Source organism: Arenimonas fontis (genome assembly GCF_008386465.1).
In the GTDB taxonomy this organism is placed as follows: Bacteria; Pseudomonadota; Gammaproteobacteria; order Xanthomonadales; family Xanthomonadaceae; genus Arenimonas; species Arenimonas fontis.
The window spans coordinates 55,299-112,969 of record NZ_VUOD01000005.1; the positions used below are offsets into that span (position 1 = coordinate 55,299).

A 57,671-nucleotide genomic window follows, 5' to 3' on the forward strand; every position below is an offset into this window, starting at 1 on the left:
TCGAGCGGGTGATCGCCTGGCGGATCCACCAGGTGGCATAGGTCGAGAACTTGTAGCCGCGGCGGTACTCGAACTTGTCCACCGCCTTCATCAGGCCGATGTTGCCCTCCTGGATCAGGTCGAGGAACTGCAGGCCGCGGTTGGTGTACTTCTTGGCGATGGAAATCACCAGGCGCAGGTTGGCCTCGACCATTTCCTTCTTGGCCTTGCGCGCCTTGGCCTCGCCGTAGGCCATGGCGCGGTTGATTTCCTTGATGTCCGGCAGGGTCAGGTACAGCGACTGCTCGATGCCGATCAGCTTCTGCTGCTCGGCGACGATCTCGTCGCGGTGCTCGCGCATGCCCGAGGACCACTTCTGCTTGCGACGGATGACCTCGTCGGCCCAGCCCAGGTTGGTTTCGTTGCCGGGCCAGGCGCGCAGGAAGTCCTTGCGCGGCATCCTGGCCTGGCGGGTGCAGATGTCCAGCACCTTGCGCTCGTGCTCCTTCACCGCGTTGACCACGTCGCGTAGCTTGCGCACGAAGGCATCCATCAGCGCCAGCGGCAGCTTCAGGCGCAGGAACTCGGCCGCCATCTCCTCGCGCGCCTTCAGGGTCTTCTTGTCGGTCGGGCCGTATTTGCCGTAGGTCTTCTGGAACTTGGTGTACAGGGCCTTCAGCGCGTCCATGCGGCGGCCGACCTCGGCCGGGTCCGGGCCGGTGTCGACGGCGGCATCGGCCTCATCGTCGCCACCCTCCTCGTCCTCGTCGTCGTCGGCCTCGATGTCGGCGTCCTCGTCCATGGCCGCCACGGGGATCTCTTCCTCCGGCTCTTCCATGTCCAGGAAGCCCACCACCACCTCGTTCAGGCGCTTCTTGCCCTCGAGATGCTGGTCGTAGTCCTCCAGCAGCATCTGCACCGACCAGGGGAAGCTGGCCAGGGAGGCGTGCACCTGGTTCAGGCCTTCCTCGATGCGCTTGGCGATGGCGATCTCGCCTTCCCGGGTCAGCAGTTCCACCGAACCCATCTCGCGCATGTACATGCGCACCGGGTCGGTGGTGCGGCCGCCCTCGGTATCCAGGGCGGACAGGGCGGCGGCGGCTTCCTCGGCGGCGGTGTCGTCGGCATCGCGGCTGCCCGAGGAGTCGGACAGCAGCAGCGTTTCGGCATCGGGCGCCACCTCGTGCACCTCGATGCCCATGCCGTTGATCATGCCGATGATGTCCTCGATCTGCTCGGGATCGACGATGTCATCGGGGAGGTGGTCGTTCACCTCGGCATAGGTCAGGTAGCCCTGCTCCAGGCCCTTGCTGATCAGCTGCTTGATTTCGGACTGCTGAGCCGGACGATCGTTGGCCATGTAAGGAAATCCCGCTGCTGGGAAAATGGAACCGCGCAGTATACAGGCCCCCGGAAGGTCCTGCCATGCCATTGAATGACAAAGAGTTTCCGCGCGTTCAGGTCTGCAACCAGAAGGTCACCGGGCCGTCATTGACCAGGCTGACCTGCATGTGGGCGCCGAAGCGCCCGGTTTCAACCGCCGGATGGCGGGCCCGGCACTCCCGGACCAAACCTTCGAAGCCGCGGCGGCCGGCCTCCGGCCCGGCCGCCGTCGCGAAGCTGGGCCGCAAGCCCTTGCGGGTATCGGCGGCCAGGGTGAACTGGCTGACCAGCAGCAGGCCGCCGCCGGTCTGGGAAAGGGACAGGTTCATGCGGCCGTCGGCGTCGGCGAACACCCGGTAGGCCAGCAGGCGCTCGGCCATGCGGCCGATGACCGCCTCGTCGTCGCCGGGCTGCACCGCCACCAGGGCCAGCAGACCGGGACCGATGGCCCCCACCACCTCCCCGTCCACCCGGACGGCGGCCTCGGTAACGCGCTGGATCAGGGCGATCATGCCGGCATCCTCGCCGGCCGTCGCAACGACGGTCAACGGCGGCTTGACGCCATCCCGTAAACTCGGGCCATGTCCGCGCCCGAGTACGCCGCCCGTCTGCTGTACGTCCTGGCCTGGCTGATCGGCCGGCTGCCGCTGCGGACGCAGCAGGGCCTGGGCACGCTGCTGGCGCGCCTGGCCTACCGCAGAAACACCCGCGAGGCCAAGGTGGCGCGCCGCAACCTGGAGCTGGTGCCGGCCGCCGCCGGCGGGCGCGAGCCGGAACAGGCGGTGCGCGCCATTCTGGCCCAGACCGGGCGCAACGCCCTGGAAACCCTGCGCATCTGGACCCGCCCGCGCCGCGACAACCTGGCCCTGGTGCGGACCGTGCACGGCGAGGCGCATCTGCAGGCAGCCCTGGCCGCCGGCCGCGGCGTGATCGTCGCCGCGCCGCACTACGGCAACTGGGAACTGCTGATCGAATTCATGGCCGCGCACGGGCCCTTCTCGCTGGTCTACCGGGTACCGGAGAGCCGCGTCGGCGACGCCTTCCTGCGCCTGGCCCGGGGCGGCGAGAACGTGCGTCTGGTGCCGGCCGAGGCCAGCGCCATGCGGCCGCTGTACAAGGCCCTGCAGGCCGGCGAGGCAGTCGGCATCACGCCCGACCAGCAGCCGAAACTCGGCAACGGCGAGTTCGCGCCGTTTTTCGGCCTGCCGGCGCTGACCCTCAGCCTGATCCCGAAGCTGGCGGCGCGCAGCGGCGCGGCGGTGCTGTTCGGCTACGCCGAGCGCCGGACCGACGGCCTGTTCGACCTGCATTTCGAACCGGCCGATCCGGCCGTGGCCGCCCCCGACCTGGCCCGCGCCACCGCCGCCTTGAACGCCGGCGTCGAGGCCATCGTCCGCCGCGATCCCAGCCAGTACCAATGGACTTACAAGCGTTACACCCTGCGTCCGCCGGGCTCCGGCGAGGCCAATCCCTATCCGCGCAGCTGCAGGTGAATCCATGAGCGAAGGCGCCACGCCCCCGACCGACTACTCACCGCCGACCCTGGAGGAGGACGCCTGGCATGCCTTGCCCGATCCGGCCGGCACGGTGGCCGCGCTCGCCGGCGCCCTGGCCGGCCTGGGCCCGGCCGTCGGCCTGGCGATACTGGCCAGCGCCTTCCTGCCCGAAGCCACGAGCGTGCGCCTGATGGTCGCGGCCCTGCTGCTGGTGTCGGTGACCGTGCTCGGCGCGCTGATCGGCCGTGCCCGCGCCCGACGGGTGCGCTGGCGCCTGGACGCGCGCGGGCTGAGCGTGCGGCGCGGGCTGTTCTGGCACAGCGAGATCCTCGTGCCGCGCAGCCGCGTGCAGCATCTGGACATCGAGCGCGGGCCACTGGAGCGGCAGTTCGGCCTGGCCACCCTTGTCGTGCACACTGCCGGCACGCGCATGCATGCCCTGCGCCAGGCCGGGTTCGCGGACGGTTACGCGATGGCCCTGCGCGACGCACTGGTACCGGAAGCACGACGGCATGATGACGCCCTCTGAGCCGGGATTGCCGCCGTCGGAACCACCCCGGGCCGCGCCGGCCGTATCGGGCGGCGACCGCCGCCTGCATCCGCTGTCCTGGCTGTTCGTCCTGATCCAGCAACTCAAGCAGTTCGCCTTGCCCCTGCTGGTGCTGCTGTTCACCGGCCGCGGCAATGCCTGGGAGCTCTGGGGCCTGGTCGGTGCCGGCATGCTGGTGTCGTATTCGCTGCTGACCTACTTCACCTACCGTTTCCGCATCGAGGACGATGCCATCGTCATCCGCAGCGGCGTGATGCAGCGGACCGTGCGCAACATCCCCTTCGAGCGCATCCACAATGTCGCCCTGCACCAGACCCTGCTGCACCGCCTGGCCGGTGTGGCCGAGGTGCGGCTGGAATCGGCCGGCGGGGTGAAACCCGAGGGCGAGATGCGGGTGCTGTCGCTGGCCGACGCCCAGATCCTGGAGGAACTGGTACGCGGCCACGTCGCCGGCACCGGCGACGACTCCGCGGGAGATCACGGGGCGACCGCGCCGCCGCGCATCCTGCTGCAACTGCCGATGGCGGAAGTGGTGCGGCTGGGCCTGATCTCCAATCGCGGCATGATCGTGGTCGCGGCCGCCTTCGGCCTTCTCGCCCAGACCGGAGAAACCTTCGGCGACCTGATGGAAGCGAGCGCGCGCCTGCTGGTCGGCTGGGCGAAGGAGCAGCACCTGGACGGCGCCGCCACGGTCATCGGCGCAATCGGCCTGTTCGTAGCCGCCGTGCTGGCGATGCGGATACTGTCGGTGGCCCTGGCCCTGCTGCAGTTCCACGGCTTCACGCTCAGCGAGTCCGGCCGCCGGTTGAGCGCCGAACGCGGCCTGCTCACGCGCCTGCGCGCCAGCCTGCCCCGTCATCGCATCCAGGCCTGGAGCCTGCGCGAAACGCTGCTGCACCGCTGGTTCGGCCGGCAGAGCCTGCGGGTGGACTCGGCCAATCCGCAGACCGGCGGCGACGACCGCGCCCTGCGCGATCTGGCCCCGGTGGCGCCGCCCGACACTGTGAACGCGCTGATCCACCACTTGCTGCCCGGCGCCAGCTGGCCGCTTCGGCAATGGCATCGCCTGCATCCGCGCGCCTGGCGCCGGCAGTTCACCCTGCCGGCCTTGCTGACCCTGGCCGGCAGCGCCGGGCTGGCCTGGAAGGAAGGCTTGCCTGGCCTGTGGCTGCTGCTCCTGCTGCCGGTATGGCTGCTGCGCGCGCGGGTCTGGGCGCGGCATGCAGGCTACACGCTCGAGTCCGGCCTGGTGGCGGTGCGCGAGGGCTGGCTGGACCGGCGTTGGCGCTTCGCCGAGGTGCGCAAGCTGCAGGCGGTGAAGCTGAGCCGCTCGCCCCTGGACCGCTGGCAAGGCATGGCTACCCTGTGGCTGGACACCGCCGGCGCCAGCCCTTTCGACATGCCGCTGCGCATCCGCTACCTGCCGGTGAACGAGGCCCTCGCCCTGCGCGACCGGCTGGCGCCCGCCATGGAGGCTCCGGCTACTCCCGCCAGAACGCCGGCGTGAGCAGCACCAGCAGCGAGAACACCTCCAGGCGGCCCAGGATCATGCCCAGGGTGCCCAGCCAGACCGCCATATCGTTGGTGTCGCCGAAGGTGTAGGCCACATCCCCCAAACCGGGCCCGAGGTTGGCCAGCGTCGCCACCGCCGCGCCGTAGGAAGACTCCAGATCCAGGCCGCTGAGGTTCATGCCGACCACCAGCAGGGCGAAACACAGCATCCAGATGGCGATGAAGCCACTGACCGACAGCACCACGCTTTCGGACACCCGCCGGCCGCCCATCTTCACCAGGAACTGCGCCTTGGGGTGCACCAACTGCTTGATCTCGCGGTATCCCTGGCGCACCACCATCACCACGCGCGCCACCTTGAGACCGCCGACGGTGGAGCCGGAGCAGCCGCCGATCACCGCGATGGTCACCACCAGAAACGGCGCCGGCCCGGTCCAATGGTCGAAACCCGATACCGTGAAACCGGTGGTGGTGATGCTGGAGACGACCTGGAAAACCGCCAGCCGGAACGATTCGCCCAGGTGCGCGTAGTCGCCGCCGAACCACAGCACCAGGGTCACCACCAGGCTGGCGCCGGCGACGATGCGCAGGAAGGCGCGCAGCTCGGAATCGGTGCCGTAGACGGCCATGGACGCCCGTCGCCAGGCGACATAATGCAGGCCGAAGTTGATGCCGCCCAGCAGCATGAACAGGATGGCGATCCACTCCAGGATCGGGCTGTCCCAATAGTCGAAGGCGGCATCGTGCGTGGAGAAGCCGCCGGTGGACACGGTGCTCATGGCATGGCCGATCGCGTCGAACAGGTCCATGCCGGCCACCCAGTAGGCAGCGGCGCACAACACGGTCAGGCCGAAATACACCGCCCACAGCGCCTTGGCGGTTTCGGCCACGCGCGGGGTCAGCTTGGTGTCCTTGGTCGGGCCGGTGGATTCGGCCCGGAACAGTTGGGTGCCGCCGATGCGCAGCATGGGCAGGATCGCCACCGCCAGGATGACGATGCCCATGCCACCGAGGAACTGCAGCGACTGCCGGTAGAACAGCACGCTGCGCGGCAGTTGGTCGAGGCCGGAGATCACCGTGGCGCCGGTGGTGGTCAGGCCGGAGGTGGCCTCGAAGATGGCGTCGGTGTAGCTCAGGTAGGGCGGGGCGTGCACGAACGGCAGCGCCGAAACCAGGCTGGCGAATACCCAGGTCAGGGTGACGATCAGGAAGCCGTCGCGCAGGCGCAGCTCGTAATGGACCCGGCGCACCGGCAACCACAGCACCAGGCCCACCGCCGTGCTGCTCAGGAAACTGGCGAAGTACACCGGCGCCGTGCCCTGCTCGTCCCACAGCAGCGCCAGCAGCGCCGGCGGCAGCTTGCTCAGCGAGGACAGGACGATGATGACGCCCAGGATCTTCTGGATGGCCCGCAGGCGTTGGCTCACAGCCAGGTGGCTCCGGTCTGGAACAGGGCGCTGACCGTGGCCAGCTCGCGCTTGTCCATCACGAACAGGATGACGTGATCGCCGGGCTCGATCACCACGTCGTGATGGGCGATCAGCAGCTTGTCGCCGCGCACCAGGCCGCCGATGGTGGTGGCCGGCGGCAGCTCCAGCTCGTCCAGGCTGCGACCGACCACCTGCGACGTGCGCCGGTCGCCGCGCACCACCGCCTCGATCGCCTCGGCGGCGCCGCGCCGCAGCGAATACACCCGCGCCGGCGCACCCTCGCGGATATGCGCCAGCAGCGCGCCCAGGGTGACCAGCTGCGGACTGACCGCGATGTCTATCGGGCCGCCCTCGACCAGCTCGGCATAAGCCGGCCGGTTGATCAGCGAGACCACCCGCTGGCAGCCCATGCGCTTGGCCAGCATGGCCGAGAGGATGTTGGCTTCGTCCTCGTTGGTCATCGCGCAGTAGACGTCGGTCTGGTCAATGTTCTCTTCCCGCAGCAGATCCTCGTCGGCGCAATCGCCGACCAGCACGATCGAGTTGAGCAGGTCCTCGGCGACGTTGCGGGCACGTTCGCGCGAGCGCTCCACCACCTTCACCGAATAGCGGTTCTCCAGACTGCGGGCCAGGGCGCGGCCGATGTTGCCGCCGCCGGCGATCATCACCCGGCGGGCCGGGCGCTGGTCCACCCGGCGCAGCTCGCTCATCACCGTCAGGATGTTGCGGCGGTCGGCGAGGAAGAACACCTCGTCCTCGACCTCGATCACCGTGCTGGCCTCGGGCTTGACCGGCCTGCCCTGACGGAAGATCGCCGCCACCCGTGCGTCCACGCCGGGCGCTAGGTGCTGGCGCAGTTCACGGATTTCGTGCCCGACCAGGGCGCCGCCGGGCACCGCCCGCACCGCCACCAGCTGGGCGCGGCCGTCGGCGAAATCCAGCACCTGCAGGGCGCCGGGGTATTCGATCAATCGTTCGACGTGCCGGCAGACCAACTGTTCGGGACTGATCGCGGCGCTGACCGCGCTGTCCGGCCCGGCCAGGGCCGGCACGTCCAGGAACTGTGATTCGCGCAGGCGCGCCACCCGAGCCGGGGTACGGAACTGGTGCTGGGCCACCTGGCAGGCCACCAGGTTGACTTCGTCGCTGGAGGTCACCGCCACCAGCAGCTCGGCGTCCTCGGCACCGGCCTGGGCCAGCACCGAAGGCAGCGAGGCGTGACCGACCACGGTGCGGATGTCGAGCTTTTCGGCCAGATCGCGCAGGCGGTGGGTGTCGGTGTCCACCACCGTGATGTCGTTGTTTTCCGAGGCCAGCGAGGCGGCCACCGAAGACCCCACCTGGCCGGCTCCGAGGATCAGGATCTTCATGACGGACGGATCTTCCCTGTCGGCACGGTGGACCTCCCCCCGGGGCCTCGCGAACGGGCGCTAGTCTACCCGTACCGGCGCGGACCGGTCGGCCGGCGGGCAGGCGGCCAGCGCCTCCGGGCCGAGCAGCCACCAGCTGCGGCGGTTGGCCCGCCCGACTTCCCGCGCGTCGGGCGCCGTTTCGTAGGCGATGCAGGCGAGGGCCTCGCTGCGTTGAACCAGCAGGCGACGACGCGCCGGATCCTGCGCCAGCCAGGCCTGCGCCCGCTGCAGCTGCAGGGCCGGCGGCGCCCGGAAACCGAACTCGGCCACCGGCCCGATCGCCTGCAGCAGGTTCTGCTCCTTCCAGTCCACCAGACCCAGTACCGTCGCCGGCCCGGCCAGGGCACGAGCCTGCCGCATCACGTCGCGGGAGGAGTTCTCGCCGTCCAGCACCGGGTGGACGACGAAGCCGTAACCCAGCCACAGCGACCACAACAGCGCGGCCATCGCCCAGTGCGCGCGGCGGACCCGCAACCAGGCCGCCGCCAGCAGACCGATGCCGCCGGCTCCCGCCAGCATCCACCACAGCCAGCGGGCCTCGCCGGCCAGGCCGCGGGCGAGCTCGAAGCGGCGCTCGAATCCGGGTTCGCCAAGCAGCGCCAGCAGGCCGATCGCCGCCAGCGATGCCGCCAGCAGCGTCGTCAGCACCAGCAGGGCGCGGCGAAAACCCGCCCGCTCCAGCACGTCCTGCAGATAAGGCGCGGCGGCCAGCGCCAAGGCCGGCAGCGCCGGCAGGATGTACATGTCGCGCTTGCCCGGCGACGCGCTGAAGAACAGCAGCACCAGCAGCACCCAGGCCAGCGGCAGCCAGACCCGGGCGTCGCGCTCGCGCCAGGCCTGTCGCCAAGGCCGCGCCAGCCAGGGTAGGGCCAACGAAAACGGCAGCCAGAACAGGGCGATCACCTGGCCGAAGTACCACCAGGGCTCGTGGTGATGCCAGGCATCGGTGTAGCGGGTCGCGGTCTGGGTGAACAGCAGGTTGTGCAGGTACTCGGCATGATCCGGCCGCCCGCCGGCCAGGGCGATCGCCAGCACGGGACCCAGCCACAGCGCGATCGGCAGCAGGAAAGCAGCGGCGCCGGCCACCCAATGCCAGCCGTATCCGGGGCCGGAACGGGCCAGCCCCTGCCAGCCGCTCCTGGCCATCCAGCCGAACGGCAGCAACAGCAGCAGCGGCAGGAAACCGACCCCCTTGGTGATCACACCCAGGCCGGCGGCCGCGCAGCCCGCCCAGTACCAGCGCCAGTGCGGACCCAGCAGCAGGTGCCGGCACAGGCCGTACAGGGCCAGCGTGGTCAGGAACACCAGACTCGGATCGATCTGCGCACGTTTGGCCTGGTAGGTGAACTGCAGAGCGGTCAGCACCGCCAGCGCCGCCCACAGGCCGGCACGAGGCGTCCACAGGCGCGCCGCCAGGTCGCGTACCAGGACCAGGGTGCCCAGGGCCGACAGCAGCGAGGGGAGCAGGAAACTCCAGCGCCAGCTGCCGATCAGGCCGTAGGACAGGGCCAGCAGCCAGAAGTAGAACGGCGGCTTGTCCGGATACAACTCGCCGCCCCGGTGCGGGAACAGGAAATCGCCGCTTTCCACCATCTGTCTGGCGACCAGGACGAAGCGCGGTTCGTCCGCGGGCCATGGCTCGCGCAGGCCGTAGCCGGCGGCGAGCAACACCAGGGCGGCGAGAAAGAACAGCAGGGTGTCGCGACGGGGGGTATCCATGGCCGGCGATGCTGCCAGAACACATGCACGGGCTGCGACCGGCAGCGGCTCGACGGCCGGCCGACCGGCGGCCCGTCGGGGCACAACCGGACCGGCGCCACCCCCTTCCAGCCATCTTCCACCCTTCCAGCCATCTTCCAGTCATGTCCGACGGGGAAGAATCCCGTGGCGCCCGCACCGCCCGGTCTGCCGATGAAGACCAGCCTGATCGTCACCACCTACAACTGGCCCCGCGCCCTCGGCCGGGTACTGGACAGCATCGCCGGCCAAACGCGGCTTCCGGACGAGGTGATCGTCGCCGACGACGGCTCCGGCCCCGACACCGCCGCGCTGCTGAAGGCGAGGGCCGCCCGCTTCCCCACCGCCTTGCGCCATGTCTGGCAGGAAGACCAGGGATTTCGGGCCGGGCGGGCCCGCAACCTGGCGATCGCCGCCAGCCGTGGCGATTATCTCCTGCTCATCGACGGCGACATGGTGCTGCATCCGGACTTCGTCGCCGACCACCTGGCCTTCGCCACGCCGGGCTGTTTCGTCCAGGGTTCGCGCGTGCTGACCGGTCCGACGACCGGCGCGCGCCTGCTGGCCGACCCGGAGCTGCGGCCGAGCCCGTGGCTGCCCGGCCTCGACCGGCGCCGCAATGCCTTGCGCCTGCCCTGGCTGGCGCGAAGGCTGTTCGCCCGCCGGCCACGGCCGCCACGGGCGATCAAGACCTGCAACCAGGGCTGGTGGCGCGAGGACCTGCTGCGCCTGAACGGCTTCGACGAACGCATGCAGGGCTGGGGCCGCGAAGACATGGAGCTGGCCTGGCGTGCCCACCACGCCGGTATCCATTGCCGGCACCTTCGTTTCGCCGCCCTGGCCTGGCACCTGCATCACCCGGAACGGCACGTGGACGGCGCCAGCGCCAACGACCGCTTCCTGGCGGACACCCGCCGCACCGGCGCCACCCGCTGCACGCTCGGCGTGGATACCCACCTGGCGGCGATGGCCACCAATCCGCCGCCCGACCTACGCGACCCGCCGGCTCAGCCGACCTTGCGCAGGAGCGCGTAGAAGAACCCGTCCATGCCCCGCTCCCCCGGCAGGCGCTGGCGGCCAGCACCGTCGGCGTGGCCGAAGGCCTCGCCCGGATCCTCGACCTGCGCGCCCGGCGTGCGCGCGAGAAAGGCTTCCACCTGCGCAGCGTTCTCCGCCCGCAGCACCGAGCAGGTGGCATAGAGCAGCCGCCCCCCCGGCGCCAGCAGCGGCCAGAGCGCATCCAGCAAGCGGGCCTGCTGCGCCGCCAGCAGCGGGATGTCCCCGGCGCGGCGGTGCCATTTCACGTCGGGCTGGCGGCGGATGATGCCGGTGGCCGAACAGGGTGCGTCCAGCAGGATGGCGTCGAAAGGCCGGCCGTCCCACCACGCGCCAGGCTCGCCGGCGTCGGCGGCGCGGATCCGCACGGCATCGGAAACCAGGCCCAGCCGGGTCAGGGTCTCGTCCAGCCGGGCCAGCCTACGCGCGTCCCGGTCCAGGGCCAGCAACGCGCCCCGGCCCTGCAGGCATTCGGCGATCTGCGCGGCCTTGCCGCCGGGCGCGGCGCAGGCGTCCAGCACCCGCTCGCCCGGACGCGGCGCCAGGGCCAGCACCGCCAGCTGGGCCGAGCCGTCCTGAACGCTGGCGCTGCCCCCGGCCCAACCGGGAATGCGCTGCACCGGCACCGGAGTGTCCAGGCGCAGGGCGTCGGGCAGCGACGGCTCGGTTTCGCAGGCAATGCCGGCCTCGCGCAAGCGCATGGCCAGACTGGCGGCGTCGGTGCGGCCGGTATTGGCGCGCAGCCACATCGGCGCGCTGTCGTTGTTGGCGGCCAGGATGGCCTGCCAGTGCCGCGGCCAGTCCTGTCGCAAGGCGGCCGCCAGCCAGTCGGGGTGGCTGTGCGTGATCGCCGGGTCGACGCTTTCCGGCCAGGACTCGCGGGCGGCACGGCGCAGCAGGGCGTTGACCAGCCCGACCATCGACGCCCGGCCCAGGCTGCGGGCAGCGCCGGCAGTGGCGGCCACGGTGGCGTGGCCGGGCAGCTCGAGCGCGTCGAGCTGGGCCATGCCAGCCAACAGCAAACCGTGCACGGCACTTTCGCGCGCCGGCAGCGGGCGCTGCATCCAGCGCTCGAGCACGAACTCGTAGCGGCGGCGATGGCGCAACGCCTGGAAGCAGATCGCTTCGAGCAGGGCACGGTCGCGCGGGTCGGGCCAGCGTGGCAGCGTCGCGGCGAGCTCCGCCTTCAGCGAACGGCCCCGCCCCAGCACCGCCGCCAGCACCTGCGCGGCGGCGGCGCGCAGCGGCGAGCCGGCGCCCTCGCTCATGCCGTCCTCAGGGCGGGCCTGGCGTTGAGGTAGTCGGCGGCGGCGATCGGCCGGCCGCCCTCGCGCTGGACCGTGAGCAGACGCAGGCGGCCTTCGCCGCAGGCCACGTCGATGCCGTCGCGGCCGGCGGCGACGACGGTGCCAGGTGCCGCGCCGGCGGCCTGGTCCAGGGCTTGCGCGGCGTGGATGCGCAGGCGCTCGCCGGCCAGCTCGGCCTCGGCCACCGGCCAGGGCGAGAAGGCGCGCACCCGTCGGGCCAGCACGGCGGCCGGCAATCCCCAGTCCAGGCGGGCTTCGCCCTTCTCCAGCTTGTGCGCGTAGCTGATGCCCACGTCCGGCTGCGGCTGCGGCACCGGCCGCATGCCGGCACGCAACAGCTTCAGGCCGTCGGCCAGCACCTCGGCGCCGAGCGCGGCCAGGCGATCATGCAGGCTGCCGCCGGTGTCGGTGTCGTGGATCGGCGTGCGCAGGGAAAGCAGCACCGGGCCGGTATCCAGGCCCTTTTGCATCTGCATGAGGCAGACGCCGGTTTCGGCATCACCGGCCTCGATGGCGCGCTGGATCGGCGCCGCCCCGCGCCAGCGCGGCAGCAGCGAGGCATGCACGTTCCAGCAGCCATGACGGGGAATGTCGAGCACGGCCTGCGGCAGGATCAGGCCGTAGGCCACCACCACCATCAGGTCGGGTTGCAGGGCGCGCAGCTGCTCGCGCGCCTGGTCGGAGCGGAAGTTCTCCGGCTGGTAGACCGGCAGGCCACGTGCCAGCGCCTCCCGCTTCACCGGCGGCGCGGCCGGCTGCCGGCCGCGTCCGGCCGGGCGGTCCGGCTGGGTGTACACCGCGACCACCTCGCCGCGGGCGGCGGCCGCGCGCAGGCTGGGCACCGCGAACTCCGGGGTGCCGGCGAAAACGATCCTCAGGGACATCAGGCCGCGCCGCGCTGCTGCTTGGCCAGCTTCTTGCGCACCTGCTCGCGCTTGATCGGCGAGAGGTAGTCCACGAACACCTTGCCGGCCAGGTGATCCATCTCGTGCTGGATACACACCGCCAGCAGCCCGTCGGCCTCGATCTCGAACGGCTGGCCGTCGCGGTCCAGGGCCTTCACCCGGATCCTGGCCGCACGCCTGACGTCGGCATAGATGCCGGGCACCGACAGACAGCCCTCCTGGCAGACCTGTTCGCCCTCGGCGGCGAGGATCTCCGGGTTGATGAACACCATTGGCCGGCTTTGGTCCTCGCTTACGTCCAAAACCAGCAGGCGCTGGTGCACGTCCACCTGGGTGGCGGCCAGGCCGATGCCCGGAGCGGCATACATGGTGTCGAACATGTCGTCGATCAGCCGACGCAAGCCCTCGTCGACCGTCTCGACGGGCCGTGCGACGGTTCGCAGCCGCGGGTCGGGGAATTCCAGGATGGGGAGCTTGGCCATGGACGCTAATGTGGGGAGCGGGGGGCCCGGACGCAAGGCCGGGGTTGGTCATTATACCCTTGGCAGGCTTGCCTTTCGGCCCCTTTTCTGGGCTATAGTCGGCCAACCTGTCCGGGGAAATCAGGTGGATAGCCGCCATGTTTAAACGGCTTCTTGCAGTCAGCGCTGCCATGCTGCTCACCCTCGCCGGCGCCGTCATCGCGGCCGAGCTGCGCGAGGACCATCCGACCACCTACGTGGTCAAGAAGGGCGACACGCTCTGGGACATCGCCGGCCGCTTCCTCAAGAAGCCCTGGCTCTGGCCGGAAATCTGGCAGGCCAATCCGCAGATCCGGAACCCGCACCTGATCTATCCGGGTGACGTGCTGAGCCTGGTCTACATCGACGGCGAGCCGCGCGTCCAGGCCGAGGGCCCGCGCATCGGCGAGGCCGTGCCCACCATTCCGCTGGCCGACGTCGAGGCCTTCCTCAAGCAGTTCACCGTCGTGCCGGATGCACGCGCGCTGCCGCATGTGGTGGGCATGGAAGACGATCGCCTGCTGAGCAGCGCCGGCCAGCTGGTTTACGTGCGCAACCTCCAGGGTGCCCAGCCCGGCATGGTGGTGGACATCGCCCGGCCGGTGAACAAGCTGGGCGGCGGCAAGGGCAAGCACCCGCCGGGCATCAGCCCGCTGGACCAGGACGGCCGCCGCTTCCACACCCATTGGGCGGTGCCACGCGGCTTCGGCGAGGCCACCGGCGAACACCTGGGGGACGAACTGGCCATCCACGCCACCGGCGAGGTGACCCGCGTCCAGGGCGAGGTGGCGGTGGTGCTGCTGCGCGACGAGGGCCGCGAGATTCGCGTCGGCGACCGCGTCCTGCCGTCCGAGGCCCAGCCCTACGACCTGCATTTCTATCCGCGTGCCCCGGACAGCATTCCCGACAAGGCCCAGGTGATGGCGGTTGCCGACGGCATGCAGGCCGGTCCACGCCTGGTGGTGGCGCTCAACGTCGGCGCCCGCGATGGCATCCGCAACGGCCACGTGTTCTCGATCTGGCACGGCGGCGCCAAGCGCCCCGACCATATCGCCAACACCAACCGCATGGCCGGCAACGCCGACAGGGTGCAGACGCCCGACGATTACGTCGGCCGCCTGATGGTCTTCCGCACCTTCGACAAGGTCAGCTATGCGCTGGTGATGGAAGGCATCCGGCCGGTGCACACGGGCGACAAGCTCAAGCATCCGGACGCCACCGAATGAGCCGACCCCGGCCCACCGGCAATTCCTACATCACGGCGCCCGCGGGCGCCGTGATGCTTTCCGGGCCATGGAAGCCGAGCGTGCCCTGCTGATCCTCCGCCATGCCCGTTTGCCGGACGCGGCCCTGCGCCGCCTGCTCGAAGCCCATCCCGACCCCGCCACCGCCCTCGAAGCGGCCCGCCGCGGCGGGCTGGCCGGCCTGTCCGGCGAAGCCCTGGCCGCCCTGCGCCGGCCGGATCCCGCCCGGCTGGCTGCCGACCTGGCCTGGCTGTCCCGGCCGGGTCATCGCCTGCTGGGCTGGCAGGATCCCGACTACCCACCGTTGCTGCGGCGCAGCCCCGCTCCGCCGGCGATGCTGTTCCTGGCCGGAGACGCCTGCCTGCCCTGGCATGCGCAGATCGCCCTGGTCGGCAGCCGTCGCCCCAGCGCCGGCGGCAGGGCGCGGGCTCGCCGCTTCGCGGAAGCCCTGGCGGCGGCCGGCTGGGTGGTCACCAGCGGCATGGCCGAGGGCGTGGACGCAGCCGCGCATGAGGGCGCGCTGGCCTGCGGCCGCACCCTCGCGGTGGTCGGCACCGGACCGGATCTGGCCTATCCGGCCAAACATGCCGGCCTGATGGCGCGGATCGCGGAATTCGGGGCGGTCGTTTCCGAACACCCGCCGGGTACGCCTGCCCTGGCCAGCCATTTCCCCAGCCGCAACCGCATCATCGCCGGCCTGTCCCTGGGCACCGTGGTGGTGGAGGCCGCACTGCGTTCCGGCGCGCTGATCACCGCCCGTTTGGCCGGCGAGGCCGGGCGGGAGGTGTTCGCCTTGCCGGGCTCGCCCGACAACCCGCTGGCGCGCGGCTGCCACAGGCTGATCCGGGAGGGCGCCACCCTGGTCGAGTCGCCGGAGGAGGTCGTGGCGGGCCTGGCCCCGCTCGCGCAGGCCCTGGCGCAGCAATTGCGTGGCCGGCTCGAAGCCTCGGCCGCGGTGCCCGCGACGCCGCCGGCGGTTCAGCCGCCGGCCGACCCCGACCACAAGAAGCTGTGGTCGGCCCTGGGCCACGACCCTACCGGTCTGGATGAACTGGCAGAGCGGACAGGATTGACGGTCGCCGCCCTGTCCTCCATGCTGCTGCTCATGGAGCTGGACGGCCGCGTGGTGAACGAGCACGGACGCTACGCCCGCCGCCCCTGACCTTCCCACCGCGCCCCGGGCGCAGGCTGAGGGTGATGAAAGAGACCATACTGGACGTCCTGCTTTACCTGTTCGAGCACTACTTCTACGACGACCCCGACGCCGTCCGGGACCGCGACTCCCTCCAGAACGGCCTGATCCAGGCCGGCTTCAGTCCCGCCGAAATCAACAAGGCCTTCGACTGGCTGGACGAACTGGCCAGCCGCCGTCCGCCGCTTGCCGGGCCGCGCCCGCAGGCGCAGGTGCGCGTCTACTCCGGCCCCGAGCTGGACAAGCTGGACACCGAGTGCCGGGGATTCCTGATGTTCCTGGAGCACGGCGGGGTGATCGACGCCGACCAGCGCGAACTGGTGCTGGACCGGGTCATGGCCCTGGACCAGGACGAGATCGACGTGGACGATCTCAAATGGGTGGTGCTGATGGTGCTCTTCAACCAGCCCGGCGCCGAAGCGGCCTACGCCTGGATGGAAAGCCAGATGTTCGATGACGAACCAGAAGCCGTGCACTGAAGGCGCGATGGACAGCACTCCCTGGTACTACGTCGACCGACAACGCAACCGGCATGGACCGGTCACCGCCGAAGCGGTCCGCCAGGCCTACACGGCCGGCATTCTGGACGGCGCCAGCCTGGTCTGGCGCGAGGGCATGGCCGAATGGACGCCGCTGGGCCAGATCGTGGCCGACCTGGGCCTGGAACGGATACCTCCCAGCGCGGCGCCGCCGCCGGCGGACATCGGCGCGCCCCGGCGCAGCGGCTGTGCCACCGCCGCCATCGTGGTCGGCGGGGGCGGCGTATTTCTGGTGATCGTGCTGGCTATCCTGGCCGCCATCGCCCTGCCCGCCTATCAGGACTACCTGGGGCGGGCGGAGCTGAGCCGGATCCTCGCCGAAGCCGCTCCGCTGAAGACCGCGCTGGCCGACTTCAGCGCCAATACCGATCGCTGCCCGCGCGGTCTGGACGAGCTGGGCCTGGAAGACCTGACCATCGCCGGCGTGGACGAGATCGCGGTCGGCGCCTTCGATGACGGCCGCTGTGCCATCGAGCTGCACTTGGGCGAGGTGGACAAAGTGCGCGACTCGACCGGCCAGCGCCTCTGGCTGAGCCTGGAGAACGACGGCGGCTTCGGCTGCAGCGGCGACGAGGCGCTGTTCCGCTACCTGCCCCAAAGCTGCCGCTGAGCCCCTGCCCGGCCTCGCTCCCGGACCCTGCCCCGGGAGGACCCCGGCCAGGCCCTTGCTTGACAGGCTCGGTCGGGCTGGGGCCTTAATGAAATAAACCCCGGCCCGCGTCCCCCCGCGGGCCGCGTCATCTCGGCGCCCCCGCGCGGGCCGCCCTGGAGCTTCCCCGGCATGGCCAAGAACCTGCTCATCGTCGAGTCGCCCGCCAAGGCCAAGACGATCAACAAGTACCTCGGCAAGGACTTCCAGGTCCTGGCCTCGTACGGCCACGTCCGCGACCTGGTGCCCAAGGAAGGCGCCGTGGATCCGGACGACGGCTTCGCCATGCGCTACGAGCTGATCGACAAGAACGAGCGGCACGTGGACGCCATCGCCAAGGCCGCCAGGGGCGCCGAGGCCATCTGGCTGGCCACCGACCCGGACCGCGAAGGCGAGGCCATCAGCTGGCACATCTCCGAGATACTCAAGGAGCGCGGCCTGCTCGAGGGCAAGGCCCTGCACCGGGTGGTGTTCACCGAGATCACCCCGCGGGCCATCCGCGAGGCCCTGCAGCACCCGCGCCAGGTCGCCTCCGACCTGGTGGACGCGCAGCAGGCCCGCCGCGCCCTCGACTACTTGGTCGGCTTCAACCTCTCGCCGGTGCTGTGGCGCAAGGTGCAGCGCGGCCTGTCGGCCGGGCGGGTGCAGTCGCCGGCCCTGCGCCTGATCGTCGAGCGCGAGGAAGAGATCGAGGCCTTCGTGCCGCGCGAGTACTGGAGCGTCGAGGCCGAGCTCAACCATCCGCAGCAGGCCTTCACCGCCCGCCTGGTCAAGCTGGACGGGCAGAAGTTCGAGCAGTTCACCCTGACCGACCGCGCCTCGGCCGAAGCCGCGCGTGAACGCCTGGTCAAGGCCGCCGGAAGTGCTCTGCGGGTGACCGACGTCTCCAGCAAGGAGCGCAAGCGCCGGCCGGCGCCGCCCTTCATCACCTCCACTCTGCAGCAGGAGGCGGCGCGCAAGCTCGGCTTCTCCACCTCCCGCACCATGCGGGTGGCGCAGAAGCTTTACGAGGGTGTGGCCCTGGGCGAGGAAGGCACGGTCGGCCTGATCACCTACATGCGTACCGACTCGGTGAACCTGGCCGAAGATGCCGTGCGCGAGATCCGCGACGTGATCGCCCGCGACTTCGGCACCGGTGCCGTGCCGGACCGTCCCAACGTCTACCGTTCCAAGTCCAAGAACGCCCAGGAAGCGCATGAGGCGATCCGCCCGACCTCGGCCCTGCGCACCCCGGCCCAGGTGGCGCGTCATCTGGACGACGACGGCCGCCGCCTGTACGAGCTGATCTGGAAACGCACCATCGCCTCGCAGATGGTGCCGGCCACGCTCAACACCGTGTCGGTGGAACTGGCCGCCGGCAGCGAGCACGCCTTCCGTGCCAGCGGCACCACCGTGGTGGATCCGGGTTTCCTGGCGGTGTACGAGGAAGGCAAGGACGTCCGCGGCGCCGAGGACGAGGATGAAGGCCGCAAGCTGCCGCCGATGCGGCCGGGCCAGGACGTGCCGCTGACCAGCATCCACACCGACCAGCATTTCACCGAACCGCCGCCGCGCTATTCCGAGGCCTCGCTGGTGAAGGCGCTGGAGGAATACGGCATCGGCCGCCCCTCCACCTACGCCAGCATCATCCAGGTGCTGCAGGCGCGCGAGTACGTCTACCTGGACAACCGCCGGTTCCGGCCCAGCGACGTCGGCCGCGCGGTCGCCAACTTCCTGTCGGCGCATTTCAGCCGCTACGTGGACTACGACTTCACCGCCCGGCTCGAGGACGAGCTTGATGCAGTCGCCCGCGGCGAAGAGGCCTGGGTGCCACTGATGGAGCAGTTCTGGAAGGAGTTCAAGGCCACCGTGGACGAGAAGAGCGAGTCGGTGGACCGCTCCGAGGCCACCGGCGCGCGCCTGCTCGGGACCGATCCCAAGAGCGGCAAGCCCGTCTCCGTGCGCCTGGGCCGCTACGGGCCTTATGTGCAGATCGGCAGCGCCGAGGACGAGGACAAGCCGAAGTTCGCCTCGCTGCGCCCGGGCACCAGCATGCACACCATCACCCTCGAGGAAGCGCTGCCGCTGTTCGACCTGCCGCGCACGCTCGGCGAACTGGACGGCGAGAAGGTAACGGTGGCGGTCGGTCGCTTCGGGCCCTTCGCCAAGGCCGGCGACACCTACGCCTCGCTGGGCAAGGAAGACGACCCGTACACCATCACCTACGAGCGCGCGGTCGAACTGATCAAGGCCAAGCGCGAGCTGGTCGCCAACCGCATCATCAAGAGCTTCGAGGGTACCGGCATCCAGGTGCTCAACGGCCGTTACGGGCCCTACATCACCGATGGCGAGCGCAACGGCAAGGTTCCGAAGGACCGCGACCCGGCCAGCCTGAGCCTGACCGAGTGCCAGGCCCTGCTGGCCGAGGGCAAGCCAGTGCGCAAGGGCCGCTTCGGCCGCAAGGCGGCGGCGAAGGCCGCGACCAGGAAAGCGGCGAAGAAGGACACGACGGCCACGGCAAGCGCCGGGACCGGTAAGGCCGGCGGGAAGGCGGTGGCGAAGAAAACCACCGCCAAGAAGGGCGCCGCCGGCAAGGCGCCCGCCAGGAAGGCGGCTGCGAAGAAGGCCGCGCCGAAGAAAGCGGCGACGAAGAAAGCCACGGCGACCAAGGCGGCCTCCCGCAAGACTACCTGAGCCGGCGCCGTCGGCTCGGCGACGCTCAGCGCCCGGGTTGGCCGTAGCGTTGGATGCCGCGCCTGGCCTTCTCCTCGGCGACGATCCGGCGTACGTCGGCCAGCAACTCGCCGGCGTCATAGACGATGCCGTCCTTGACCACGTAGCGCACGCCGCCGACACGGGTCGGTTCGCCCTCAGGACCCAGGCGGATGTGGCCGGTACCGTACAGCACCTTGAGATTGGCCAGCGGGTTCTCCGCCACGATCACCAGGTCCGCCAGCTTGCCCGGCTCGACGCTGCCGATGCGGTCGGCCGCGCCTAGTGCTTCGGCGCCCGACAGGGTGGCGGCGCGGATCACCTCCAGCGGATGGAAGCCGGCCTCGCGCAGCAACTCCAGCTCCTCGATGGTGCCGAAGCCGTAGGTCTTGTAGATGTAGCCCGAATCGCTGCCGACCGTGACCCGGCCGCCGCGGTTCTTGTAATCGTTCACGAAGGCCATCCAGCGCCGGTAGTTGTCCTTCCAGTCGGCTTCCTGCTCGCTGCCCCAGTCGAAGAAGAAGCTGCCGTGGTTGTGCCGGCTGGGCCGGAAGAAGTCCCACAGCGCCGGATGCGTGTATTCGTCGTGCCACTCGGCGGTGCGCGCGCGCATGAAGTCGCGGGTGGCCTGGTAGATGGTGAAGGTGGGATCGAGGGTGAGGTCCAGGGCCAGCAGTTCGCCGATCACCTGCTCGTAGTGCTCGCTGCCGGGCCCCGCTGCCTGCGCCCAGAGTCGGCCGGCCTGGTGGAAGCGCTTCTGCTCGTCCATGTAGTTGTAGTCGGCCGGGTACTGCTGCACGCGCTGGTCGTCGAACAGCGCCTCCGGCAGGCCGTACCAGTGCTCCATGGTGGTCAGGCCCCAGCGCGCGGTGGTCAGCACGTTGACCCGGGCCACGTCCAGCTGGGCATGATGGCAGGCGCTGCGCATGCCCTGCCTGCGCAGCTCGTCGAAGGCAGCCTCGAGGATGTCCGGGCGGTAGCCGAAGCACTTCATGCCCAGGGCGCCCTTGGCCTTCATCTCGCGCACCCAGCTGCGGGCCTGCTCCGGCGTGGTCATCGGCGTCTCCCTGCCCATGCCGAAGAAGGCATAGGGAAAGATGCGCGGCGCAGTGATGGTATTGGCGGCACTGCGGCGTGCCTCCGAGACGCACCAGTCGATGCCGTTGCCGCAGCCCGGATCGCGCACCGTGGTGATTCCGTGCGCCAGCCACAGCTTGTAGACGTATTCGGCAGTTACGCCCTGTTCGTCGCCACCGATATGGCCATGCATGTCCACGAAGCCGGGCAGCACGAAGTGGCCCGACAGGTCGAGCTCGTGGCCGCCGGGCGCCAGGGCCGGGCGCGCCTTCGGGTCGATCTGGGCATCGGCGCTGCCGACGATCTGCACCCGGGCGATGCGATCGCCCTCGATCACGATATCCACCGGCCCGTAGGCCGGCGCGCCGGTGCCGTTGACCACCGTCACGCCGCGCAGGATCAGCTGCGGCCACGGGCCCTCGCCCTCGTCGCGCGCGGGCGCGGGCGCAATGGCAGCGCCGGCGGCATCGGTAAACAGCAGGCAAACGGCGAACAGGATCGGGCGGATCATGGCGGTCCCGGAGGTGGCGGATGCAGCGGAGCCAGCGGACAATGCCGGCATGCGCTCGCCGGCCTGGTCAAGCTTAGCGGTTCTGCTGCTGCTCGTCGGCCCGGCCGGCGCGACCGGGGAGATCACCGTCTGGCGCTGCACCGACGCCGGCGGCAGGGTCACCCTTCAGGATCAACCCTGCCCGGCCGGCCAGGCCGCCGATGCCAGGCAGATGGTCCGGCCGCAGGATCCGCCGCCGCGGCCGCCAGCGCCGCAGCCGCCCCCGGCACCTGCCCCGCAGCCGCCCCCGGAAGAACCCTATTACGCCTGGGCACCGCCGCCGATCTACCAGTGCACCGACTTCGACGGGGCCGTGCGCTACAGCGAGGACTACGACCCCAACTACCGCTGCGTACCGCTGGCGGTGCTGGGCTACGACGTGGCCGGCACACCCGCCGCCGGCGCCTGCCGCTGGGTGCGCGAATCCTGCCTGCGTCTGGACGACGAGGCCGCCTGCGCCCAGTTCAAGGCCAAGCTCAAGCAGGCCCGCTCGGACGCCCTGCATGCCTTCAGCGACACCGCCGCCTACCGCCGCTCCGAGGTGGAGCGCTTGCAGCGCATCGTCAACGAAAGCTGCCGCTGAACGCGACTCAGAAGCCGTAGTGCAGGAACCCGCCGTCCACGCCGATGCATTCGCCGGTGATATAGCTGGCCGCGGGCAGGCAAAGGAAAGCGACGGCCGCCGCCACTTCCTCCGGTTCCCCGACCCGGCCCATCGGCGTGCGGTCCAGCACCTCGTCCAGGTAATCCGGATCGGCCAGCTTGGCCGAGGTGCGCCGGGTGCGGATGTACCAGGGCGCCACCGCGTTCACCCGCACGCCGTCCTCGGCCCACTCGCAGGCAAGATTTCTCGTCAGCTGGTGCAGGCCGGCCTTGCTCATGCCGTAGGGCGCGCCCGTGCGGACATGGGTGAGCCCGGACACCGAGCCGACGTTGACGATGCTGGAGCTGGCGTGCTGGCACAGCAGCGGGTAGGCGAAGCGGCTCAACTCCCAGGCCGAGAACAGGTTGGTCTCGAAGATCTGCCGCCACTCTTCCTCGTCGTAGTCCACTGCGGCACGGCTGGCATTGGTGCCGGCATTGTTAACCAGTACCTGCAGGCCGGTACCCAGGTCCTCGACCCAGTCCATCACCTCGCGCCGCTGTTCCGGGTCGGCCACATCGGCGGCAAAGGCACGCAGCTCCGCGTCCGGAAACTCGTCTTCCAGCTCCTGCCGGGCCTGCTCCAGCAGGCCCTCGTCGCGGGCCACCATCAGCACGTCGGCCCCCAGGCCGGCCAGCTCGGCGACGATGGCGCGGCCGATGCCGGCGCTGGCGCCGGTCACCAGCGCCACCTGTCCGTCCAGACGCCAGCGCCCCCGCTGCATCAGTAGTCACAGAAGCAGTGGGCCACGGCCTGGAAGGGCGTGCGGCCGTCGCGGTCGAGCCAGGCCAGGCCGCGCTCCACCCGCTTCAGGGTCTGCCCGTCCAGCATCAGTGGTGCGGCCGGAGCCAGCCAGCGCAGCATGGCCTGGCCGTGGGCGCTGCCGCCCATGTTGACGATGAACTGCTCCAGCGGCGACAGCGGCCGTTCGACGTAGCTCACGCCGTACTTGCCCTCTTCCAGGTTCGCACGCCTGGCCGCCTCGGCCAGTGCCGCCTCCAGGCCGCCCAGCTCGTCCACCAGGCCACGTTCCCTGGCCTGGGCACCGGTCCAGACCCGGCCGCGGGCATGCACGTCTATCTGCTCGGGCGTGCTGCCGCGGGCAGCGGCCACCTTGCCGGTGAAATCGCGATAGCCCTTGTCGATGACCGCCTGGATGATGCGGCCCACCCCCGGGTCGAGCGGGCGGGTCGGATCGAAGGCGCCGGCCAGCGGCGTGGTGCCGACGCCGTCGGTGTTGATGCCCAGCTTGTCCATCACCCGCGGCACGCTCATCCACAGGCCGAAGATGCCGATCGAGCCGGTGATGGTGTTCTCGTCGGCATAGATCCGGTCGGCATTCATCGAGATCCAGTAACCGCCCGAGGCGGCCACGTTGCCCATGGAGACCACCACCGGCTTGCCGGCCGCCTTGGTCAGCTCGACCTCACGGCGGATCTGTTCGGACGGATAGACGGCGCCGCCGGGCGAATCCACCCGCAGCACCACCGCCTTCACGTTCTCGTCCTCGCGGGCCTGGCGCAGCAGGTCCGAGGTGGAGTCGCCGCCGACCGTGCCCGGTGCCTGCTGGCCGTAAGTGATCTCGCCCTGGGCCACCACCACCGCGACCTGCGGCCGGCTGTCCACCAGCTTCTTCGCCGTCTGCTGGGCGAGATAGGGCCGCAGGGCGACCTGGCGGAAGCTGTGCTCCTCCTCGTCCAGGGCGCCGCGCTCGATCATCATCTGCTCGAACTCGGCCGCGGTCTTCAGGCCGTCCACCAGGCCGGCCTGCAGGGCCAGCGCGGCCAGGTCGCCCTCGGCCGCCTGCACGCGTGCCGGCAGGTCCTCGACCAGGCCCTGCAGTTGCGCCACCTCGAGCTTGCGTGCCTGGGCAATGTCGGCCAGGAATCGCTGCCAGATGTCGCTCATCCAGAACAGGTCGGCCTCGCGCGCCTCCGGCGAGGCGGCATCGAGCACGTACGGCTCGGCGGCGGACTTGTATTCGCCCACCTTGAACAGGTGCACGTCCACGCCCAGCTTGTCCTGCAGGCCTTCACGGTAATACAGCCGGTAGCGTGCCAGGCCCTCGAGGAAGACCATGCCCATCGGATCCAGGTAAACCTCGTCGGCCTGGGCCGCCAGGTAGTACTGCTTCTGGTCCATCTCCGAGCCCCAGGCCACGACCTGCTTGCCGCTGGCGCGGAACTCGCGCAGGGCGGCGGCGACGTCGCGGATGGCGGCATAGCCGGCGCTGCTGAAGCCCTCGGTGTTGATCACGATGCGCTCGATGCGCTTGTCGTCCTTCGCCGCCTCGATGGCGGCCAGCACGTCACGCAGCTGCACCTCGGGCCGGCCCCGGCCCATGGCCTGGTTGAGCACCCGGTCCACCGGGTGGGCGCCGTACTGCTCCACCAGCGCCGCACTGAGGTCCAGCACCAGCGCCGAGCGGTCGGCGAGGGGCTTGACGCCGGAGCGGGTGAACATGAACACCAGCAACAGCGCCAGCAGCAGCAGGAAGATCAGGTTGAAGACCAGCCGCCGGGTGAAGTCGATCAGGTTCCAGGTGCCGACCAGCACGCGGCGGATCGGGCCGGGTTTGGCCTGTGCCATGGGGAAACTCCTTGGATTGCAGACCCCAGCATACCCAAGCCGGCGCCCGGGCGAGTGGCCCTCAGGTCATGCCGGCGGGCGCAAGGGGCGATAGGCCATGCGCCAGAACCGCCAGCCGAGCAGGACCGCGGCGGCCGATAGGCCGACGATCAGCCCCGTCCACAGCCCCGGCGCGCCGCGGCCCTGGCTCAGGCCCAGCCAGGCCCCCAGCGGCAGACCCAGGCCCCAGTAGGCCAGCACGGTGATGACCATCGGGATGCGGGTGTCCTTCAGGCCGCGCAGGGCGCCGGCCGACAGGGCCTGGAACCCGTCCGGGTACTGGAACACCGCCGCATAGGCCATCAACAGCGCGGCCAGGGACACCACCGCCGGATCCGGCGACACCAGGCCGGCCAGCCAGGCCCCGCCGGCCAGCAGCAGGATCGCCGACAGCGTCTGCGCCAGCATGGCGAGGGAGTAGCCCGCCGCCGCCGACCAGCGCAGGCCGGACGCATCGCCGGCGCCGACCGCGTGCCCGACCCGCACCGTGGTGGCCATCGCCACGCCCAGCGGTACCATGAAGCACAAGGAAGCGGCCAGGATGGCGATCTGGTGCGCCGCCATAGGCGTGGTGCCCAGCGTGCCGATGATCAGGGCGGTGGCCACGAACAGGCTGCCCTCCATGAACACCGATACGCCCATCGGCAGGCCCAGGGCCAGCAGGGCGCGGATCGGCGGCCAGCGCGGCCGGTCGAAACGCTCGAACAGCCGGAGGTCGGCGAAACGCGGCGCCCGCCACAGGTACAGGCCCAGTCCCAAGGCCTGCAGGCTGAGCACACCGGCGACGGCATACCCCAGGCCGGCCGCGCCCAGCCCGGCGCCGAACATCAGCAGGTATCCCAGCGGCACCAGCAGCCCCAGCCCGCTCAGCCCCGCCACCATCGAGGGCAGGGTCCAGGCCACGCCCTCGCTGAGGTTCCTCAGGCAGAAGTACAGGGCCAGGCCGGGGGCGCCCCAGCTGATGGCCCGCAGGAAGGCCTCGGCTTCCGGCCGCGCCTCCTCGGTGATGCCCATGGGGCCCAGCGCCAACGCGCCCAGCCGCACCACCACGATCAGGCCCAGGCCCAAGGCCAGGGCCAGCCACAGCGCCTGCCGGAACACTGCGCCGATCTCGGCCCGGCGCCGGGCACCATTGAGCTGCGACACCGTCGGCGGCACCGCCATCAGCACACCGATGCTGACCAGGATCACCACCGACCAGACCGCGCTGCCGACCCCCACCGCAGCCAGGGTGGTCGGCCCATACCGGCCGGCCAGCACCGTGTCCACGATGTTCATGGCCATGGAGGACATCTGGCTGAGCACCAGCGGCATGGCCAGCACCAGGCTGACGCGCATCTCTCGCAGCAGGCGCGCGGCGCGGGATTCGGGAGGGCTCATGGCGGCTTGAAGGCTCGGCGGCCGGCTATATTAGCCGCAGCCGGAAGGGGAACCACGATGTCCGACGAAAGCATCGGCAGCGCCGCCGCAGCGCCCACGCCGGAGCGCCGTTGCCAGAACTGCGACGCGGTGCTGCTGGGCGAACACTGCTATGCCTGCGGCCAGCCCACCAAGGGCCTGGTCCGGCATTTCTCCAGCATCGTCGGCGACTTCTTCGACTCGGTGTTCGAACTGGACTCGCGCATCCTGCGTACGCTCGGGCCGCTGCTGTTCCGGCCGGGCTTCCTCAGCGAGGAATACTTCGCCGGCCGGCGCGTGCGCTACGTCAGCCCGGTGCGCCTGTTCGTCTTCCTCAGCCTGTTCGCCTTCATCGCCGCGCAATGGAGTTTCGACCTGAGCGGCGAAGACCAGGTGGTGCGGATGGACGCCGATACGCCCGCCCGGGCCGGCGCACCGCTGGGACGCGACCTGATCCGCCAGGCGACCACGCCCGAGGAGGTTCGCGCCGCCCGCGATCAGGTGCTGGCGGAGCTGAGGCGGACCCGGGCCGAAACCGTGGACGTTCCCGGCCTGTCCCTGGGCCTGGAGGCGGCCGAGCAAGCCATCGCCGCCGCCGCGCAGGAGCGCATCACCGAACTGGAGGCGGCACGGCGCGACCCGGCCGGCGCCGTAGCGGGGGCGACCACGGAACCTGCGGCCGACGACTCGCAGGCCGCCGACCAGGTTCCGGCGACACCCCCGCCCTTGCCGGCCGACGCCCGTGAGGAGAAGGACACACCGCGGATCTACTTCAACTCACAGCCCTGGGATCCGGTCAGCAATCCGGTGCGGATCGGCTGGCTGCCGGAAGGCGGCAATCGCCGCATCAACGCCTACGTCGGCCGGGCCCAGGGCAACATTGCCCGCATCCAGGAAGACCCGAACCTGCTCAAGGACGCCTTCCTGAGCGCGGTGCCGACCACGCTGTTCATCATGCTGCCGCTGTTCGCGGTCTTGCTGAAGATCGTCTACCTGTTCAAGCGGCGCCTGTACATGGAACACCTGATCGTCGCCCTGCACAGCCACAGCTTCCTGTGCGCGGCCCTGCTGCTGGTCCTGCTGCTGGACGCGCTGGCCGGCTGGAGCTCCGGGCTACCCTGGCTGTCCCGGCCGCTGGGCTGGCTGGAGACCCTGCTGATCGTCTGGATGCCGCTGTACCTGCTGTTGATGCAGAAGCGGGTGTACCGGCAGGGCTGGATCATGACCCTGTTCAAGTATTCGGTGCTGGGCACCTGTTACCTGATCCTGGTTTCCTTCGGGGCCACCTTCGCGCTGCTGCTGAGCCTGGTGCAGATGTGAACACGATCGGCTACGAAGTCACCCTGCAGGTGGACGCCGACATCGCCGACGACTACCTGGCCTGGCTGCGCCGGCACGTGCAGGCGATGCTGAGGCTGCCCGGCTTCCTCGACGCTCGCGTGGCCGAGCGGGTGGATCCGGCGCCGGCCCCTGGCGAAAGGGTGTTCTGCTGCCTGTACCGGTTGCGCGACCGGGCCGCGCTGGAGGCCTACCTGCGCGAGCACGCGCTGCGCATGCGCGCCGACGGCGAGCGGCGCTTCGGCGGCCGCTTCCTGGCCAGCCGGCGCGTGCTGGAGACCCTGGCCGATTACTGAGCCAGGCGCTGCCGCACCAGCTGGGCGCGCTGTTCCGGCCCGCCCGCCAGCACCAGTTCCCGGCGCAGGGCTTCGCGTTCGCTGGCCGGCAACCGGCGCGCCAGCACCGCCAGGTCGGCGCGCGCGCCCGCGTCCAGGCCGTGCAGCAAGGCCAACCACTGCGCGCGCTCCGAGGCGGGCACGAAGGCGAACAGCGGCCGCAGTCGGCCGAAATCCGCGCCCAGACCGGGACCCAGCCACCAGTCCTGACGCTGGTCGGGCGGCAGGGCATCGAACTGGCTGCGCAGGGCCTTCCGCTCTTGCTCCGGCAAGGCCCGCCAGGCATCGCCCGCAGCCCGCACCCGCTGGCGTTCGTGCCCGGGAAGGGCCTGCCAGGCGGCGAACGGGGCACGACGGCGGGCGCGCTCGGCAGCCGGAAGGGCGTCCCATTCCCGTATCCGCTCGCGCAGCGCCTCCCGTTCCACCGGCGACAATGAGAGCCAGTGCACGGCCTGCCGGCGCATGCGCAGCCTGAGCTCAGGTTCCAGTCCCGGCCAGGCCGCGGCCAGCGGCACCAGCAGCTGCCGCTGAGCCGGCGGCAGGGCGGCGAAGTCGGCCGGATCCGGCTGGCCCGACTCGGCCTGGCCGGCCGATTCCCCGGGCTGATCCGGGCCCGTCGCCGGGGCGATGGCCTGAGCGGCGGCGAACCAGCTCAACAGGGCGAGGTCGGCGGCCAGGGCCTGCAGTTCCGGTTCGGCAAGCTGCGCATAGTCGGGATGGGTCACGATATCGCTGACTTCGGACATCGTCGGTCTTGGCCGGCTCCCTTCCGGCAGGGCCTGGGGCGCCGGGCGGTCTCCGGGGGATTCCGGAGCCGGCCACCACCAGCTCGCGGCGAAGGCGATCGCCAGCAACACCAGCAGCATCCAGGCCCAGGCGCGCGTCCGGGACGGCTGGACGCGCGGTTCCGGTTCGGCCTGGTCCGAAAGTACCCGTTGCCGCAGGGCAGCCAGGGCTTCGGTCCGCTCGGGCGAGAGCGATTTCACCTGCCTGTGCAGGCGTTCGCGCAGCTCGCCCAGGCTGGCGTAGCTGACGCCGGCGTCGGCCAGCTGCTGCAAGGCGCGGCGCAGTGCGAACCGGTAGGTGGCCTCGCCGACGCCAAGGACCTGGGCGGCATGGGCGAAATCCAGGCCGGCCACCAGGCGCAGCAGCAAGGCCGCCCGCGGACCATTGCCCAAAGCCGCGAGAGCGGGTTCGCCGCTTTCGCCCTCGCCCAGCTCCGGCTGGGCCAGCAGCAGCGACCAGAACGCGGCCGGCCAGCCCGACAGCGGCGTGATCGCGGACACCGAACGGAAGGCGCGCATGGCGTGACCGAGTGCGCTCTGGGCGACGTCGCCCCGGCCGCACTGCAGCTCGGCGAAGACGAAGGCGCGCCGCTCGATGCCGCGCAGGAAGGCCGCCAGCGCCTGGGAAGCGGTCGTGCCGGAGGTCGTCGGGGGGGCCGATTGCACGCCCCATTCTAGCCGCCCGCCGGATTGCCGACAGCGGCTTGACATCCGCGATCCAGCCGCTCTCCCAGGCCTGGCGCGGGCTCCGGCGTGAAACGTTTTGCACAGCGCCGCCGCCGGTCCACGGCCGGTGCCGGCAAGGGCGGGGCGACACGGGGAGGCTCGTCGAAGCCGAATTCAACCCATTGATTCGTATGGACTATGACGGCCTGGTTAAAAATTGCCCAAGCCGGGTGGAGGCCCGCTTTCACCGGGGATTCATGGTTCTGCTCCAAGGCCCTTCCACAGACTTGTCCACAGGCAGTGTGGATAAGGGATTTTCGCATTGGATGTCAGTGGTTTAAGGCACTTTTGTGATGAGGTTCGCAGCATGCCCGCGCAAGTCGCTTCACAGCGCCCCGGGATAGACTGGCGCCATGCCCGAAGGTCTCCCGACGGTACTGCGCGTCGCCCTGCCGATACCGCTGCCCCAGTGTTTCGACTATCTGCCGCCGAAAGACGGGAGGATCGGGCCCGACTGGCTGGGCTGCAGGGTCCGGGTGCCGTTCGGGCGGGGCGACGGCGAACGGGTGGGTCTGGTGGTGGACGTCGGGCCGGCCGGACACCAGGCCACCGATCTGCGCCCGGTTCTGGACCGGCTTGACGCCGAACCCTTGCTGGCCGGCGAGCTTCTGGACAGCCTGCGATGGGCGGCCGGCTACTACCACGCACCACTGGGCGAACTGGTAGCCACAGCCCTGCCGGCCCCCCTGCGTGCCGGCCAGCCGCTGCCGGATACCGCCGTCCATGCCTGGCAGACCACGACCGGCGGTCGTGCCGCCGCCGATGCTGGTCGCGACGGCCGGCCCCGGCGTCTGCTGCGTCTGCTGCTGGCCGGGCCAAGGGACGAGACCTGGCTGGACCAGGCCGAGCCGGGCTGGCGCGAGCCGATGCGCCGCCTGCAGGCACGTGGCCTGGTCGAACGCATCCGCTGCGACCCCGTCTCGCCGGCGGCCTCCGGCCCGACAGCCCCGGCGCCCGAGCCCACACCCGGCCAGGCCGAAGCGCTGGCCGTCCTGCGTGCCGGAGAGGGCTTCCGCGCGCTGCTGCTGGAGGGTGTGACCGGCAGCGGCAAGACCGAGGTTTACCTGCGCGCCATCGCCGAGGTCCTGGCCCAGGGACGGCAGGCCCTGGTGCTGGTACCGGAGATCGGCCTGACCCCGCAGACCCTGGCCCGCTTCCGCACCCGCCTGGGCGTGCCGGTACTGGCCATGCATTCGGGCCTGGCCGATGGCGAACGGGCCCGCGCCTGGGCGGCCATGGCCCGTGGCGAAGGGCGGGTGCTGGTGGGCACGCGCTCGGCGGTGTTCTGCCCGCTGCCGCGCGCCGGCCTGATCGTCGTGGACGAGGAGCACGACGCCTCCTACAAGCAGCAGGACGGCGTGCGCTACCACGCCCGCGACCTGGCCCTGGTACGCGCCCGGGCGCTGGGCGTGCCGGTGCTGCTGGGCAGCGCTACGCCCTCGCTGGAAAGCCTGCAGAACGCCCTGGCGGGCCGTTACGGCCACGTCCGCCTGGCCCAGCGCGCTGGCGGCGCGCGACCGCCGGTGGTCCGGGTGCTGGACCTGCGCAGGCGCCCCTTGCGCGACGGCCTGTGCGAGGAGGCGCTGCAGGCCATCGGCACCTGCCTGGAACGCGGCGAACAGGCCCTGGTGTTCCGCAACCGGCGCGGCTATGCCCCGGTGCTGCTGTGCCATGACTGCGGCTGGAGCGCCCGCTGCGCACGTTGCGATTCGGCCATGACCGTTCACGCCGGCGGCCGTCGCCTGGTCTGTCACCACTGCGGCGCCCGCGCGCCGGTGCCCAATGCGTGCCCGGACTGCGCCAGCCTGGGCCTGCAGCCGCAGGGCGCCGGCACCGAGCGCCTGGAACAGGCCCTGGCCGAACGTTTCCCGACGGCCCGTCTGCTGCGCGTGGACCGGGAAACCACCCGCCGCCGCGATGCGCTGGAAAAGCACCTGGCCAGCCTCGGCAACGGGCCCGGCATCCTGGTCGGCACCCAAATGCTGGCCAAGGGCCACGACCTGCCCAATCTCAGCCTGGTGGTCGTGGTCGGCGTGGACGAGGGCCTGTACTCGGCCGATTTTCGCGCCGGCGAGAAGCTGGCGCAGCTGCTGATCCAGGTGGCCGGCCGCGCTGGCCGCGCCAGCAAGCCCGGCCAGGTGCTGCTGCAGACCCACCATCCCGGGCATCCGCTGCTCACCACGCTGCTGGCCGGCGGCTATCCGGCGGTGGCTGCCCTGGCCCTGGCCGAACGCGAAGCGGCGCATTTCCCGCCCTTCGCGCATTTGGCCCTGCTGCGCGCCGAAGCCGACCACGAGGCGGCCGTGCAGTCCTTCCTGCAGGAAGCGCACCGGCTGTTCGAGGCACGCGAGGGCGTGATTGCCAACGGCCCGATGCCGGCGCCGATGCCACGCCGCGCCGGCAAGGCGCGCGGCCAGCTGCTGCTGGAAGCGGCGCGACGCGGCCCGCTGCACGCCGCCCTGCGCGACTGGCTGCCGGCCCTGCGCGCGCTCAAGTCGGCGCGGCGCGTGCGCTGGTCGCTGGACGTGGACCCGATCGATCTCTACTGAGGCATGGCGAACATGGAAAAGCAGCTTCCGCGCGTACTGGTGATCGGCGGCGGCTTCGGCGGCCTGTGGGCGACCCGCGCCCTGGCCTCGGCGCCGGTGCGCATCACCCTGGTGGACCGCAGCAACCACCATCTATTTCAGCCCCTGCTCTACCAGGTGGCGACGGCCGGCCTGTCGGCCCCGGACATCGCCGCACCGCTGCGGCACATCCTGCGCAAGCAGCGCAACGTCACCGTGCGCATGGACGAGGCGGTGGCCATCGAGGCGCGGGCGCCTGGCCAGCGGCACGCGCGGATCATCGGCGGCGCCGGGACGCCGCACTCGGCGACGCAGGAGTGTGGCCGGCAGGAGTCAGCGCAGGCGTGACCGGCTCCCGCGCAGCGCGCGCGCACGAGATACCCGGCGACATTCACCGACACGGACATGCGGACAGCGTGATGGGTGATGGGCAACCGCGTCGCAGCCTGCCCGCGAGCGGCGTTTGCCCACATCGATGCGGAAACGGCCCCTCGCGGGGCCGTTCCGTCGGGTCATCCGCTCGTCCCGCGTCAGGCGGCGAAAACGGCGCGCATCTTCTTCAGCGCGTTGGCCTCGATCTGGCGGATGCGCTCGGCGGAGACGCCATACTCGTCGGCCAGTTCCTGCAGTGTCGCCTTGGGTTCGCCCAGGAAGCGGCGACGGATGATGTCGCGGGAACGCTGGTCCAGGCCGGCAAGGCTCTCGCGCAGCAGCTCCAGTTGGTCCTCTTCGTGGCTTTCGCGCTCGTAGGCAAGGGCTGGGTCGGCCGCCGGGTCGGGCAGGAAGGCCACCGGCGAGGGCGGCGCGTCGTCGTCGCTGTCGGTGGGCGCGTCGAAGGCGATGTCGCGGCCGGACAGGCGCGATTCCATCTCCAGCACCTCGCGCTCGGAGACGTTAAGGTCGCGAGCAACGGCACGCACTTCCTCGGCATTCATCCAGCCCAGACGCTTCTTGCTCTTGCGCAGGTTGAAGAACAGCTTGCGTTGCGCCTTGGTGGTGGCGACCTTGACGATGCGCCAGTTGCGCAGGATGAACTCGTGCATCTCGGCGCGGATCCAGTGCACGGCGAAGGACACCAGACGCACGCCCTGGTCAGGGTCGAAACGCTTGACCGCCTTCATCAGGCCGATGTTGCCCTCCTGGATCAGGTCGCCCATGCCCAGGCCGTAGCCCTGGTAACCACGGGCCACGTGCACGACGAAGCGCAGGTGCGAGAGCACCAGCGATTTGGCGGCATCCAGGTCTTCCTCGTCGCGGTAGCGGCGGGCCAGGTCCTGTTCTTCCTCGGCGCTGAGCACCGGGATACGGTTGACGGCGGCGATATAGGCATCCAGCGAACCGAGTGCGCTGGGCACCGGCAGGTTGTTGGCGATCAGAGCCGTGCTGGTCATCGAGGTCTCGCTCATGGGTCCGGAGTCTAGCACTCGCGCCATTGGAGTGCTAAACGGGGCCTGAGTTCCCGGACTGTTGCACCATTGAAACAGCCGCCGTTCAGGTCCGGATCGAGATGGGGCCACCGGAACGCCCTTCAAGGCCCCGTTCAGATGGCGGCCGCGGCGCCGTTTCCCGGCCCTCGCAGCGGCCCTCGGGAGCCACCCGGGCCCGGCCTCCCCGCCCCCGGCCCGCCCGGCCCCTCAGCCGGCCTTTCCGGCCAGCATGGCCTCGACCTCGGCCCGCGGTGGCAGCGACCAGTCCACCGGCGCCTGGCCGGCCCCCTGCAGCCAGCGGTTGGCCTTGCCGAAATGGCCGCAACCCAGGAAACCCCGATGCGCCGACAGCGGCGAGGGGTGCGGGGCCCGCAGCAGGCAGTGCCGACGACCATCCAGTAGCCGGCCCTTGGCCTGGGCGTAACTGCCCCAGAGCATGAACACCAGGCCCTCCCGCTCCCGATCCAGGGCCTGGACGATGGCGTCGGTGAAGCCTTCCCAGCCCTTGCCCTGGTGCGAGCCGGCCCGGCCTTCTTCCACGGTCAGCACGGCATTGAGCAGCAGTACCCCGCGCCGGGCCCAGGGCAGCAGGCAGCCGTGGTCCGGCGGGGCGATGCCCAGATCGGCATGGATCTCCTTGAAGATGTTCTGCAGCGAGGGCGGCACCGGCACGCCTGGCAGCACGGAAAAACACAGGCCGTGGGCCTGGCCCGGGCCGTGGTAGGGGTCCTGGCCCAGCACCACCACCTTGACCTGATCGAAGGGCGTGGCCTCGAGGGCGGCGAAGATGCGGGGCCCGGCCGGATGGATGCGCTTGCCGGCCGCCTTCTCCCGACGCAGGAAGGCGGAAAGTTCCTGCATGTCCGGGCGCAGCAGGTAATCGCCGACCCGTGCCTTCCAGGACGGCTCCAGCCGGACGCGCTCCTCCGCGGCCACCGTCACTTCTTGGCGTTCTTGGTCCGCAACAGCCGCCCGACCCGCAGCTGGAACAACAGCTTGGTCACCAGCAGGCGCTCCTCGATCGGCTTTTGCACCAGATCGTTGGCGCCGGCGCGCAGCAGGTCGCTCTGGTTGGCCGGGTTGGCGTCGCCGGTCATCACCAGCACCGGTAGCATGCCCTTGGCGTAGCCGAAATCCTGGCGGATGGCCTTGAGCAGATCCTTGCCGGTCAGCTCGCCCTTCAGATAGACATCGGTCAGGACCACGTCCGGGCCGGGCACCTTGCCTTGGGCGCGCGCCGTTTCCAGGTGGGCCACGGCGTCCTCGACGCCGGTGGCGTGGGTCACCGACAGCCCGTGTTTCTCCAGCATGCGCCGGGTGGCCATGGCCACCACGCGGCTGTCCTCGACGTACAGCACCTCGCCGCCGGCCTCGGCCTCGGGCGCTACGTAGCCCTTGATGAAGGCAGCCAGGGCATTGAAGCCCAGCGACTTGTCGAAGTAGTCGGTGACGTCGTCGCTGATCGAGCGGTTCTCCAGCCGCTCCTGCACATCACCGGAAACGACGATGATCGGGATGTAGGCCTGAGGGGTGTGCTCGCGCAGGAAACGGGCCAGATCCAGCCCGTCCATGTCCGGCAGCCGCAAGGCGGTGGTGACCAAGTTGACAGCCCCAGACTGCAGTGCCGCCTTGGCCTCCTCGCCGGTTTCGCAGCCGACGAACTCCATGTCCGGCAGCGCTTGCCGCAACACTCCCTCGATCATCTTGCGGACGACCTTGGAGCCGTCCACGACCATGATGCGCGGATTGCTGGTGTCGAAGGTGCGGAAGGCGGGGCTGGCCATAGGCTTCACACGTCCGTGGGCCGGGTCTGGCGTAGATGATGCCCGGTTGCGAGCCATGCGCCCAGCCACCCCATCGCCAGCGCCCCCGCCAACAGCAGGCCGACGCCGCGCCAGCCGGGCCCGGCCAGGCGGAACTCGGCGCCGTAGCTGGCCACCAGCGCCGCCAGCGGGCCCTGCAGGAAGGCTCCGGCCACGGCCAGCAGCAGCAGGGCCAGCAGGCCCGCCGCCAGGCCGTACCAGGCACCCAGGTAGAGGAAGGGCCGGCGCACGAAACCGTCGGTGGCGCCCAGCTGCTGCAGCACGGCGATTTCCTCACGACGGGCGCCGATGTCCAGGCGCACGGTGTTGCCCACCACCAGCAGCACGCCAAGGCCCAGCAGCACCGCCAGCACCTGCACCACCCGGGCGCCGAAGGCCAGCCAGGCCGACAGGCGCTGCCGCCAGAGCGCGTCGTGCTGGACGATCTCAGCCTCGGCCAGCTCACGCAGGCTGGCCGCCAGCGCCCCCCCGTCGCCCTCGGGCCGGACCACCAGCACCGCCGGCAGCGGATTCTCCTCCAGCACCTCGAGGGCGCCAGCCAGGTCGCTCATGGTGCGGAACTCGGCCAGGCCCTCTTCCGGCGTGCGTACGGTGACGCCGGCGACGTCGGGACGGGCCCGGAGCTCCTCCGCCAAGGCTTCGGCCCGAGCCAGGTCCACGTCCGGGCGCAGGAACACCCCGATTTCACGCGATTCGGTCACCGAGCCGGAAAAGCGCTCGATGTTGGCCATGGCCAGGCCAAGTCCCAGCGGCAGGGCAATGGCCACCGCCATCACCCCGACCGTCAGCAGGGTGGCGAAGGGCCGGCGCAGCAACCGGCCCAGGCTGGACACCAGCGCATACAGGTGCTGCTCGCGCCAGGCGCGCAGACGCGAAAGCGGGCTGCCGGGATGGCTGCGGCCGGCGGCGGGACGCTGGCGGGATTCGGCGCGCGCGTTCATGCCGCCAGGTCCTCGGGCGCGATGTCGTCCACCAGCCGGCCGTGGTCGAGCACCAGCACACGCCGGCGCATACGCTTGACCAGCATGAGGTCGTGGCTGGCCACCAGCACGGTGGTACCGCCGGCCGGCAGCTCGGCGAACAGCTGCATGATCTCGGCGGCCAGCTGCGGATCGAGATTGCCGGTGGGCTCGTCGGCCACCAGCAGCAGCGGCTGGCCGACGATGGCACGGGCGATGCCGACGCGCTGCTGCTCGCCGGTGGACAGCTGGGCCGGCAGGGCCCGTTCGCGTCCCCCCAGGCCGACCCGGTCCAGCACGGTGCGCACGCGCTTGCCGACCTCGCTGCCGGGCAGGCCGGCGATCAGCAGGGGCAGGGCCACGTTGTCGTGGACGCTGCGATCCATCAGCAAACGATGGTCCTGGAACACCACGCCGACCTGGCGCCGGTGCAGCGGCACCTTGCGCCCGCGCACCTTGGCCAGGTTGCGCTCGTTGACCAGCACCGTGCCGCGGCTGGGCCGCTCGGACAGGTGCACCAGGCGCAGCAGGGTGCTCTTGCCGGCCCCGGAATGGCCGGTGACGAACAGCATTTCCCCGGGCTCGACGCTGAAGCTGACCTCGCTCAGGGCCGGCGGGTTGCCCGGATAGCTCTTGGAGACCTTGTCGAAACGCAGCAGGGCCATGCGCTCATGCCTGGGGGCGACGGGCGCAATCTAGCAGAGCATCCGTCGCTGCGGCCTCCGGCCGCTCAGTGCTTGCTGGGCGGCGAACGCTTCACCAGCGCCTTGAGGCCCGCTTTGAGACGCCCCAGAAGCGAGGGCTTGGCTTCGGCGGATTCCGGCCGGCGGCCGTCGGGCTTGGCGGTTTCGGCCGGCTTGCGCGGCTCGGCGCGCTTGCCCGACTCCGTCGCCCGGGATGCCCCATGGTTGCCCGTGCGCGAGGCGGCCGCGTCGCTACCGCCCTCGCCCAGCGGCTTGCCGCGCCGGCGGCGACGGCGCTTGCGCCTGGGCGCGTCGGGATCGGACTGCTGCGGCGAGGACGGCGCCGGACGCTCCAGCGGCAGCTCCGCCTGCGGGTGCTCGCTGGCCATTGTTTCCGCGTTGCCGCGGCGCTGCCGGCGCTCCCGCTGCCCGCCCGGGCGGTCACTGCGGTGTTCGCGTTCGCCACTGCGGCCGCGGCCACCACGGCGACCGCCGCCACGCCGTTCTTCTTCGGCCCGGCGCGCTTCGCGCGCCTCCCGGAAGATGGCGCCGACGCTCTCGGCGGCTTCGCCGTCCTCACCGGCTTCGGCCTCGACCGGGCGGGTCCGGCGCGGCACCGGGATCAGCAGCTCCGGCTCGATCTGCTCGACCGGGATTTTCTGGCCGATGTAGGCCTCGATGTCCGGCAGACTCATCGCATAGCGCTCGCAGGCGAAACTGACGGCATCGCCCTCGGCGCCCAGGCGGGCGGTGCGGCCGATCCGGTGCACGTAGTCCTCGGCATCGAAGGGCAAGTCGAAGTTGTAGACATGGGTGACACCGTCGATGTGCAGGCCGCGGGCGGCCACGTCGGTGGCCACCAGCAGTTCCAGCTGGCCGTTCTGGAAGCGGCGCAGCAGGCTTTCGCGCTTCTTCTGCGGCACGTCGCCGGACAGCACGCCGACCCTGAAGCCGGCCTTCTCCAGCGCCCGCGCCACCCGCTCGACCCAGACCTTGGTGTTGACGAAGACCATGGCGCGCTGGTCGCCGCCGCGGCTCAGCAGGCCGATCAGCAGCGGGATCTTCTCCTCGTCGGCCGGCAGGTACAGTCGCTGGCGCACGCGCGCGGCGGTGACCGTCTCGGCCTCGACCACCAGCTTCTCCGGTTCGTTCATGTGCTCGTAGGCCAGCTCCAGCACCCGGTGGCTGAGGGTGGCGCTGAACAGCAGGGTCTGCCGCTCGGTGCGGATCGGCATGCGCCGCAGCAGGAAGCGGATGTCCTTGATGAAGCCGAGGTCGAACATGCGGTCGGCCTCGTCCAGCACGCACACTTCGCAGGCATGCAGCGAAACGACGCGATGCTGCTTGACGTAGTCGATCAGGCGGCCGGGAGTGGCGATGATCACGTCCACGCCCTCCTGCAACAAGGCGCGCTGCTTGTCGTAGTCCACGCCGCCGTAGACCAGGGCGAAACGCAGGCCGAGATCGGCGCCGAAGCGGACCGCGTCCTTGTGGATCTGGATGGCCAGCTCCCGGGTCGGCGCCAGGATCAGCGCGCGCGGATCCTCGGGCTTGCGCTCGGCCAGGGCCGGGCGGGTGAGCAGGCGGTTCATCACCGCCACCAGGAAGGCCAGGGTCTTGCCGGTGCCGGTCTGGGCCTGGCCGGCGACGTCGCGGCCGGCGAGGGCTATGGGCAGGGTCAGGGCCTGGATGGGGGTACAACGGGTAAAACCGGCGGATTCGAGGCCCGAAAGCAGGGCCGGGTGCAGCTCGAAGCTGGAAAAAGCGATATCGGTCAGTGGCTTGTCGGACATGAAGGTCTCTGGATGCGCGTCTCTGCGCTTGCGCGGCCGGCCCGGGGGGCCGCAAACTGGCCGCGTCCCGGGGGTCGCCGATGGCGATTGAAATTGCGTCGAAAGCGCCCCAGTTTACCCGAATCCGCGCCCGGCCCCGGTCGCGACCCCAATCAAAACAGGAGTTTGTTCACATGAGCGACCAGGTGCTTCATGTGGGTGACGCCGACTTCGAGGCCCAGGTGCTCAGGTCCGACACCCCCGTGCTGGTGGATTTCTGGGCCGAGTGGTGCGGCCCCTGCAAGATGATCGGCCCGATCGTGGACGAGTTGGCGGGCACCTACGCTGGCAAGGTGAAGGTGGTGAAGCTGAACATCGACCACAATCCCCAGACGCCACGCCAGTACGCAGTGCGCGGCATCCCCACCCTGATGCTGTTCAAGGACGGCAAGGTGCATGCCACCCAGGTGGGCGCGGTCGGCAAGGCCCAGTTGGCCCAGTTCGTGGACAAGGCGCTGTGAGCGCCCCGGACCCCGGTCGCCGACCCGGGGTCCCTGCCCGCCGGCTTGTGGCCCATGGGCCGGCGGTGATAGCGTAAGGGCAGCTCAGGCGCCCTCTGGCGCCCCGTCTTGCAAGACCCCTCTCACCCAACACGCTCGCGCTCGCGAGGTGAACTCCGTGTCCGAAAACGATCTCGAGTCCGGCGACAACGCCGAGAAGCGCTCGCGCAAGCCGCGTGCCGCGTCCCATCCCGAAAGCGGCGGCGAAGCCCCCTTGCCCGCAGCGGCGCCAGCCCCCGAAAGGCAGCAAGCGGAATCCTCCGCCGGCGATGCCGGCGGCGGCAACGGCGGCCAGGAAGGCTCGGCCCAAGGTGGCGACGAAGGCGGCAATGGCGGCCAGGGCGGCTTCCGCGAAGGTGGCCGGCGCAACCGCCGCGAACGCTTCCGCGACAAGCGCTTCCGCGACCGCGACCGCAACCGTGAAGGCGGCGGCGAGGGCGAGGACGGCAATGGCAATGGCGGCGGCCAGGAACGGCCGGTGCCGCAGCTGCCGCCGGACTTCCCCGTCTACAGCCTCAACGACCTCAAGCGCATGCCGGCGCACAAGCTGCTGGAGATCGCCGAGAAGCTGGGCCTGCACGAAGGCGTGGCGCGCATGCGCAAGCAGGACGTCACCTTCGCCCTGCTCAAGGTCCTGACCCGGCATCCGCAGGGCGTGGCCGGCGACGGCGTGCTGGAAATCCTGCCGGACGGCTACGGCTTCCTGCGCTCGGCCGACGCCAGCTACCTGGCCGGCCCGGACGACGTCTACATCTCGCCCAGCCAGATCCGTCGCTTCAACCTGCGCACCGGCGACCACATCGCCGGCCGCATCCGCAGCCCGAAGGATGGCGAGCGCTACGTCGCGCTCAACATCGTGGACACCATCAACGGCGAGCCGCCGGAGGCGTCCAAGGGCAAGGTGCTGTTCGAGAACCTGACCCCGCTGTTCCCGCGCGAGCGCTTCCGCCTCGAGCGCGGCAATGGCAGCACCGAGGACATCACCGGCCGCGTGCTGGACCTGATGGCGCCGATCGGCAAGGGCCAGCGCGCCCTGATCGTCTCGCCGCCGAAGGCCGGCAAGACCATGCTGATGCAGAACGTGGCCCAGGCCATCCTGCACAACCACCCGGACGTGCACCTGATCGTGCTGCTGATCGACGAGCGTCCCGAGGAAGTGACCGAGATGCAGCGCACCGTGCGCGGCGAGGTCATCTCCTCGACCTTCGACGAGCCGGCCGCGCGCCACGTGCAGGTCGCCGAAATGGTCATCGAGCGGGCCAAGCGCCTGGTCGAGCACAAGAAGGACGTGGTGATCATGCTCGACTCGATCACCCGCCTGGCCCGTGCCTACAACACCGTGGTGCCCAGCTCCGGCAAGGTGCTGACCGGCGGTGTCGACGCCAATGCCCTGCACCGTCCGAAGCGCTTCTTCGGCGCCGCCCGCAACGTGGAGGAAGGCGGCTCGCTGACCATCATCGCCACCGCGCTGGTGGATACCGGCTCGAAGATGGACGAGGTGATCTACGAGGAGTTCAAGGGCACCGGCAATGCCGAGGTGCACCTGGATCGCCGCATCGCCGAGAAGCGCGTCTACCCGGCCATCAACATCAACCGCTCCGGCACCCGCCGCGAGGAGCTGCTGATCGAGCCGGACATGCTGCAGAAGATCTGGATCCTGCGGAAGCTGCTGCACCCGATGGACGAGCTGGCGGCCATGGAGTTCCTGCTGGACAAGATGAAGAACACCAAGTCCAACGACGAGTTCTTCCAGTCAATGAAGCGCTGAGGCGGTTGCCGCCTGCATGCGGAAACGCCGGCCCCAGGCCGGCGTTTCCGTTTCCGGCGCCGGCCGGGACGCCCTTTCAATCAGCGGATGGCCGGGCGGCAGCCGCGGCGCAACCCATCGAATCGGCGCAGGCGGCAAAAAGGGAAGGGCGCCCGCAGGCGCCCTTCGATGCGTACTGAAGCCTGACGACCGGTCAGTTCACACCCACGGCCGACCAGGCGGCGGCGACGGCATTGGCCTCGGCCGAGGTGTTGCCGTACAGGTCCGTTGCCGCCTGAATGGTGGCGGTGCGGGCCTGGGCGTAGTTGGTGGACGAGGTCATGTAGACCGTCAGGGCGCGGTACCAGATCTTGCCGGCCTTCTCGCGGCCGATGCCGGTCAGCGCGGTGTTGCCGTTGCAGACCAGGTCGGCCGGGCTCAGGTCGTCGGCCGTGCCGGCGCCGAACCCGGCCGGCACCACGGCGCCTTCCGCCAGCAGGTAGAAGAAGTGGTTGGCGACGCCGGATGTGTAGTGCACGTCGTCCGAGCCCATGCCAGAGACGTAACAGTCGTACGAACGACCATCCAGGCTTGGCTTGAACATGTAGCGCAGGGCCAGATTGCCGGGATTGCCGACGATGAACTCCTCGCCGATGAGATAATCGCCCGGATCGCTGGCATTGTTGGCGTAATACTCGACCATGGCGGCGAAGATGTCCGAGGTCGCCTCGTTCAGGCCACCGGATTCGCCGCTATAGATCAGGTTGGCGGTCCGGCTGGTCACCCCGTGGGTCATCTCGTGGGCCGCCACGTCCAGCACGGTCAAGGGGTAGTAGTTCACGCCGTTGTCGCCGTCGCCGAAGGTCATGCAGAAGCAGGCATCGCTCCAGAAGGCGTTGACGTAGTTGCGGCCGTAGTGGACGCGGGCGACCGCGCCGACGCCGTCATCGGCGATACCAAGCCGGCCGTGCTCGTCCAGGAAATAGTCCCAGGTCGTCGCGATGCCGTAATGGGCCTCGGCGCCGGCGGACTGGGAACTGGACACCGTGCCGTTGCCCCAGACATTGTCGGCATCGGCGAAGACGGTGCCCATGCCGGCGGTGCGCATGCCCATGTTGTTGGTGCTGCCGCCGCCGCGAACCAGGTCCTTGAGCTGGTAGTTCGAACCGCAGTCGGCGGTATCCACGCTCACCGTGCCGACGGTGATGCCATGGCCGGTACCGCTGGCCGGCGTGCCGGTGGCGCAGGTGTTTTTGTCGCGACCGGGACGGGCGACATGGATGGCATCCCATTTGTCCAGCAAACGACCGTCCTGGGCACTGACGATGTAATGCATTTCGGTCGGCGTCTGGTCACTCCGCATGCCGCGCAGGACGACCTCGTGCGCCAGAACCGGTTCGATGCCGCCGCGGGCATAGACGACCTGACGGGCGCTGGGTGTGCCCTGCACGCGCAGGCCGAATGCGCCGCGCGCCGCGTTGACGGCGTAGCTGCGGCCGAAGGCGGCACGGGTGCCGGCCGGACGCCGGGCGGTGTCCAGGGTCTGGCTGATGCCGACCAGCTCGCCACCGCGCGCATGGACCACGAAGTCGCCGCCAATCACCGGCAGGCCATTGCTCCAGACACGATTGAAGCGCACATGCTCGGTACCGTCGTCGTCTATGATCACCGACTGGATCTGCGCCGAGAACTCGTCGCCGACCGCGCGATGCACGCGTCCGGTACCGGCTCCGTCGAGAAGCGCCTGGGCGCGCGCGGCAGCGGCGGCCTTGGCGGCTGGCGTGGCCGGACGCGCCTCGCCGGCGAACGCCGGCAGCGCGACCAGGGCAAGCACCGGCAGAATGGCGGCGCTAAGCAGGCTCATCTTCAGTTTCATTTCGGTATCCCCTTGTCCCCGTTGTGTAGCGTCAATGCTGGACGTTGCCGACGGCAGCGCCTGGTTGGCGGGTACGGCGCAGCGGCGCAGGCGGCTTCAGCACCGCACCCTCGAAATAGGAAACGAACAGCGGAAATCCGCGCGGCGAGTAGCCGATGAAGGTGAAGCCGGCTTCGGGCACCTGGGCGGTGGCGTAACGGCCGGACAACATGCGGTTCTGCAACTCGGCCAGTACACCGATGGCTTCCGGCTCGGCCTGGGCGGCATTCCATGCCTGGAGCACCTCACAAACCCGTCGCACGAACGGCACCGTCTGGTGCTGGCCGCGCTTGGAAGGGTCGAAGAACTGCCGGTAGTAGTAGGTCGGCTGCCTCAGCCGCGGCAGGATCCGCAGCACCGCAGTACCCACCGCGCACACCCTGCCGTTCTCGTCCCGACCGATGCAGACCGCCTGGTCCGCGCGCATGTCCGCCTGTTCGCCGCTGGCCAGCGCCCTGTTGCGCTCCCAGAACTCGCGCAGCTCCTGTTTGAGTTCGGGCGTGACCTGCTTCCAGACCGGGATGATCTCGAAACTCATTCTGGCGAATCCTTCCCCGCGGTGCCTGCCGGCACCGGTCCCATCTGCCGGACCATCGAAACGTACTCGTCGAATTGCAGCCTGCCGTCCTTGTTGCCGTCGAAGCGCGACAGCGGCGGAGCCTGGTCGCCAGCCCGGCGCACCAGCAACAGCCCGCGGTACTCTTGGTCATCGATGGCACCGTCGTCGTTGCGGTCCACCCGCTCGAACTGGGCGCGCAGACGGGTGACTGCCGCACGCTGCCGCAACGTGTCCCAGCCCCTGCGGAACTCTTGCTGCGACAGCACGCCGTTGCCGTCGGCATCCCAGCGCTTGAATACCGCGTCGCCGGGGTGCTGGTCGGCACGCACCGGCTGCTCCTGGCCGATCGCCACAAGCGGCAGCGCCAGCATCAGCCCGGCCAGCGACAACCACACCCGGCTCATGCGCCGGCCTCCGCCGCAGCGGGGGCAGCCGCCGGGATCGCCGACTCGAAGGTGATGAGGTCGCGGATCTCCGGTGTACGCAGACCGATCAGCATCGGGTTGCGGACGTTTGGCAGGAAGCACACGTCGAACACCTCGCTTATGTCGCCATCGAAACGGATCCAGTTGAGCACGTCGCCGTTGGCCAACGAAACGATCTGCACACCGCACCACGGCTCGGCATCGCGCTTACGCAGCTCCTCATCCAGATCCAGGCCCTCGAAGCGCTGGTTGCGCGGCTTGGACAGGCCGACTGCTGCCACATTGCCGGCGATAGACAGGCCGCGGGCGAAGCCCGGCACGAAGGCCAGCGGTACGAACTTCTTCTTCTCCAGGTCCACCCAGCCCAGGTGTCCGGTGCCGGCATTGAGCACCCATAGCCGGCCGTTGGCCCAGCGCGGCGAGTGCGGCATGGACAGCCCCTCGCAGACGATCTCGTCGGTTTCGACGTCGATCACCACGCCGCCGTCGCGGCGCCGGTCGCGCCAGCCGTCGACGGTGTCGCTACGGCAAACCGCCGTAACGTACTTCGGCCGACCGTCCACCATTGCCAGGCCGTTGAGATGGCAGCGGTCTTCCGGGGCGAGCTTGCTGATGAACTTCGGCTTCCAGATCGCCTTGAAGCTGTGGGTCAGGCTCAGCTCGGCCAGGCAGGAGTATTTGGTGTTCACGAACACCACCCTGCCGTCCTTGCGTATGCCCAACTCGTGGATGTCCAGATCGCCGATCGTCTGGGCATTGCGCGGCACGTAGCACTTGTCGAAGCGGCCATGAACGGTCTCGTTCGGCCTCAGCACGTTTTCGAACCGCCAGACCTGGTACAGCCCGCCCAGGTAGATGCGCTGGGCGTTGCCGACCACGCCCATGGCACGCTCGAAAATGCGCTCGAAGAACGAAACCCGTCCCTGCTGATCGCTGCCGACCAGATAGATGCGGCCGGTCTGGTACGAAGTGATCGCCAGCGATACCCGATTCATGGCCAGCCACCCGGCCAGGCCGCGCGAACAGGCCTTCTGTACGTTGAGCTTGGTCAGATCCTTGGGCGCCTGGGCTTGCGACGAAGCGCCGGATGCCGCCGGCGGGGCTTCCGCGCCGACCGTCTGAAGCCCGGATTCCAGTTCCTGCTCCGGGCCGGTCTGGTCGCGGAGGTCTTCCCCATCGCTCTTCTTTCTTGCCACGTCCTGCTCCAGCCTGTCTTCTCCCATCCCTGGCGGCGGCGCGGCGACCTCCACGGTCGCCACGCCGGATTCCGTCACCAGGTCCAGCGCACCACTAGCTGGCCGCCGAATGTGCTGTCCACCGCGCCGCCATCATTCCAGTTGACGCCGCCGGTCAGCGACCAGCCGCCCTTTTGCACGCCGATGCCGAGTTCGAGCTGGCCGGTCGTGCCATCCGCTTCCACGCTGCCCGCCAGCGTCGGGTCGCCGTTGACGATGAAGCTGCTGCGGCCATCCGACTCGTGTATGGCGCTCAGGCTGCCGTAGGGCGTGAGCCGAATACCGTTGCCGGTAAGGAAACTGTGCTCGAGCCCCAGGCCGACGCGCAAGCGCTCGGAATCACCGCCGTCCAGCCTGGCCTCGGTCAATGTGCCGGCCACCGGATCCATGTTGTCTATGCGGATGCGGGTGTACTGGATCTGAGGCACCAGGGTCATGGCGCCGACCTTCCAGCCGGTGTAGCCCGCCTCCAGGTTGAATGCCCTGGCATTGCCGCTGGTCTGGTAGCTGGCGGTCGCCGTACGCAGGCGGGACTCGAAGTCCATCCAGCGCCACGACGCGTCGAAATAGAAATCGCCGCGCAACCAGGTGGCATAGAGGCCTGCGCTGTCCAGGTCGGTCTGATCGCTGCCGGAACCCCCGGCCAGTCCACGCCGGCCGTCGGCCTTGCCCAGCAGCACGCCGTAATGGAAGCCGTGGCCGACCGTGAAGTTCATGCCGATCTCGATACCATCGGACTGCTGCGAGAACCCGAGATTCTCGCCGGCTGCGAAACCGCTGCCGGTGGGGCGGACATCACCATCGCTGTCGAACCAGCGCACCCAGGGTCCGAGCCCGTTCATCCCGTCCAGCGTCGGCAGAACGCCGACGCGCTGGCGAAGGGTGCCGACACTGGTCCCTATCAGCGAATGCACTCCCGGCGCCACCGTAGCGGCGAGGACGCCGCCGTCGCTCAGGCCGTCGGCGACGATGGCCAGGCTGAACAGGTTGTCCGTGCCCGCCACCGAGTGGTCCACCGTCAGCCCGAAGGCGAGCAGTTCGCTCTCGAATCCGGTCAGGCTGCCCGCGACGAAGGCATTCGGGTCCGCATCTCCGCTGGCCACCACCACCGTGATCGGACCGATGTCCAGGTCGGCCGGCATCTCGGTGATCGAAACGTTGATGGTCTGCGGATCGCTGCCCACGATGTCACCTTCGACATAGAGCATGTCGCTGGTTTCGGCGGCGAGATCGACGTCCACGTGGATGGCACCGTCGCCGCCGAAGTTGCCGTATACCGTCAGCACATCGTCGGTCGCGCCGTCCACGAAGCTGATCACCCCGTCGTTGGCCAAGGCACCGGAGGTCGGGCCGAGCGCCAGCGGCGTCGAGATCGATTCGCCCGAAACGATGGCCATGCCGCCACCCGCCGTACCCAGGTCGATGTAACTGTCACCAATGACCTGGATCGTGCCGGAGTTGACGAAGACGTTGCCGCTGTCGGCATCGCCAAGATCGATACCCGAGTAGGCCAGCACCAGCAGGCCGGCGTTGTACAGGCTGTCGTCACCGGCACCGGCTTCCAGTACGCCCGATACGATGGTGAGCGTGCCAGCGTTGTCGATGTTGTCCGCGCCGTCTCCCAGGTCGCTGCCAGGCCCGACCAGGTACCAGCTTCCGCCGGCTGCGTTGTTGATCAGGTCGTCGCCGGCGCCGGTGATGATGGCGCCGTTTATCTCGCCGGTGTTGTGCACTTCGTCTACCTGGTCGCCGCCGAGCACGGCGATCGAGCCGCCGGCAGGCGCACCGGTTTCGATGGTGCCGCTGTTGTACAAGCGGGCGACGCCGGTATCGGACACCATGCTGACCGCGACCGCGACGGTGTCATGGTCGGCGGAGATGGTGCCGCTGTTGGTCACGGTGACGTCGCCGTCGCTGATCGCCACCAGGCCCACCGCCGAGCCGGACGGATCGCCGGCGCTGGCATGGATCGTGCCGCTGTTGCTCACCTGTGCCGAGCCGTAGCCGGCCACGTAGGCGGCGATGGCGCTGCCGCCGATCGTTTCCGCCAGTATCTCGCCGGCATTGTCCAGGATGGCATCGCCGAACTGGCTCACCGCGACCAGACCGACCGCCTGACCGTAATCGCTGATCGCCGAGACGATGCCACCCGCGGCGTTGCTTACCGACGCCAGGTAGTAGCCGGCCGCGTACACGGCAAATGCCGTGTTGTCCGATACCGCCGTGATGTCGCCGGAATTGGTGATGGCAGCGCTGACACCGACCGCGAAGGCGCCATAAGCGTCGGCGTAAAGCGAGGTCGCATGGATGCTGCCACTGTTGACCACCCCGACGTCGCCCGCGCCGCTGATGGCGGCGGCGCCCACGCCGGCGCCATTGACGCCGTTGGCGACCAGCGAGCCGCCGTTGTCCACCAGCGCACTCCCGTAGGCGGACTGCGCTCGGGCCGCGATAGACAATCCGAGCACCGACGAGGCGAGGACGTTGCCGGAGTTGCCGACCACCACCGTGCCGCCGGGCGAATAGCCGTACAGACCGACGGCCGCCCCATCATACGCATACGCGCCGACGTCACCGGCATTGTCTATCGCCGCCGAGGAAACGCCGTAGGCAGAGATGCCGATGCCGCCGTAATACCCTTCGGCGCTGATCGTTCCGGAATTGGTGGCGATCGCCGCATCGCCCTGGGCAATCAGCCCGGAGGCCGAGCCATACCGGGAGAATGCGTAGACGTCGCCGCTGTTGTCGGCCGTGGCCTGGCCGTAAAGCGCCCGGGACAAGGCGCCCACAGCCATGCCCGCATAACTGTAGGCACTGATGTCGCCGCTGTTGACGACCAGCGTGTCGCCGGCGGAAGAGATGCCGAACGCGCCGACGCTGGTGCTGGTGCCGCTGCCGTTGGTGTAAATGCTGCCGGCATTGGTGATCGACACGTTGCCGGTCGCCGACAGGGCAAGCGCCCCGAAGGCGGCATTGAAGCCGGAATAGGCATTGATCGCGCCGCCGGCGGCATTGGTGACCACGGCGTCGGTGTAGGCGCTCGCCAGCACGCCGTAGGCGTACTTGCCGGACACGTCCACCAGGCCGCTGTTGTCGATCGTGGCGGTCCCGCCCTGCGAACTGGCGAGGATGCCGTAGGCACCGTAGTACTTGAAGGCGGTGGATTCGACGTATACGTCACCGGAGTTGACGACACTGGCATTGCCGGAAGGGGACAAGGCCAACAGGCCGTAGGCCGTCCCGCCCGAGAACACGTCCACCAGGCCGCTGTTGTCGATGCCCGCACCGGCGTCGCCGGCGGCGACGATACCGCCGGTGCCGTAGCCGTACTTGGCGTACTGGTAGGCCTGGACGGTACCGCTGTTGGTCACGCTGGCGGTGCCGCCCGGGTTGAGCGCGATGGCCTCGATGGCGGTACCGCCGAAGTAGCCCGCTGCCGAAACACTGCCGCTGTTGTTGACGACCACTGCCGCGTCAACGCCGTAACTGGAGGCGTGTATGCCCGTACCCAGAGCGCTGCCGTACAGGTAGCCGCCGTAATAGGTGATCTCCCCGGCGACGATGTCGCCGCTGTTGCCGATCGTGACGTCGCCGCCCGCATCCGCGTAGATTCCCATGGCAACGTAGCCCTGGGCCTCGATCGAGCCGGCATTTTCAACCAGGGCGCCGCCGGCGCCGCCGGAGGCGTAGATGCCCATCGCGTACTGGCCGGAGTAGGCGAAGATGGTACCGTCGGCACCGACCGTAACGGCGACGCTGTCCAGCGCCTGGGCCTCGATACCTGCGGCCCAGGTGGCACCGTAGGCGCCGATGTAGCCGTCGTTGGCCACGACGACGTTCTGTCCGTAGGCGAACACGCCGTCGGCTAGTCCGTACTTGGAAACCGCCAGGACGCCGCCTTCGTTGCTTACCGAGACGTCGCCGTAGGCGGTGTAGCCCAGGATGCCGATGGCGTCGTAGGCGAGGGAGCCCGCCCCGATGATCCCGGAGTTGTGGACGGACACGCTTCCGTAGGCAATGGCCTGGACACCCGTCGCGTCGCCGTTGTAGGCGACCGCGTAGATGCTGCCGGCGTTGTCCACCACTGCCGAAGACTGCGCCTGAACCGCCACGCCGGTAGCGCCGTAGTAGCCGACCGCCTGAACGAGCCCACTGTTGTCGACGTTGGCGGTATACCCGCCGGCGGCGATGCCAAGAGCGTTTCCGCCGTAGGACTGGGCGCCGATGGTCCCGCCATCGTTGCTTACCGAGGCGTTGCCGTAGGTGGATCTGGCATAGACGCCGAACGCCGCGGAATCGCCATAGGCGTAGACGGAGCCGTAGGCGCCATTGGTCACGTTGGCGTCGCCGTCGGTGGAGAGCGCCAGCAGGCCGGCACCGAGCGCATAGCCGTCCGCGATCACGGTACCGTCGTTGCCGACGATGGCGTCGCCGAGCGAACTGATGGCGATCGCGCCATAGCTGTACTTGCCCTCTGCGACCACCAGGCCGGTGTTGTCCACCTGCGCGATGCCGTCGCCGGCGTTCGCCTGGATGCCGATGCTGTACTTGCCGTAGGTGTTGACCTCGCCCGAATTGATTACCGTGGCGCCGGCGGGGCCGCTGGCGGTAATGCCGGTGGCCCGGTAGTAGCCGACCGAGTAGGCGCCGACGAACCCGGAGTTGTCCACCGTGGCGGAACCGTAGCCGGAGGCGGCGACCACGCCATAGGCGCCGTAGTACTTGCTGGCGTCGGTGCTGACGGCGACGATGTCGCCGGCGTTGACGACGGTGGCGTCGCCGGACTGGGACAAGGCCAGCGCGCCGTAGGCCAGACCGCCGGAGACCGCCACGACGACGCCGCCGTACTGGTTGTCGATCGAGGCGCCGGCGTCGCCAACCGCAACGATGCCGTTGGCACCGTAGCCGTATTTCGAGTACTGCTGGGCATAAACGAAGCCGCTGTTGCTGACGATGGCGGTGCTGCCCTCGTTCAGCGCCAGCGCTTCAATGCCGGTTCCCCCGTAGTAGCCCTGGCCGATGACCTGGCCGGCATTGTCCACCGACACCGTTGCATCTATGCCGTAGCTCATGGCGTGGATGCCCGTGCCGGTGAAGCTGCCGGTGGCGTCGCCGCCGACCACCAGGCCGCCATAGGCGTTGGTCACCGTCGTGTCGCCGCCGGACTCGGCATAGATGCCGTGGGCGAAACCGTAGGACTGGCCGACGGCAACGCCGGAGTTGGCCACTGTGGCGCCGCCGGCGCCGCCAATGGCGTAGATGCCGAAGCCGTAGTAGCTGCCGCCTCCGTAGGCATAGCCGCTGTTGCTTACGTAGACCGAGTTCCCGCCCTGGACCTCGATGCCGGCGCCCCAATAGCCGCCTTCGCCGATCGCCGCACCCTGGTTGTCCACGCTGACGTTGACCCCGGAGGCGAAAATGCCGTCACCGACGCCATAGCTTCCGTTTGCACTGCCGACCGCCGCGCCGGTGTTGGTGATGGCGACGTCGCCGTAGATCGAGTAGCCGTACAGGCCGATGCCATTGCCGTAGGAGCCGTTGGCCTCGGCGATGGCCGCGCCTGTGTTGATGATGGTGACGCTGCCGTTGACCGAGCGGCCCTCGATGGCGATGGCGTCGCCGCCATAATACGAATAGGCGCCGGCGTAACCGTTGTTCTCGACGACAACGTCACCGTAGCCGAAGGCCCGTATGCCGGTCGCAGCGTAGTAGGCACCGGCATAGACGGAGCCGTCGTTGGTCACCGACACCCCAAGATACCCATAGGCACCAATGCCGACCGCATTGCCGTAAAAGGCGATTGCCCTCACGCCGCCGCTGTTGCCCACCTCGACTTCCTGGCCGTAGGCGGCGATGGCATAGGCGTTTCCGTAGTAGCGGCTGGTCGCGTACACGCCACCCCGGTTGTCCACCTGGGCCAGACCGTCGCTGGCGACGACGGCCATGCCGATGGCGCTGCCGTAGGCCTCGGCGTCCACCAGGCCGGTGTTGGCGACACTGGCCCCATACCGTCCGTTGGCATAGATGCCGCCGGCGAAGGATCCGGTCGAGTAGGTGTACACCGCGCCGTTGTTGGTGACGGCGGCCGTTCCGTAGTCGGACGTCGCCTCGATGCCTGACACGAAACCGCTCCCGTAGGCGTAAACGATTCCGGTGTTGGTGACGGTGACATCGTCCACCGCATCGGCGATGATGCCGGAGCCGTTGTAGGCGTAGATCGACCCCGCGTTTCCGATGTCGGCGCTGCCGCCGCTGTCGACATGGACGCCGATGGCGTCGCTGACGCTGACATAGGCGTAGGCGCTCACGTCCACCACCTGCGCCCCGCCACCGTACAGGTAGACGCCATCGTCGCCCGCCGCCGGGGTCACCGTGGTCAGGTTGACACCGTCGCCGACGACGACGGTCAGGTCATCCACCCCGTAGTCGATGGTGTCCGGGTAGTTGGCGTTGTCGCAGGTGACGGTGTCGCCGGGTGACGGCGCCAGGATGTCGCAGGCCCAGGCCGGGCCGGCGGTCGCGAGGGCCAGGGCCGAAAACGCAAGCGCCGTCCTGACGGCATTCGCGACCGGCGCTACCCGCGGTCGCCTGCCCTGCCTGATTCCCTGCGGATTCCCCTTGCCGGCGCCGAAACCATTCCCCTTGGCGTTCATCGCAGCCCATCCCCTGTCCGAATTGTCTCCGCGGAACCCCCTATCGCTTCCGGCCGCGCGGACCAGCCGGAAGCAAGACACGCCCGGAGAGCGAACCGCTCCCGCGGAAGTGTGAACTGTGTCACAACAGATGCCCCTCTTATCGTCGGTTCCCCGGCGGATGTCAACCCGCACTGCGACGCGTCTGGACGGTCGCCCGACCCTTCCCGGATTCCCGCCCGCCCCGGAACGACCGCCCCTCAACGCGGGTCGCGCAGGAACCTCGCCAGGGAGGGCGGCCCGCCCGAACGGCCGGGCTCGAACTCGGCCGCCACGTCCACGAAACCGCGAAGCACCGCCAGATCGTGCGGTGTGCGGCCCAGGGCATCGCGGGCCTGCCGGTCGGCCCCCTCGCGCAACAGGCGCTGGACCACCCGCGGCAAACCGTGCAGGGCGGCCAGATGCAGGGGCGCAAGGCCCCGGCCATCGCGCGCGTCCAGATCCACCCCCTCGGCCAGCAGGCGATCCATCGCCGCCAGCAGCACCTCCTCGTCGCAGGTGGCGCCGGGCTCCGCCCGGGCGCCCAGCAGCAGCAGCAGCGGGGTCTGGCCCGCCTCGTTGCGGGCATCCGGTTCGGCATCGGCCAGCAGCAAGGCGTCCAGCAGCGCCAGCACCCGGCTCCGGTCCCTGGACGAGAAGGCATGCAGGGCGGCGCAGTGCAGCACGCCAAGACCCTGGCCGTCCCGGGCCCGCACGTCGGCGCCGTGGGCGAGAAGACGGGCGATGATCTCCGGCTGCCCCAAGGCGGCAGCCAGCATCAGTGGCGTCACCTCGCCCGGGAGCGTCTGGTCCGCGCCGGCGCCTGCCCGCAGCAAGCGCTCGACCACGTCCACGTGCCGCATGCTGATCGCCGCCGACAGCGGCGTGGCACCGGTACGGGCGGCCAGGCCGGTGTCGGCGCCATGCCGCAGCAGCAGCTCCACCACCTCGTCGTGGCCGCCTCCGGCGGCACGCAGCAGGGCCGTGCACCCCTGGGCATCGGTGGCATCCACCGGCAGTCCCAGCTCCAGCAGCCGGGCGACCGCGTCGAGGTCGCCGGCCATGGCCGCCGCGGGCAGGTCGGCGGGCTGCAGCGCCCGGCCCGGCAGTTGCCAGCGGCGCCATTCCAGCCAGCGGCACAGCTCGCGCCGGTCCGCCGCCAGGGCCAGGCCCAGGGGGGTCTGGCCGTCCGGCGCCGCCAGGGCCGGCGAGGCGCCGTGCCGGATAAGCAAACGGATCGCGCTCTCGCGCCCCAGTTGCGCGGCCACATGCAAAGGACTCAGGCCGCGGGCATCGCGCTGGTTCGGGTCGGCGCCGGTCGCCAGCAGGCGCTCGGCAAGACGCGCCCAACCCAGGCGGATGGCCAGCGCCAGCGGCGGGTCGCCTGCGTCGTCGCCGAAAGCGTCCGCGCCGCGCTCCAACAGGGCCAGGGCCATCTGCTCGTGACTGCGCAAGGTGTGGTCGCCGACCAGGCAGGCGCGCAGCCAGCGCGCCAGGCCGCCCCGCCCGGCGACGGGCGTGCCGATCTCGAGCAGATGCATCAGCGCCGGCATGGCCGGGCCGCCCCGCGCCAGCAGGTGGAACAGCACGCTGTCCTGCCCGTCCACCGGGGCGTCGGCGCGGGCGCCGTGCCGCAGCAGCCAGGCGAACAGGTCCGCTTCGCCCTCGGCGGCGAACTCCAGCAGCAACGAAGCCAGCGCGGGGCCTTCAGGCCCCGCGCCCAGACGCAGCATGGCCTCGGCCGACTCCAGCCGGCCGGCGGCCAGCGCTTCCCGCAGCAACTCCCTGGGCGACTTCTCCAGGCGCCCCTCGACCAGGGTTTCGGCCACGCTGGCCGGCAAGGGCCAGGTGGGGTCGAGCACCGCCACCTGCGGCCAGCGGCCGTTGCCCAAGGCCACCTCCAGGGCACGCCGGCCGGCGTGGTCACGCTGCTCCGGGTTCACCCCCATGGCGATCAGATGACGCAGGAACTCGGGAGGGGCGCCGGCTTCGGCAGCCAGGATCAGCGCGTTGCGGCCTTGGGCATCGACCGCGGCGACATCGGGGCGCGCCTGCGCCAATCGCGCCAGGACCTCGGCATGGGCGCCGCGGGCCGCTTCCAGCAAGGGCGTCAGTTCGTCGGCGTCGCGGGCATTGCGGTCGGCCCCGGCCTCCAGCAGCGCAGCGACGATCTCGGCGTTGCCGTTCGCGCAGGCCTGCAACAGGGCGGTGCGCTGGTGTTCGCCGCGGGCGTCCACCCGGGCCTTGTGCCGCAGCAGCAGCTGCACGCCGGCCGGGTCGTCGTCGCCGCTGGCGGCGGCCAGCAGGGCCGGTTGCCCGCCGACGGGCTCCGGCTTGGCACCCCGCTCCATCAGGAACCTGGCCAGACGCCAGTTGCCGGCGGCACAAGCCACGCCGAGGGGGCTGTGGCCCTCATGATTGAGCGCTTCCAGCTGGGCGCCGGCATCCAGCAGCAAGGCGGCCACGGCCGGGTCCGTGCTGCGTGCGGCGTGATGCAGCGGCGTATTGCCTTCGGCGTCAGGACGCCGCGGGTCGGCGCCGTTGGCCAACAAGGTCATCACCGCCTCGGGGCGGCCGTGCCAGCTGTCCCGGGTGGCGGCCAGCAGGGGCGTCAGCCCGGCGTGCTCCTCGTTGAGGTCGACGCCGCGGGCAATCAGTTCGCGCAACAGGCGCAGGTCGCCCAGCAGGGCCGCCAGCATGGGCAAGGTGCGCTGGTCGCGCTCGTCTTCCGCCGGCAGGGCATGCGGGTCGGCCCCTTCGTCCAGGGCCATCAGGGCAGCCTCGGTCCGCCCGTTGCGGGCGGCGGCGTAAAGCCTCGCGTCGAGATCTTCGGGTTCGACTTCGGGCGGCCGCGGCACATCGTCCTGATCGTCACCGACGATCGGCAAGCCGGTGGGCAGGGCCGGTTCGGCGGCTGGCGGGCGCCCCCAGTGCACCATCGCGACGTGGGCCAGCAGGGCGACCAGCGCCTGGCCCAGCCAGGCCGCCGGCCGCGCCGACGCCGGCACCAGGCCGGGCCAGGCCAGGAGCAGGCCGCCGGCGGCCACCAGGAACACGGCCAGCGCCACCAGGAAGCCTCGCCCCGCGTCCTCCGGCCGGCCGCTGCCGACGGCGGCCGCCAGAGTGGCGAGGCGGGCGCCGTCGCGCTCGGCCAGACCGAAGGCCGGCCAGGCCCGCCAGAAGGCCAGCAGCGCCAGCCCGGCCAGGCTGCCAAGCCCCAACGCGGACGCCAGCGAACCGGTTTCCCGCAGCGCCCGCATCGGCCAGGCAGTGGCCAGGGCCAGCAGGACGATCGCTGCGCCCCACAGCAGTGCCAGGCCCAGCAGATCCCGCCTGAGCAGGGCCGGCGGCAGACGCTCGGACCGCAGGCCGCGATGTAGGGACAGTGCGAGCGCGAACGCGGGTTGCGCCAGCCAGACGCCGACCAGACCCGGCCAGGGCCCCAGCCAGGCCAGGGCCGACAAGCCCAGGCCGAGCATCAGCCACAGCCAGGGCGAACCGGCGGGCCGGGACTCAGTCATCGGCCGGGGGGACCGTCGCCAGCGCAGGCGGGAACTGGACATGGAAGCCGCGCGCGGCCAGGTTGGCGCGCACCACGCCGGCATCGGCACGGGCCAGCCTGCGGCCCTCGTCCAGTTCCAGGGCCAGCACGAACGCCAACTGGCCCAAGGGTGCCCGCACCGGTTCCGGCAACACGGCGAAGTCGTCCCGCTTACGCAGGAATACGTAGGTGTCGGCCTTGCGCAGGGACTTGTAGACGTAGGCTTGCATGGGCGGTGCCGGCGGGCTGGCCGGGATTGTCGCCGCAATCGCCGGCATGGGAAAGGCGGCACGGTGCGGCGCCCGGTCGCTTTGTTAGGCTTGCCGGTCCGTTGTCCGTCCTTCCGGAGCCGACATGCCGCAACGCCCCCGTTCCTTCGTCCGCCACCTGGCCCTGAACCTGCTGGCAGCCGCCAGCCTGCCCGCCCTGGCCCAGGAGCCGCTGACACTGGACCGCGCCATGGCCCACCCCGACTGGATCGGTCCGCCGGTGGAAGCGGCCTGGTGGTCGCTGGACGGGCAGCGCGCCTACTACACCCTCAAGCGCGAGGGCGCGCCGATACGCGAACTGTGGACGGTGCCGGCGGCCGGCGGCGAAGCGGTGAAGCTGGAGGGCGCCGCCCTGGCCGACGTGGACGGCCCGGCCCCGCAATACGACCCGTCGCGCCGGCATGCGGTGTTCGTCCGCAACGGCGACGTGTTCCTGCGGCAGCTCGGCGGCCCGCTGGTACAACTCAGCCGCAGCGCCGAGGCCGAGGCCGAACCGCGTTTCGGCGCCGACGGCCGCTCGGTGCTGTGGCGGGTGGGTCACGACTGGTTCCGCTGGTCGCCGGCCACCCGCCTGGTCGAACCGGTCGCCCTGCCCCGCAGCGGCAAGGACCCCGGCGCGCCGCCCGAACCGGATGCCCTGCGCGAGCACCAGCTTCGCCTGAGCAGCACCCTGGCCCGCGAGAAGGCCTTCCGCGAGGCCCAGCGCGAAAAATCCGAGGCCGACCGCAAGGCCGATCCGACCCGTGCCACCGCGCCGGTCTACCTGGGTGAAGGAGTCGAAATCGCCGCCACCACGGTATCGCCGGACGGCCGCTGGCTGATCGTGGTGACCGAGCCCAAGGGCGCCGACAAGGGTCGCGCCGGCAAGATGCCCAAATACGTCACCGAGTCGGGCTACGAGGAAGCGGAAGACGTGCGCACCCGGGTCGGCCGCAATCCGCCGCTGGGCCAGGCCCTGAAGCTGGTGGACCTGCAGGACGGCTCGGTGCGCGAGCTGCCGCTGTCGGCCCTGCCCGGCATCGACCGCGACCCCCTGGCCGAGCTGCGCCGCAAAGCCGGACTCAAGCCGCTGGAAGGCGAGCGCACCGTGCGCATCGAGGGTTTCCGCTGGTCGGCCGAAAGTGGCCAGGTGGCGCTGATGGCGCGGGCCGTGGACAACAAGGACCGCTGGATCGCCACCGTGGACTTCCAGGCCGCCCGCCTGCAGCCGGCGCATCGCCTGACCGACCCGGCCTGGATCAACTGGAACTTCAACGATTTCGGCTGGCTGCCCGGCGGCCGCACGCTTTGGTTGCTGTCGGAGGAAAGCGGCTGGTCGCACCTGTACACCGTGGTGCCGGGCCGGCCGGCCCAGCGCATCACCGGCGGCCGCTGGGAGGCCTCGTCGCCGCAGTGGTCGCCGGACGGCGGCACCGCCTATTTCCTCTGCAACCGCGAATGGCCCGGTGACTACGAAGTCTGCGCCGTGCCCAGCACCGGTGGCGAGGTGCGCGAAGTCACCGCCCTGGACGGCGTCGAGAGCTTCGAGCTTTCGCCCGACGGCAGCCGGCTGCTGCTGCGCTGGTCGGCTCCACACGTACCGCCGCAGCTGGCGGTGCAGGCGGTGACCGGCGGCGAAGCGGTGAAGCTGACCGACACCCGCAGCGCCGACTACCGGGCCCGGCAATGGCTGGCGCCCCGCTTCGTGCGGGTGCCGTCCGGCCACGGCGCCGGCACGATCTGGGCCAAGCTGTACCGGCCCGAGACCCTGGAGCCGGGCCGAAAGTACCCGGTGGTGATGTTCGTGCATGGCGCCGGCTACCTGCAGAACGTGCATGCGCGCTGGCCGGTCTATTTCCGCGAGCAGATGTTCCACCAGCTGCTGGTCGAGAACGGCTACATCGTCCTGGACATGGACTACCGCGCCTCCGAGGGCTACGGCCGCGACTGGCGCACCGCCATTTACCGGCGCATGGGCCATCCGGAACTGGAGGACTATCTGGACGGCGTGAAGTACCTGGTGGCAGAGCACCAGGGCGATCCGGACCGGGTCGGCATCTATGGCGGCAGCTACGGCGGCTTCATGACCTTCATGGCGCTGTTCCGTGCGCCGGAGGTATTCAAGGCCGGCGCCGCGTTGCGGCCGGTCACCGACTGGACCAGCTACAACCACGAATACACCTCGAACATCCTCAACACCCCGGAGCTTGACCCGGAAGCCTATCGGCGCAGTTCCCCGATCGAGTACGTGGAGAACCTGCGGGGCCGCCTGCTGATCAGCCACGGCATGATCGACGACAACGTCTTCTACCAGGATTCGGTCCGACTGGCCCAGCGCCTGATCGAGCTGAGGAAGCACGACTGGGAACTGGCCAGCTACCCGCTGGAACGCCACGCCTATCAGCACCCGGAAAGCTGGTACGACCAGTACCGACGCATCTTCGAACTGTTCGAGCGCAGCTTGAAGTGAGTGTTCT

41 protein-coding genes and 2 pseudogenes (1 of these 43 only partly in view) are annotated in these 57,671 nt (G+C 70.1%); 17 read left to right on the plus strand and 26 right to left on the minus strand.

All coding sequences use genetic code 11. From position 1 onward, the window contains the following. On the minus strand, nt 1-1,339 hold the 5' portion of the coding sequence (gene rpoD, locus F0415_RS07940; RefSeq protein ID WP_149860683.1) for an RNA polymerase sigma factor RpoD. It extends 518 nt beyond the left edge of the window; 1,339 of the gene's 1,857 nt are visible here — the first part of the coding sequence; it begins with the start codon at nt 1,337-1,339; the stop codon falls past the left edge of the window. A 97-nt stretch (nt 1,340-1,436) separates the two neighbouring features. Beyond that, entirely contained in the window at nt 1,437-1,874 is a 438-nt protein-coding gene (dtd, locus tag F0415_RS07945) for a D-aminoacyl-tRNA deacylase (protein WP_149860684.1), read from the minus strand. A gap of 69 nt (nt 1,875-1,943) precedes the next feature. Between dtd and F0415_RS07950 the strand changes: the two genes are divergently transcribed. From F0415_RS07950 to F0415_RS07960, 3 genes are read left to right on the plus strand one after another with little or no spacing between them, the layout of a single operon-like run. Continuing rightward, nucleotides 1,944-2,855, plus strand: a complete 912-nt coding sequence (locus tag F0415_RS07950) for a lauroyl acyltransferase (protein ID WP_149860685.1) — start codon at nt 1,944-1,946, stop codon at nt 2,853-2,855. A gap of 4 nt (nt 2,856-2,859) precedes the next feature. Next, a complete protein-coding gene (locus F0415_RS07955) occupies nt 2,860-3,387 on the plus strand; it encodes a PH domain-containing protein (protein WP_149860686.1) in 528 nt (175 codons plus the stop codon). Further along, a complete protein-coding gene (locus F0415_RS07960) occupies nt 3,371-4,915 on the plus strand; it encodes a PH domain-containing protein (protein ID WP_246149916.1) in 1,545 nt (514 codons plus the stop codon). Before F0415_RS07955 ends, F0415_RS07960 begins: the two co-directional genes overlap by 17 nt. Here the strand turns inward: F0415_RS07960 and F0415_RS07965 are convergent. From F0415_RS07965 to F0415_RS07975, 3 genes are read right to left on the minus strand one after another with little or no spacing between them, the layout of a single operon-like run. Then, nucleotides 4,890-6,347 carry a TrkH family potassium uptake protein gene (locus F0415_RS07965; RefSeq protein ID WP_149860687.1) on the minus strand — a complete coding sequence of 486 codons (1,458 nt, stop codon included), beginning with the start codon at nt 6,345-6,347 and terminating at the stop codon, nt 4,890-4,892. The two genes, F0415_RS07960 and F0415_RS07965, sit on opposite strands and share 26 nt — an antisense overlap. Continuing rightward, on the minus strand, nt 6,344-7,720 hold the full coding sequence (trkA, locus tag F0415_RS07970; protein WP_149860688.1) for a Trk system potassium transporter TrkA: 1,377 nt from the start codon (nt 7,718-7,720) through the stop codon (nt 6,344-6,346). Before trkA ends, F0415_RS07965 begins: the two co-directional genes overlap by 4 nt. A gap of 60 nt (nt 7,721-7,780) precedes the next feature. Then, nucleotides 7,781-9,481 (minus strand): ArnT family glycosyltransferase, encoded by a 1,701-nt coding sequence (locus F0415_RS07975; protein WP_149860689.1) that lies wholly within the window; start codon nt 9,479-9,481, stop codon nt 7,781-7,783. A 165-nt stretch (nt 9,482-9,646) separates the two neighbouring features. On the opposite strand from F0415_RS07975, the gene F0415_RS07980 reads away from it, so the two are divergent. Next, the gene (locus F0415_RS07980) at nt 9,647-10,534 is read left to right on the plus strand and encodes a glycosyltransferase family 2 protein (protein WP_246149917.1); all 888 of its coding nucleotides are present in this window, start codon (nt 9,647-9,649) and stop codon (nt 10,532-10,534) included. Here F0415_RS07980 and rsmB read toward each other — a convergent pair. The 3 genes from rsmB to def are packed head-to-tail and all read right to left on the minus strand — an operon-like array spanning nt 10,507 to nt 13,249. Next, a complete protein-coding gene (gene rsmB / locus F0415_RS07985; RefSeq protein WP_149860691.1) occupies nt 10,507-11,823 on the minus strand; it encodes a 16S rRNA (cytosine(967)-C(5))-methyltransferase RsmB in 1,317 nt (438 codons plus the stop codon). The genes F0415_RS07980 and rsmB overlap by 28 nt on opposite strands. Further along, nucleotides 11,820-12,740 (minus strand): methionyl-tRNA formyltransferase, encoded by a 921-nt coding sequence (gene fmt / locus F0415_RS07990; RefSeq protein WP_149860837.1) that lies wholly within the window; start codon nt 12,738-12,740, stop codon nt 11,820-11,822. Before fmt ends, rsmB begins: the two co-directional genes overlap by 4 nt. 5 nt (nt 12,741-12,745) lie before the next feature. Further along, the gene (gene def, locus F0415_RS07995) at nt 12,746-13,249 is read right to left on the minus strand and encodes a peptide deformylase (RefSeq protein WP_149860692.1); all 504 of its coding nucleotides are present in this window, start codon (nt 13,247-13,249) and stop codon (nt 12,746-12,748) included. Nucleotides 13,250-13,386: 137 nt separating this feature from the next. Between def and F0415_RS08000 the strand changes: the two genes are divergently transcribed. The 5 genes from F0415_RS08000 to F0415_RS08020 all read left to right on the plus strand — a co-directional run bounded on the left by F0415_RS08000 (nt 13,387) and on the right by F0415_RS08020 (nt 19,564). Beyond that, the gene (locus tag F0415_RS08000; RefSeq protein WP_149860693.1) at nt 13,387-14,493 is read left to right on the plus strand and encodes a LysM peptidoglycan-binding domain-containing protein; all 1,107 of its coding nucleotides are present in this window, start codon (nt 13,387-13,389) and stop codon (nt 14,491-14,493) included. Between the two features lie 67 nt (nt 14,494-14,560). Continuing rightward, nucleotides 14,561-15,673: a DNA-processing protein DprA gene (gene dprA / locus F0415_RS08005; protein ID WP_149860694.1), complete on the plus strand. Its 1,113-nt coding sequence runs from the start codon at nt 14,561-14,563 to the stop codon at nt 15,671-15,673. Between the two features lie 35 nt (nt 15,674-15,708). Then, nucleotides 15,709-16,182 (plus strand): DUF494 family protein, encoded by a 474-nt coding sequence (locus F0415_RS08010; RefSeq protein WP_149860695.1) that lies wholly within the window; start codon nt 15,709-15,711, stop codon nt 16,180-16,182. A 7-nt stretch (nt 16,183-16,189) separates the two neighbouring features. Beyond that, entirely contained in the window at nt 16,190-16,852 is a 663-nt protein-coding gene (locus F0415_RS08015) for a GYF domain-containing protein (protein ID WP_188310333.1), read from the plus strand. 171 nt (nt 16,853-17,023) lie between these two features. After that, nucleotides 17,024-19,564, plus strand: coding sequence for a DNA topoisomerase I (locus F0415_RS08020; RefSeq protein ID WP_149860697.1), 2,541 nt, complete (start codon nt 17,024-17,026; stop codon nt 19,562-19,564). Nucleotides 19,565-19,589: 25 nt separating this feature from the next. Here the strand turns inward: F0415_RS08020 and F0415_RS08025 are convergent, their stop codons facing one another. Then, the gene (locus F0415_RS08025; RefSeq protein WP_149860698.1) at nt 19,590-21,170 is read right to left on the minus strand and encodes an amidohydrolase family protein; all 1,581 of its coding nucleotides are present in this window, start codon (nt 21,168-21,170) and stop codon (nt 19,590-19,592) included. Here F0415_RS08025 and F0415_RS08030 point away from each other — a divergent pair. Beyond that, on the plus strand, nt 21,169-21,792 hold the full coding sequence (locus tag F0415_RS08030) for a DUF4124 domain-containing protein (RefSeq protein WP_188310334.1): 624 nt from the start codon (nt 21,169-21,171) through the stop codon (nt 21,790-21,792). The two genes, F0415_RS08025 and F0415_RS08030, sit on opposite strands and share 2 nt — an antisense overlap. 7 nt (nt 21,793-21,799) lie before the next feature. On the opposite strand, the gene F0415_RS08035 is transcribed toward F0415_RS08030, so the two are convergent. The 3 genes from F0415_RS08035 to F0415_RS08045 form a co-directional block, all read right to left on the minus strand. Further along, nucleotides 21,800-22,576, minus strand: coding sequence for an SDR family oxidoreductase (locus F0415_RS08035; RefSeq protein WP_149860700.1), 777 nt, complete (start codon nt 22,574-22,576; stop codon nt 21,800-21,802). Continuing rightward, nucleotides 22,576-24,441, minus strand: a complete 1,866-nt coding sequence (gene sppA / locus F0415_RS08040; protein WP_149860701.1) for a signal peptide peptidase SppA — start codon at nt 24,439-24,441, stop codon at nt 22,576-22,578. Before sppA ends, F0415_RS08035 begins: the two co-directional genes overlap by 1 nt. A gap of 66 nt (nt 24,442-24,507) precedes the next feature. Beyond that, entirely contained in the window at nt 24,508-25,860 is a 1,353-nt protein-coding gene (locus tag F0415_RS08045) for an MATE family efflux transporter (protein WP_149860702.1), read from the minus strand. A 57-nt stretch (nt 25,861-25,917) separates the two neighbouring features. On the opposite strand from F0415_RS08045, the gene F0415_RS08050 reads away from it, so the two are divergent. Together F0415_RS08050 and F0415_RS12600 are read left to right on the plus strand one after the other, a co-directional pair. Further along, nucleotides 25,918-27,198: a DUF3667 domain-containing protein gene (locus F0415_RS08050; protein WP_149860703.1), complete on the plus strand. Its 1,281-nt coding sequence runs from the start codon at nt 25,918-25,920 to the stop codon at nt 27,196-27,198. After that, nucleotides 27,195-27,512, plus strand: a complete 318-nt coding sequence (locus tag F0415_RS12600) for a DUF4286 family protein (protein ID WP_188310335.1) — start codon at nt 27,195-27,197, stop codon at nt 27,510-27,512. Before F0415_RS08050 ends, F0415_RS12600 begins: the two co-directional genes overlap by 4 nt. Here F0415_RS12600 and F0415_RS08060 read toward each other — a convergent pair. Beyond that, nucleotides 27,506-29,002 carry a DUF3106 domain-containing protein gene (locus F0415_RS08060; protein ID WP_188310336.1) on the minus strand — a complete coding sequence of 499 codons (1,497 nt, stop codon included), beginning with the start codon at nt 29,000-29,002 and terminating at the stop codon, nt 27,506-27,508. The two genes, F0415_RS12600 and F0415_RS08060, sit on opposite strands and share 7 nt — an antisense overlap. Nucleotides 29,003-29,415: 413 nt before the next feature. Here F0415_RS08060 and F0415_RS08065 point away from each other — a divergent pair, with 413 nt between their 5' ends. After that, nucleotides 29,416-31,611 (plus strand): primosomal protein N', encoded by a 2,196-nt coding sequence (locus F0415_RS08065; RefSeq protein ID WP_149860706.1) that lies wholly within the window; start codon nt 29,416-29,418, stop codon nt 31,609-31,611. A gap of 12 nt (nt 31,612-31,623) precedes the next feature. Next, nucleotides 31,624-31,884 (plus strand): annotated as a pseudogene (locus F0415_RS08070) (FAD-dependent oxidoreductase); the annotation flags it as partial. A 275-nt stretch (nt 31,885-32,159) separates the two neighbouring features. On the opposite strand, the gene rpoH reads toward F0415_RS08070, so the two are convergent. The 6 genes from rpoH to rhlB form a co-directional block, all read right to left on the minus strand. Continuing rightward, nucleotides 32,160-33,035, minus strand: coding sequence for an RNA polymerase sigma factor RpoH (gene rpoH / locus F0415_RS08075; RefSeq protein WP_149860707.1), 876 nt, complete (start codon nt 33,033-33,035; stop codon nt 32,160-32,162). 228 nt (nt 33,036-33,263) lie between these two features. Beyond that, a complete protein-coding gene (gene ung, locus F0415_RS08080) occupies nt 33,264-33,992 on the minus strand; it encodes a uracil-DNA glycosylase (RefSeq protein ID WP_149860838.1) in 729 nt (242 codons plus the stop codon). Nucleotides 33,993-33,994: 2 nt separating this feature from the next. Continuing rightward, on the minus strand, nt 33,995-34,840 hold the full coding sequence (locus F0415_RS08085) for a response regulator (protein ID WP_149860708.1): 846 nt from the start codon (nt 34,838-34,840) through the stop codon (nt 33,995-33,997). Nucleotides 34,841-34,845: 5 nt separating this feature from the next. Next, a complete protein-coding gene (ftsX, locus tag F0415_RS08090) occupies nt 34,846-35,820 on the minus strand; it encodes a permease-like cell division protein FtsX (protein WP_149860709.1) in 975 nt (324 codons plus the stop codon). Beyond that, the gene (gene ftsE, locus F0415_RS08095; RefSeq protein ID WP_149860710.1) at nt 35,817-36,503 is read right to left on the minus strand and encodes a cell division ATP-binding protein FtsE; all 687 of its coding nucleotides are present in this window, start codon (nt 36,501-36,503) and stop codon (nt 35,817-35,819) included. The genes ftsX and ftsE overlap by 4 nt, the downstream gene beginning before the upstream one ends. Before the next feature lie 65 nt (nt 36,504-36,568). Continuing rightward, nucleotides 36,569-38,314 carry an ATP-dependent RNA helicase RhlB gene (rhlB, locus tag F0415_RS08100; RefSeq protein WP_149860711.1) on the minus strand — a complete coding sequence of 582 codons (1,746 nt, stop codon included), beginning with the start codon at nt 38,312-38,314 and terminating at the stop codon, nt 36,569-36,571. 173 nt (nt 38,315-38,487) lie between these two features. Between rhlB and trxA the strand changes: the two genes are divergently transcribed. Continuing rightward, entirely contained in the window at nt 38,488-38,814 is a 327-nt protein-coding gene (gene trxA / locus F0415_RS08105) for a thioredoxin TrxA (RefSeq protein ID WP_149860712.1), read from the plus strand. Nucleotides 38,815-39,142: 328 nt separating this feature from the next. Beyond that, nucleotides 39,143-40,621, plus strand: a pseudogene (rho, locus tag F0415_RS08110) (transcription termination factor Rho); the annotation flags it as partial. Between the two features lie 193 nt (nt 40,622-40,814). On the opposite strand, the gene F0415_RS08115 reads toward rho, so the two are convergent. From F0415_RS08115 to F0415_RS08145, 7 genes are all read right to left on the minus strand, one after another. After that, complete coding sequence (locus F0415_RS08115; protein ID WP_425457843.1) at nt 40,815-42,470, minus strand: M4 family metallopeptidase; 1,656 nt, start codon at nt 42,468-42,470, stop codon at nt 40,815-40,817. 37 nt (nt 42,471-42,507) lie between these two features. Continuing rightward, on the minus strand, nt 42,508-43,053 hold the full coding sequence (locus F0415_RS08120) for a hypothetical protein (protein ID WP_149860714.1): 546 nt from the start codon (nt 43,051-43,053) through the stop codon (nt 42,508-42,510). After that, nucleotides 43,050-43,478 (minus strand): EF-hand domain-containing protein, encoded by a 429-nt coding sequence (locus tag F0415_RS08125; protein ID WP_149860715.1) that lies wholly within the window; start codon nt 43,476-43,478, stop codon nt 43,050-43,052. Before F0415_RS08125 ends, F0415_RS08120 begins: the two co-directional genes overlap by 4 nt. After that, the gene (locus F0415_RS08130) at nt 43,475-44,758 is read right to left on the minus strand and encodes a TIGR03032 family protein (protein ID WP_246149919.1); all 1,284 of its coding nucleotides are present in this window, start codon (nt 44,756-44,758) and stop codon (nt 43,475-43,477) included. Before F0415_RS08130 ends, F0415_RS08125 begins: the two co-directional genes overlap by 4 nt. An 11-nt stretch (nt 44,759-44,769) precedes the next feature. After that, nucleotides 44,770-51,387, minus strand: coding sequence for a hypothetical protein (locus tag F0415_RS08135; RefSeq protein ID WP_149860716.1), 6,618 nt, complete (start codon nt 51,385-51,387; stop codon nt 44,770-44,772). A 239-nt stretch (nt 51,388-51,626) separates the two neighbouring features. Further along, nucleotides 51,627-54,926, minus strand: coding sequence for an ankyrin repeat domain-containing protein (locus F0415_RS08140; protein ID WP_149860717.1), 3,300 nt, complete (start codon nt 54,924-54,926; stop codon nt 51,627-51,629). After that, the gene (locus F0415_RS08145; protein ID WP_149860718.1) at nt 54,919-55,176 is read right to left on the minus strand and encodes a YcgL domain-containing protein; all 258 of its coding nucleotides are present in this window, start codon (nt 55,174-55,176) and stop codon (nt 54,919-54,921) included. Before F0415_RS08145 ends, F0415_RS08140 begins: the two co-directional genes overlap by 8 nt. A gap of 124 nt (nt 55,177-55,300) precedes the next feature. On the opposite strand from F0415_RS08145, the gene F0415_RS08150 reads away from it, so the two are divergent. After that, nucleotides 55,301-57,664, plus strand: a complete 2,364-nt coding sequence (locus F0415_RS08150) for an alpha/beta hydrolase family protein (protein WP_149860719.1) — start codon at nt 55,301-55,303, stop codon at nt 57,662-57,664. Nucleotides 57,665-57,671 lie beyond the last annotated feature (7 nt).

What these genes read in the sequence shown, in the direction of transcription:
- dtd (WP_149860684.1), bottom strand. Translation starts at nt 1,874, where the DNA reads ATGATCGCCCTGATCCAGCGCGTTACCGAGGCCGCCGTCCGGGTGGAC.
- F0415_RS07950 (WP_149860685.1), top strand. Translation starts at nt 1,944, where the DNA reads ATGTCCGCGCCCGAGTACGCCGCCCGTCTGCTGTACGTCCTGGCCTGG.
- F0415_RS07955 (WP_149860686.1), top strand. Translation starts at nt 2,860, where the DNA reads ATGAGCGAAGGCGCCACGCCCCCGACCGACTACTCACCGCCGACCCTG.
- F0415_RS07960 (WP_246149916.1), top strand. Translation starts at nt 3,371, where the DNA reads ATGATGACGCCCTCTGAGCCGGGATTGCCGCCGTCGGAACCACCCCGG.
- trkA (WP_149860688.1), bottom strand. Translation starts at nt 7,720, where the DNA reads ATGAAGATCCTGATCCTCGGAGCCGGCCAGGTGGGGTCTTCGGTGGCC.
- F0415_RS07975 (WP_149860689.1), bottom strand. Translation starts at nt 9,481, where the DNA reads ATGGATACCCCCCGTCGCGACACCCTGCTGTTCTTTCTCGCCGCCCTG.
- rsmB (WP_149860691.1), bottom strand. Translation starts at nt 11,823, where the DNA reads ATGAGCGAGGGCGCCGGCTCGCCGCTGCGCGCCGCCGCCGCGCAGGTG.
- def (WP_149860692.1), bottom strand. Translation starts at nt 13,249, where the DNA reads ATGGCCAAGCTCCCCATCCTGGAATTCCCCGACCCGCGGCTGCGAACC.
- F0415_RS08000 (WP_149860693.1), top strand. Translation starts at nt 13,387, where the DNA reads ATGTTTAAACGGCTTCTTGCAGTCAGCGCTGCCATGCTGCTCACCCTC.
- dprA (WP_149860694.1), top strand. Translation starts at nt 14,561, where the DNA reads ATGGAAGCCGAGCGTGCCCTGCTGATCCTCCGCCATGCCCGTTTGCCG.
- F0415_RS08010 (WP_149860695.1), top strand. Translation starts at nt 15,709, where the DNA reads ATGAAAGAGACCATACTGGACGTCCTGCTTTACCTGTTCGAGCACTAC.
- F0415_RS08015 (WP_188310333.1), top strand. Translation starts at nt 16,190, where the DNA reads ATGGACAGCACTCCCTGGTACTACGTCGACCGACAACGCAACCGGCAT.
- F0415_RS08020 (WP_149860697.1), top strand. Translation starts at nt 17,024, where the DNA reads ATGGCCAAGAACCTGCTCATCGTCGAGTCGCCCGCCAAGGCCAAGACG.
- F0415_RS08030 (WP_188310334.1), top strand. Translation starts at nt 21,169, where the DNA reads ATGGCGGTCCCGGAGGTGGCGGATGCAGCGGAGCCAGCGGACAATGCC.
- F0415_RS08025 (WP_149860698.1), bottom strand. Translation starts at nt 21,170, where the DNA reads ATGATCCGCCCGATCCTGTTCGCCGTTTGCCTGCTGTTTACCGATGCC.
- F0415_RS08035 (WP_149860700.1), bottom strand. Translation starts at nt 22,576, where the DNA reads ATGCAGCGGGGGCGCTGGCGTCTGGACGGACAGGTGGCGCTGGTGACC.
- sppA (WP_149860701.1), bottom strand. Translation starts at nt 24,441, where the DNA reads ATGGCACAGGCCAAACCCGGCCCGATCCGCCGCGTGCTGGTCGGCACC.
- F0415_RS08045 (WP_149860702.1), bottom strand. Translation starts at nt 25,860, where the DNA reads ATGAGCCCTCCCGAATCCCGCGCCGCGCGCCTGCTGCGAGAGATGCGC.
- F0415_RS08050 (WP_149860703.1), top strand. Translation starts at nt 25,918, where the DNA reads ATGTCCGACGAAAGCATCGGCAGCGCCGCCGCAGCGCCCACGCCGGAG.
- F0415_RS08065 (WP_149860706.1), top strand. Translation starts at nt 29,416, where the DNA reads ATGCCCGAAGGTCTCCCGACGGTACTGCGCGTCGCCCTGCCGATACCG.
- rpoH (WP_149860707.1), bottom strand. Translation starts at nt 33,035, where the DNA reads ATGAGCGAGACCTCGATGACCAGCACGGCTCTGATCGCCAACAACCTG.
- F0415_RS08085 (WP_149860708.1), bottom strand. Translation starts at nt 34,840, where the DNA reads ATGGCCAGCCCCGCCTTCCGCACCTTCGACACCAGCAATCCGCGCATC.
- ftsX (WP_149860709.1), bottom strand. Translation starts at nt 35,820, where the DNA reads ATGAACGCGCGCGCCGAATCCCGCCAGCGTCCCGCCGCCGGCCGCAGC.
- ftsE (WP_149860710.1), bottom strand. Translation starts at nt 36,503, where the DNA reads ATGGCCCTGCTGCGTTTCGACAAGGTCTCCAAGAGCTATCCGGGCAAC.
- rhlB (WP_149860711.1), bottom strand. Translation starts at nt 38,314, where the DNA reads ATGTCCGACAAGCCACTGACCGATATCGCTTTTTCCAGCTTCGAGCTG.
- trxA (WP_149860712.1), top strand. Translation starts at nt 38,488, where the DNA reads ATGAGCGACCAGGTGCTTCATGTGGGTGACGCCGACTTCGAGGCCCAG.
- F0415_RS08120 (WP_149860714.1), bottom strand. Translation starts at nt 43,053, where the DNA reads ATGAGTTTCGAGATCATCCCGGTCTGGAAGCAGGTCACGCCCGAACTC.
- F0415_RS08125 (WP_149860715.1), bottom strand. Translation starts at nt 43,478, where the DNA reads ATGAGCCGGGTGTGGTTGTCGCTGGCCGGGCTGATGCTGGCGCTGCCG.
- F0415_RS08135 (WP_149860716.1), bottom strand. Translation starts at nt 51,387, where the DNA reads ATGAACGCCAAGGGGAATGGTTTCGGCGCCGGCAAGGGGAATCCGCAG.
- F0415_RS08140 (WP_149860717.1), bottom strand. Translation starts at nt 54,926, where the DNA reads ATGACTGAGTCCCGGCCCGCCGGTTCGCCCTGGCTGTGGCTGATGCTC.
- F0415_RS08145 (WP_149860718.1), bottom strand. Translation starts at nt 55,176, where the DNA reads ATGCAAGCCTACGTCTACAAGTCCCTGCGCAAGGCCGACACCTACGTA.
- F0415_RS08150 (WP_149860719.1), top strand. Translation starts at nt 55,301, where the DNA reads ATGCCGCAACGCCCCCGTTCCTTCGTCCGCCACCTGGCCCTGAACCTG.